Origin of the sequence: Streptomyces sp. NPDC059201 (assembly GCF_042754585.1) — a bacterium.
Taxonomy (GTDB): domain Bacteria; phylum Actinomycetota; class Actinomycetes; order Streptomycetales; family Streptomycetaceae; genus Streptomyces.
In genome coordinates this window covers 1-55,335 of the sequence record NZ_JBHZBB010000013.1, presented here as the reverse complement: position 1 = coordinate 55,335, position 55,335 = coordinate 1, and the positions used below count along the sequence as shown (strand labels likewise).

Below are 55,335 nucleotides of genomic sequence, written 5' to 3'. Positions count from 1 at the left end.
AACATCCCGGATCCAACATCCCGGATCCAACATCCCGGATCCAACATCCCGGATCCAATATCCGGGATCCCGGATATTGGATCCCGTACGCGGTCAGCTTCGGGCGGCGCGGCGGCGGGCGATGAAGAGGCCGAGGACGATGCCGACGAGGAGCGTCACGGTGAGGACGCACCAGAGGGGGAGCGTGACCGTCGGGATCCAGAGCCGGATGGTGACGGAGCCGGTGTTGGCGGCGATGAACCAGATGGCGAGTGCGGCGACCACGATGAACCCGATGGTCCGCAGCCGCATGTCCCGCCCTTTGACCGTCACGCTCGCCGGCTTGTGCGGCTGTTTCGCGGTGTTCGGGGCCATGAGCCGGTTCCTCTCTCGGGGAAGAGGGATTCCCTCCCCAGTATCGAGTCCCCCGGGACCTCTGTCCCGCTGTACGCCGTCGGACCCGCCGCCGCCTCGGCGCGCGCCGCGTCCCGGGGCGTCGTGGGCACCGGTGTCGGCCTGGTCGAGGCCCGCGACCCCAAAGGCCGCTTCTACCCACTGGGGCTGCCCGATCGTGGCCGCTCTGGAGGCGGGGCCCGGTGCTGGCACGGGTGTGCGTGGTTGTGCGGGGGAAGGCCGTTCGGGGTGAGTTATCCACAGGGTTTCGTCGGCGGGCCGGTGGGGGTGTCCGGGCGGATAGGCTTTTCGGGTGGCCCTCATCGACGCTTCCTCCGACACCTCCTCCTCGCCGAGCCCCGACGGATCCTCCGACGCACTGGAGGTGCTCCACCGGGTCTTCGGCTACAGCTCCTTCCGGGGCGAGCAGCAGGAGATCATCGAGCATGTCGTGGCGGGCGGCGACGCCCTCGTGCTCATGCCGACCGGTGGCGGCAAGTCCCTGTGCTACCAGATCCCGGCGCTGGTGCGGCCCGGCACGGGCGTGGTGATCTCGCCGCTGATCGCGCTCATGCAGGACCAGGTGGACGCGCTCAACGCCCTCGGCGTCCGCGCGGGCTTTCTCAATTCGACCCAGGACCCGTACGAGCGGCAGACCGTCGAGCAGGCGTTCCTCGCCGGAGAGCTCGACCTCCTGTACCTGGCCCCCGAGCGGCTGCGCACGGAGGGCGCCCAGCGGCTGCTCGACCGGGGCACGGTCTCGGTCTTCGCGATCGACGAGGCGCACTGTGTCTCCCAGTGGGGCCACGACTTCCGGCCCGACTACCTCGCGCTCTCCCTGCTCCACGAGCGCTGGCCCAAGGTGCCGCGGATCGCGCTCACCGCGACCGCCACGGAGGCCACGCACGGCGAGATCGCCACGCGCCTCGGCCTGGAAGAGGCCAAGCACTTCGTCGCCAGCTTCGACCGGCCCAACATCCAGTACCGGATCGCGGGCAAGAACAACCCGACCCGCCAGCTCCTCGACCTCATCCGCACCGAGCACGCGGGGGACGCCGGAGTCGTCTACTGCCTCTCGCGCTCCTCCGTGGAGAAGACCGCCGCCTTCCTCGCCGAGAACGGGGTCGACGCCATCCCGTACCATGCGGGCATGGACGGCGCGACGCGCGCCGCGAACCAGGCGAGGTTCCTCCGCGAGGACGGTGTCGTGGTCGTCGCGACCATCGCCTTCGGCATGGGCATCGACAAGCCCGACGTGCGCTTCGTCGCCCACCTCGACCTGCCCAAGTCCGTCGAGGGCTACTACCAGGAGACCGGCCGCGCCGGCCGTGACGGCGAGCCCGCCACGGCATGGCTCGCGTACGGCCTCCAGGACGTCGTCCAGCAGCGCAAGATGATCGACGGTTCCGAGGGCGACGAGACGCACCGGCGCGCCCTGGCCGCCCACCTCGACGCGATGCTCGCCCTGTGCGAGACCGTCGAGTGCCGGCGTGTCCGCCTGCTCGCCTACTTCGGGCAGAAGTCCGAGCCCTGCGGGAACTGCGACACCTGCCTGACCCCCGCCGAGTCCTGGGACGGCACGGTCGCCGCACAGAAGCTGCTCTCCACGGTGTGGCGGCTGGCGCGTGAGCGGCGGCAGAAGTTCGGCGCCGGTCAGATCATCGACATCCTCCAGGGGAAGAAGACGGCCAAGGTCGTCCAGTTCGACCACGACAACCTCTCCGTCTTCGGCATCGGCGCGGACCTCGGCACGGCCGAGTGGCGGGGCGTCGTCCGGCAGCTCCTCGCCCAGGGGCTGATCGCGGTGGAGGGCGACTACGGCACCCTCGTCCTCACCGAAGCCAGCGGCGACGTCCTCGGCGGGCGCCGCGAGGTCCCGATGCGCAAGGAGACCGCCAAGGCCGCGGCGCCCCGCAAGGAGAGCGGCGGCCGCTCCGGGAAGGCTCGCGTCCCCGTCGACCTGCCCGCCGCCGCCGTCCCCGTCTTCGAAGCCCTGCGCGCCTGGCGCGCTGCGACCGCGCGGGAGCAGGGGGTGCCCGCGTACGTCGTCTTCCACGACGCGACCCTGGGCGAGATCGCGACCTCGCTGCCCGGCAGCGTGGCCGAGCTCGGCACGGTCGGAGGCGTCGGCGAGGCCAAGCTCGCGAAGTACGGGGAGGGCGTCCTGGAGGCCCTCTCCGAGTTCGCGGGCGCGGCCGGCGAGACCGCGGCCCCGGCCGCGGCCGAGCCCCCGCCCCGCGCGGCGGCCAAGGAGGCGGACCAGCGGGCGGCCCGCTCCGTCAGCACCCCGCCGACACCCCCCGCACACACGTCCGCCCAGACACCCCGCCCGGCGGCGCCGGAGAGCGAGCCGCTCTTCTTCGGCGAGGACGAGACGGAACCGGCCTGGGACGAGTGGGAGTAACGGACCTGGGACCTGCCTGCCCCTCCCTGCCGGACCTGGCCGCCCGGCTCGCACTCTCCCGTAGCCCTTCGGGCACGGAGGTGCCCCCACGCTGCAAGGCCGAGCCGCCCGAGTAGCCCCGCTACGAGGGCGGCCCGGGCGCTTGGCGCGGCCCGGGCGCTTGGCGCGGCCCGGGCGCTTGGCGCGGCCCGGGCGCTTGGCGCGGCCCGGGCGCTTGGCGCGGCCCGGGCGCTTGGCGCGGATGGGCAGACAGGCGGGTGAGCCCTGGCCGGACGCCGTCCGGCCAGGGCCCGGGGCTTACGGTGCCGCCGCCTCCGAGGCGGCGGGGGCCTTGCCCGGCTCCGGCTCCCCCTGCGGCCTCTGCCCCTGTCCGGGCTCGGGCTTCGACTCCAGGCCCTGCACCTTCTCCGCCTCCGCCTCCGTCTCCGCGTTCCCCTCCGCGCCCCGCTTCGAGTCCGCGACCGGGTGGTCCAGCCGGGTGAGGTTTCGGATGGCGGGGACGCAGAGCATGGCGGCTAGGAGGAGGAAGGAGATCGCCGAGGAGAAGAGCAGGACGCGGTCGGCGCCGTAGGACTCCGCTACCGGGCCCGCCAGGGCGCGGCCCAGGGGGATGACCATGATCGAGCCGGCGATGTCGTATGCCGAGACTCGGCTCAGGACCGCGAGCGGGATGTGCGACTGCACGCTGGTCGCCCACATCACGCCCCAGAAGGCGAAGCCGCAGCCCGCGACCACGCCGGTGGCGGCGGTGAGGGTGAAGTTCCAGCCGAGTGCCGGGGCCAGCGGGTTGAGGGCGAAGAAGAACATCGCGCACACGCCCGCCACCAGCGGCCGGCGCGGGCGCACCCGCATGCCGAGCAGACCGCCGATGATCGTGCCCAGTCCGTCGGCCGAGGCGATCCAGCCGTACCCGGTGGCGCCGTGCTGCTCCGTGAGGAGCGCCGCGCTCAGGGGCAGTGCCGGGCCGAAGACGAAGAGGCCGTACACCGCCCACAGGGAGATGACGCCCCACAGCCAGGAACGGGACCGGAACTCGTGCCAGCCGGTGGCGAGCCGCCGCCACATCGGATCGTCGCTCTCGTCCCGTTCGGACGCGAGCCCCCGCAGCGGCAGCAGCCCGCCGGCGCTGACGGCGTAGGCCACCGCGATCACCACGAACGAACCGGCGAGGTCCCCGTACGCCACCAGGAAACCGGCCAGACCGGGGCCGATGAGGGTGGCCATCGACTCGGAGATTCTCAGCAGCGCGTTGGCCCGCTGGATGTCCTCGGCGACCCGTGGGACGAGACCGGCGAGCCCCGGCTGGAACATGGCCGTCGCGGCGCCGCTCACTCCCATCAGGACCATGATCTGCCAGAGCCGTACCCCGCCCCCCGCGAACACGGCGGCCATCACCAGCATCGCCACCACCCGGACCGCGTCCGCGCCGACCATCATCACCTGCGGGGTGAAGCGGTCGGCCAGCACACCGCCGAAGAGGATGAGCACCACGATCGGCGCCATCCAGGCGGCGAGCGCGTAGCCCACGCCGGTGGCGCCGAAGCCGGCGGCGAGGACCGAGGTGGTCATGGTGACCATCAGCATGCCGTCGGCCAGCAGCGAGGCGCTGCGCGCGGTGAAGAAGAGCCGGAAGCGACGCGACCCCCACGGGCTGGGCAGCGGCGGCAACGGCCCCGATCCGGGCGCCGCTACGGCGGTGTCATCGGTGGTCATGTGGCATCTCCCGGCTCCGGCCGGTCCCTTCCCTCAGAATCCGCTGCCCCGCCGCGGGCTGCCGCGGCGGGCCCTCGACGAACACGTACCGGTGCGGGGCCAGGACCCCGGGCCGCCCCGGCAGCACGCCCATCACCGCGGCGTGCGCCTGATGAGGCGTCAAATCGTCCTCAGGGCAATCACTTTGCTCCGCCTCTATGTACGCGGTGAGCCTGCGGTCGCCCCCTGCGCCCTCCTCCACCACGACCTCGACCGGCCGCCCGTCCAGCGCCTCGGCCACGGCGGTCGCGACGGCGGTGGGGGAGACCCAGCAGCCGTCCACCCGGGTCCACTCCGGCCCGCGCGCCACCGGCCGCACCCCCGTCACCTCGGTGAGCGGGCCGGGCGTGTCGAGCGGGATGTCGGCCTCGGCGACGGCCTCCAGGAGCCGTACCAGGCCGGTGACCAGTTCCTCGGCGGCCGGGCGGGGGAACAGCACGGGGTCGGCCCAGGTCGCGAGGCGGAGCACCGGCTCCGTCTCGTACACGAAGGTCAGCAGCCGCGTCGGCAGCGAGTGGCCGTCGCCCCAGCTGAGTTCGAGCTCGGGGGCGTTCTCGTCGGGGGCGACCGCGGCGGCGAGCTTGCTCGGCATGGCGCTGATGTCGTTGAAGACCGCGTCGCGCGCGAACTGGCTGCCCCGCTCGGTGGTGACCCGGCCGATCAGCTCCCAGAGTTCGACGGCGTCGAAGCGGCTGTGGCGGTACGCGTTGATCGCCGCGCCCCACGCCTTGGCGAGCACCGCGTCGAACGACGGCGCGCGGACGTCGAGGTCGAGCAGGGCGTCCTGGGAGAGGGTGCTCACCGAGCGGGCGAGCTTCGGCAGGAAGCGGTTCGAGGTGGGCACCGCCGCGACGCAGACGGACTGGCCCGCCCGGTGGGCGGCGAGCACGCACCAGGCGGTCAGCAGCACCGTGCTGGGGAGTGCGCCGGTACGCCGCGCGGCGGCGGCCAGCGCCCGTGCGCCGCGCGCCGAGCGGAGGGTGAGGCCCAGCGTGTCCTTCTCGGTGCCGGCGGCGCCGTCCTCGGCGAACATCGCCTGCGGCCCGGTGCGCAGGATGTGTTCCCAACGGGCCAGGGTGGCGGCCGACTTGCGCCGTCCGGACGGGCTGTGTTCCTCGGCGGCGAGGTCGAGCGGGGTGAGCGCGGTGACCGGAGGCAGCGTCTCGCCCGCGAGGAGGGCGAGCCACTCGTCGCGGAGGACCCCGAGGGCGCCGCCGTCGGTGACGGCGTGGCTGGCGGCGAGGGCGACGCGGACCGGCCGGCCGGCGCGGGCGATGATCCGCAGCCGCAGCGGGAAGTCGAGATCGAGGCGGAAGCGGGTGTCGAGGGCGGAGCGGGCCACCGCCTCGGCGTACGCGTCGGTGTCCTCGGGGAGTTCGTCGTGGTCGAGGACGGTGACGGTGAAGGAGCCGGCGGGGGCCACGACCTGCTCGGCGGGGGCGGCGGCGCTGCCCGCCTCGTACGGGAACGTGGTGCGCAGGGCCTCGTGGCGCGCCGCGAGTTCCGCGAGCGCGCCGAGGGCGCGGTCCATTCCGGTGTCGTCGGGGACCGGCCACACGTCGTGGATGTTGATGGTCCTGGGCTCGTCCCGGAGGATGCAGCGGATCATGTTCGCCTGGCCCATGGTGACGGGACCCCGGCGTGCGCCGCCGCCCGCGTAACGCACGGTGAGGGTACGGGCCCCGGTGAGGCCGTCGGCGGAGGGGGCGGCCATCACGGCGTCACGGCCGGTGCGGGCGCGGTCCGGGGTCTGGGACGGGGGTTCTCGGTGGTGCGAGGTGGGGTCACGGCGGTGCCTTTCGCGTGCGCGGTCAGGGAGCCCCAGGCGTCGACGAGCAGGGCGAAGTCCTCCATGTCGGTGCGGGCTTCGGCGAGGAGCCGTTCGCGCCGCTCGGCGAAGAGGGCGGCGGCGGTCGCGTACCGGCCGCCGAGGGAGCGGTAGCGGCGGTCCAGGACGTCGAGCCGGGCCGCGTTGCCCGCGGGGTCGATGAGGGTGCTCTCGCGGAGGAGGGCGGCGACGGGGGCGGGCCGCACCCGCCCCGTGGGGTCGAGGAGCGTGTCGCCCGCCGCGGCGAGGCCCGCGTACACCGTCTCCAGGTGGGCGGTGGCGAGCAGGTACTTGGCGAAGCGGAGCTGGTACGCGAGGAAGCCCTCGTCCGAACGGCGTTCGCCCGTGTAGTAGTTGACGATGTGCCGGTTGTGCAGGACGCCGGGCAGCCGGGCGCTCTGCACCAGGTGCAGGAGGAAGTAGTCGGTGCCGATGGTGTCGGTGGCGGGCGGCAGCGGGACCCGGCCGTAGACCTCGCGGCCGAGCGCGACGTTGCACATGTCGACGCGGGTCGGGCTGACCAGCGTCAGTGTGGTGAGGTCGGTGGTGAACGGGGTGGTGCCGGCGCCACGGAACGCCTCGTCGATCAGGTTCCGGCGCCAGATCTCCGGGTAGCCGGAGGGCACGGACAGGCCGACGATCTCGCGGTACGCCTCCGGGTCCAGGGCGCGGATCTCGGCGACGTCCACGGAGAGTTCGCCGATGAAGGAGGCCCCGGCGAGGGCGACGGTCCGGTCCGCGCAGCCCGGGTCGAGCCGGCTGCGGGTGACCGCGCCCGCCACGTCCGAGGCCCGTCGCCCGAGGGCGGTGAGCTCGTGGTGGATCGGGAAGACGGGTGTGCCGTCGCGGAGTTGGTAGCGGCTGTCGGAGTCGCGGCGGTGCACCGAGGCGCAGCCCAGCGCCTCGGCCAGCAGGAAGGCGCGGTTGGTGCAGGCGCCGTACGACACCCCGGCCGGGAGCATCAGGTCGAGCAGCCGGTCCGCTCCGAAGAGCCCCGAGGCGGCGAGGACCTCGCGGAGGAAGGCGCGCTGCCGGTCCTCGTCGAGGTGGTGGACGACGACGCCGGGCGCCGGTGCCAGGGCGGCGACCGCGGCCCGGTGGGCGGTGAGGTCGGCGGGCGGCGAGGAGTCGAGTATCAGCAGGTGAACCTCGACGCCGAACTCCCGCGCCCCGTAGGCCGCTTCTTCGGCGACCGCCGCGATCGTCTCCGTACAGGCGCGGTTCGTGGGAAGGGTCAGGCAGACGCGGCGCACGCGGGCTCCCCGGTCGGCGCGGCCGAGGGCTCCGCGGCGCCGGCGGCGTCCTCGTGCCAGGAGGTGAGTCCCAGCAACCGGGAGCCGAGCGGGGTGAGTTCGGCGGTCGGGTAGCGCTGGGACTCGTGCAGCACGGGGTCGCCGACGAGGGTGCGGTTCCAGCGCGGGGTGCGCAGGTGGCGCCAGGACTCGACGCGGGAGTGGCGCAGTTTCGCGTGCTCCTCCAGGGCGGGCATCATCGACAGGTACTGCACCGCGCGGACCCCGTCCCGGGAGGCGTTGCGGGCCACGCCGTGGGCGAGCAGCCCGTTCCAGATCAGCAGGTCGCCGGGGCGCAGGTCGGGGCGGACGACGGGGTACTCGGCGCGGTCCAGGTCGGGGCGGATCGGGTCGCGGCCCTCGGGCTGGGCGAGCTTCCACTCCTCGAAGCGGCGGAAGAGCTCGGGGTCGCACTGGAAGCCGCCGGTCTCGGGGCTCGTGTCGTTGAGCGCGATGATGCCCTGGACGCGCTGCGGCGGCACCCCGAGGGTGGTGTCGATGTCCCAGTGCAGCTCGATGTCGAAGCCCCGGTCGGTGCGTTCGATCAGGGCGCGGTCGCGGTTGCGGACGTTGGGCGGGTTGAGGTTGAGCCGGTCGAGGGTGACCCACAGCTCCTCGCAGTCCCAGACGTCGACGAACGCGTCGTAGACCCGCTGGGACTGGCGGCTGTCCCAGAGCAGCTGGTGGTGGTACGCCTCGACGAAGCCGTAGATGTGCAGCTGCTGGTCCAACTCGGAGCGGAACGGCCGGTCCTCGTACCAGCTCTCCGGCCGCTGCGGGTCGAGCCCCTGGAAGTCCCAGGTGAAGTCGAGGAGTTCACGGGCCGCCTCGGCCGGGATCGCCTCGCGCACGATGACGTAGCCGTACGTCTGCCAGTGAGCGAAGTCCGCCTCGGAGAGCACCCGCAGCGGCCGGGTCTTCTTCAGCTCCCGCAGGGTCGTCGCGGCGAGGTACGACTCGCCGTCGACGCTGAAGTACGGGCGCTCGCCGGCGGCCCGGTGCAGATACGGGGCGCGCGGGCGGCGCGGGGCGGGTGCGAGTGTGGCGGCTACCGCGGGCTGCGCGGGTGTCGTCGTCAAGGGTCCCTCCAGGCGGGAGTCGGGCGGCGTGCGGGCTCGGGGGTGCGGGGCACGGCGGGACGGGGCGCGGCGGTACGGAGGCGGCGGGACGCGGGGGGCGGTGCGCGGCGGTACGGGGGCGCGGACCTTGCGACGGTGGAGGAACCGCGGGGGGACGAGGGACAGAATTGGTGTAGACCAACGTCGGTGTCAAGTGACTCGTCGGTATGCCACGCGTGTCGGCCAATCGGCCGAAACGGGCCCCTGATCAGGCATGTTGGGTGGCCAACTTTGGTCTAGACAACCATCGGCGGCCTGGCCTACTGTCCCCCTTGCGCAGAGCCGGAACCGACCGCCCGGTCGAACCCGGCGCGACCGCTGCGCCCCGGTCGACGGCGACCGACGAGCGAGGCCCTGCCCGCCGCCCCGCCCCCCTGCCTCCCCGCCGACACCGATACGGGGCCGGGGACGGGCCGCGCCCGCACGACCGACGCCCTTGACCGACCACCCACGCCGAGAGGGAACGGTTCCATGAGCACACCCAGCGCCACGACCCCGCCCGTCGCCGGCCTCAAGAGCCCCGGCCCGGGCCTGATCACGCTGGACCCGGTGCACACCGCCCTGCTGCGCGGCCTCGACACCCTGCTCACCGGACTCGCCGCCCGGCTCTCCGCCCCAGAGGTCACCGGCCCGCCGCTGCTCGCCGCCGACGGACTCGCCCGCCTCGACTACTTCCGCAACTTCCCCCATCTCGGCGTCTCCGCCGGGCGGTTCACCCCCGACGCCTACGACGGCCTCGCCGCCGGTCAGACCCCCGGCGACCGGCCCCTCGAACCCACCGGCTACCTCCTGCCCTCCGCGACCTGCTACGGGCTGCTGCTCTCCCTGGAGGGCGCCGACGTCGGCGAGGACGGCCTGCGGATCTCCGCCGCCGGCCGCTGCTTCCGCAACGAGACCCACTACGACGGACTGCGCCGCCTCTGGGGCTTCCACATGCGCGAGGTCGTCTACCTCGGCACCAAGGAAGGCGCCCTCGAACACCTGGAGCGCGGCGGCGAGTTCATCCAGGAGACCGCAGGACTCCTCGGCCTCGATCTGACCCGCGCCACCGCCGACGACCCCTTCTACGACAAGGGCGGCTCCCGGGCCCGGCTGATGGCCCTCGACCCCGTCAAGCACGAGTACAGCGCGCCCGACGGCACCGCCATCGCCTCCGTCAACCGCCACCGCAACTTCTTCGGCGAGCGCCTCGACATCCGGGCCGGCAGCCACGGCCCCGCCTACAGCGCCTGCGTCGCCTTCGGCGTCGAGCGCTGGGTGCACGCCCTGCTCCAGGCCCACGGCACCCCCGAGCGGGCCCTCGACCACCTCCAGAACACCACCGCCTGACGAGCCGTCACGATCGCCGTCACGATCACCGACATCCGCACCGTCACGGACAACCCCGCAACCCCGCAAGGAGTGGAGAACCGCACCATGGAACGTGTCGCCGCCTGGATCCAGGAGAAGAACCCCGGCCTCGACGGGCCGATCGACGCCGACGAGGACCTCATCGAGGCCCGGCTCATCGACTCCATGGACTTCCTGGAGTTCATCGACCTCCTGGAGGACATCTCCGGTACGTCGATCGACCTCCAGGAGGTCACCATCGACGACTTCCGCACCCTCGCCCGCGTCCGGGACCGCTTCCTCGCCCCCACCGGGTGACCTCCGGTGCCTTCGCCGTCGTGGCGACCACCCGGGAGGTCCTGGACACCCCCGGCCTCGGGCCGCACCTCCTCGCCTCCTGGGAACTCCGCCGCCTCGAAGCGATCCGCGTCCCGGCCCGCAAGGACGACGTCCTGGCCGCCCGCCTCCTGCTCCGCCTCTGCGCCGCCCGCGTCACCGGCGGCTCCCCGGCCGCGACCCGCCTCGCCCAGCGCTGCCCGGACTGCGGGCAGGACGGCCACGGCCGCCCGTACCTCCCCGCCCACCCCGGCCTCGGCATCAGCCTGAGCCACTCCGACGGCCTGGTCGCGGCCGCGGCCGCCCCGGGCCCGGTGGGCGTCGACGTGGAACCGGCCGCCCGCCGCCCCGGCCCCCTCCCGGTCCTCCGCCGCGTCCTCCCCGCGGCCGACCTGGAGGAGGCCATTGCGGCCCGCCCCGACCCCGGCCCCGCACTGCTGCGGGCCTGGGTCCGCGCGGAAGCCCGCTTCAAGGCGGGCCCGCCGCCCCCGGAGGCCGTACACCCCGTCACGGTTCAGGAGTGGACGGACCGCCACCGCGCGGCCGTCGCGGCGGTGGCGGCCACCGTCCCCCCGTCCGTCCTCCCGCCGGCGGCGCTCCTCGGAGCGCCCGGGCGGTGACCCTCGGGCGGCGATGAGGGAAGGGGTGTCAGGCCCCCACGTACTGCGCCAGGTGCTCGCCCGTGAGGGTCGAGCGGGCGGCGACCAGGTCGGCGGGGGTGCCCTCGAAGACGATCTGGCCGCCGTCGTGGCCCGCGCCGGGGCCGAGGTCGACGATCCAGTCGGCGTGCGCCATCACGGCCTGGTGGTGCTCGACCACGATGACCGACTTGCCGGAGTCGACGAGACGGTCGAGCAGCCCGAGGAGCTGCTCCACGTCGGCGAGGTGGAGACCGGTGGTCGGCTCGTCGAGCACGTACACACCGCCCTTGTCGCCCATGTGCGTGGCCAGCTTCAGCCGCTGCCGCTCGCCGCCGGAGAGCGTGGTGAGCGGCTGGCCGAGGGTGAGGTAGCCCAGGCCGACGTCCACGAGCCGCTCCAGGATCCGGTGCGCCGCCGGCGTACGCGCCTCGCCCGCGCCGAAGTACTCCTCCGCCTCGGACACCGACATCGCCAGGACCTCGCTGATGTCCCGGCCGCCGAGCTTGTACTCCAGCACCGAGGCCATGTACCGCCGGCCCTCGCACTCCTCGCAGGTGGTGGCCACGCCCGCCATCATCGCCAGGTCGGTGTACGTGACGCCGGCGCCGTTGCACGTCGGGCAGGCGCCCTCCGAATTGGCGCTGAACAGCGCCGGCTTGACGCCGTTGGCCTTGGCGAACGCCTTGCGGATCGGTTCCAGCAGACCGGTGTACGTCGCGGGGTTGCTGCGCCGCGAGCCGCGGATCGGGGTCTGGTCGACCGAGACCACCCCGGCGTCCGCCGGGATCGAGCCGTGCACGAGCGAGCTCTTGCCGGAACCGGCGACACCGGTGATCACGGCGAGCACGCCGAGCGGCAGGTCGACGTCCACCTTCCGCAGGTTGTTGGCGGTCGCGCCACGGATCGGCAGAGCGCCGGTCGGCGTCCGTACCTCGTCCTTCACGGAGGCGCGGTCGTCCAGGTGCCGGCCGGTCACGGTGTCGCTGCCGCGCAGCCCGTCGAGCGTCCCCTCGTAGGAGATCGTCCCGCCGCCGACGCCGGCGCCGGGCCCGAGGTCCACCACGTGGTCCGCGATGGCGATCGTCTCCGGCTTGTGCTCCACGACGAGGACCGTGTTGCCCTTGTCCCGCAGCCGCAGCAGGAGTTCGTTCATCCGCTGGATGTCGTGCGGGTGCAGACCGGCGGTCGGCTCGTCGAAGACGTACGTGACGTCGGTGAGCGAGGAGCCGAGGTGCCGGATCATCTTCACGCGCTGCGCCTCGCCGCCCGACAGGGTGCCGGCCGGACGGTCGAGGGCGAGGTAGCCGAGGCCGATCTCCACGAACGAGTCCAGCGTCTGGCACAGCGACTCCAGCAGCGGAGCCACCGACGGGTCCTTCAACTTGCCCACCCACGCGGCGAGATCACTGATCTGCATGGCGCAGGCGTCGGCGATGCTGATGCCCTTGATCTTCGAGGAGCGGGCCCCCTCGTTGAGCCGGGTGCCGTCGCACTCCGGACAGACCTGCGTGGTCGTCGCCCGCTCGACGAAGGCCCGGATGTGCGGCTGGAGCGACTCGACGTCCTTGGCCAGGAAGGACTTCTGGAGCTTGGGGATCAGACCCTCGTACGTGACGTTGATGCCCTCGACCTTGATCCGGGTGGCGGGCTTGTGGAGGAACGCCTCCAACTCCCGCTTGGTGTACTTCCGGATCGGCTTGGCCGGGTCGAGGAAGCCGGAGTGGCGGTAGATCCGGCCGTACCAACTGTCCGCCGTGTAGCCGGGGATGGTCAGCGCGCCCTCGTCGAGCGACTTGGTGTCGTCGTACAGCTGCGCGAGGTCGATGTCGGAGACCCGTCCCCGGCCCTCGCACCGGGGGCACATGCCGCCGGTGACGGAGAAGCTGGCCTTCTCCTTCACGGTCCGCCCGCCGCGCTCGACGGTGATCGCCCCGGCGCCGCTCACGGAGGGGACGTTGAAGGAGAAGGCGCGCGAGGAGCCGATGTGCGGGGTGCCGAGCCGGCTGAAGAGGATGCGCAGCATCGCGTTGGCGTCGGTGGCGGTGCCGACGGTGGAGCGCGGGTCGGCGCCCATCCGCTGCTGGTCGACGATGATCGCGGTCGTCAGACCGTCGAGCACGTCGACGTCCGGCCGCGCGAGCGTCGGCATGAATCCCTGGACGAAGGCGCTGTACGTCTCGTTGATCAGCCGCTGCGACTCGGCGGCGATCGTGTCGAAGACGAGCGAGCTCTTGCCGGAGCCGGAGACCCCGGTGAAGACCGTCAGCCGCCGCTTGGGGATCTCGACGCTGACGTCCTTGAGGTTGTTCTCCCGTGCGCCGAACACGCGGATCATCTCGTGACTGTCGGCGATGTGCGAGGCGGACGACGTGGTGTCGCGCCGCTTGGCCGTGCTCAAAGGTTTCTCCCTCGTCAGGGCGGGCCGGTATGCGACCACCTTAGGTCGGGCGGCGGGGTGGGGCAGAGGAGAAGCCGACGGGATGGCGACGGGAATGCCGACGGGATGCCGACGGGATGGCGATGGGCTGCCGACGAGACCCCTGTCGCGCTCCCGGATCCACGCGGATGGCTCCGCCTGGCTTGATAGGCAAGTGGTGGCTTGCCTATCGTGGCGGCATGGAGGAGGATCTGTTCAAAGCGCTGGCCGACCCCACGCGCCGGGTGATCCTCGACGAGCTGACCGACCGCAGCGGACAGTCGCTCTTCGAGATATGCGCCCGGCTGGCGACCCGGCACGGCCTCGCCATCTCCCGGCAGGCGGTCAGCCAGCACCTCGCCGTGCTGGAGACCGCCGGACTGGTCACGGCCCGCCGCGAGGGCCGCTACAAGTTCCACGACCTCGACACCCGCCCCCTGGAGCACATCGTCGCGCGATGGCTCACCCCCGCACCCCCGGAGGACACCCCATGAGGATCAACCTGACCAGCGTCTTCGTCGACGACCAGGAGCGGGCGCTCCGCTTCTACACCGACGTGCTCGGCTTCGCGCTCAAGCACGACGTGCCGATCGGCGCGGACCGCTGGATCACCGTCGTCTCCCCGGAGGACCCCGACGGCACCGAACTCGTCCTGGAACCCTCCGGCCACCCCGCCGTCCCGCCCTACAAGCAGGCCCTGGTGGCCGACGGCATCCCCGCGACCTCCTTCGCCGTGACCGACGTCCAGGCCGAACACACCCGCCTCACCGCGCTCGGCGTCCGCTTCACCCAGCCCCCGGTGGACATGGGCCCCGTCACCACGGCCGTCCTCGACGACACGTGCGGGAACCTGATCCAGATCGCCCAGTACAAGTAGGGCGCGGGGCGGCCGGGCCCGGCCGCCTGGAGCGGATCCCGGATGCCGCCTGGAACCGATCCCGTATGCCGTCTGGAGCGGATCCCGTATGCCGCCTGGAGCGGTGTTCGCGAGGGGAAATCCGCGCGCGGTCGGCGAGCCCCGCCGGGCAGGATGCCCTCCGTGGATTCCTCTTCCTCCCTCCTGTGGGGGCTCGGTGCCAACCCGGCCCTCCCTTCCGAACTCGTCGACCGCCTGATATCCGTCGCCGACGACGTACTCTCGTCCGTCCTCGCCCATCGCCCGGACCTCAGCAGCGCCCAGGCGCTCACCCTCGCCCGGCGCGTGGAGTGGGCCGAGGTGTCCCTCGCGTACGAGGGCGGGCTCACCGCAGCCGACATCGATCCCGCCGAGTGGCCGTACGCCGCCCTCGCACTGCTGGACCAGGAGGCGGCCCCCGCCTCATGGGCGCGCCTGCTGGTGGCGGATCCGGATCCCGAACGACGGGAGAAGCTCGCGGGCTGCCCCGGCCTCCCCGCCGACGTGACGGAGCGGCTGGCGGCGGACCCGGTGCTGGACGTGGTCGTCGAACTGGCCCTCTGTGGGCCGGCCGAGTGGGCCGCACGCCTCGCGGTTCACCCCCACACCTCGGTACGCCACGCGGTCGCGAACAACGAGACCGCACCGCCCGCCGTGCTGGCGGCTCTCCTGACGGACGAGGGCCTTCCCCCGGTCCGCCACTGCCGCGCCTGCGACCCAGAGGACCCTCCGAGCCCGGGTGCGGCGGACGCCTTCTCCGACCGCTTCCTGGGCTTTGGCCGGGACCTCCCCGCGGCCCACGGTGGGTCCTGCGACGGCTCCCACGCGTCCGCTGTTCATTCCCTGCGGGAGGCTGTTCTTCGGAACCCCGCCACCCCCGCCGAGGCCGCGGCCCGGTTCGCCTGGGACGGTTCCTGGGACCTGCGGTTGGCCATGGCCGAGCGGGTGGACCTGCCGGGGGAGGCGTGCGCACGGCTCGCCGGGGATCCGGATTCCCGGATTCGCGCCGCCCTGGCGGAGAACCCGGCCCTCGACGCCGCCCTCGCGCGACGCCTGGCGGGCGACCCCGCCGCGAAGGTGCGCCGTGCGCTGGCCCACAACCCCCGCGTTCCGCTCGACGTCCTCGTCTCGCTCGCCCGCACCGACAGGATCGCCGGCGCCCTCCTCCCGCGAGTGGCCACCGCGTCGGCCGCCGAGACCGAGGCGCTGGTCTCGTCGGCCGATCCGGCGGCCAGGGCGCTCGTCGCGCAGCGGCGCGATCTGCCGCCGGAGGCGCGGGACCGGCTGGCGCGCGATGCCGACGCGAAGGTGGTGGCCGCCGTCGCCCCGCACCCGGGTCTCTCCGAGGACATGCTGCGAGCCATGCTCGGCCGGCACGGTGTCCAGGTACTGGCCGGTGTCGCGGCCAACCCGGACGCGACGCCGGCGGTGCTGGAGGAGGTGGTCCGGCACGAGCCAGGAGCACGGAAGGCGCTCTACGAGGTCGCCCGGCACCACGCGGCCACGCCCGCGGCGCTGCTCGTCTGCCTGGAGGACAGCCGGGCGCGGCCCCTCGCCGCCGCTCACCCGGCTCTCCCACCTGCGGTGATCGTGGGGCTCGTCGTCGACGAGGGCGAGGCCGGGGACGTACGGGAAGCGGCGGCGGCCCATCCGTCCCTCCCGGTGGCCGTGATGGCGGACCTGCTGCGCGAGCTGTGACGCATGCCTGGGCACCGCCACACCGGCACGCCTACACACGTCACACCGGCACACCGGCACACCGGACTCCGGCACACCGGACTCCGGCTACCGGGCGAGGGCGAGCCCGCCAAGCCCGCGCCGCGTCAGTCGCTGACCGCGAGCCGTACCGCGAACGCCCCGATCACCGTGCCCGTGACCCGGTCCAGGACCCGCCGCGCCCTCGCCCCGCGCAGCCAGGTGCCGAGGGCGGTGGCGGAGGCGATCAGGACCGTCGACCAGATCATGCCGAGGACGACGTGGACGGAGGTCAGGGTGAGGCCCATGACGAAGTGCGGGGCCTCCGCCGGGATGAACTGGGGCAGGACGGCGACGTAGAAGACGCCGACCTTGGGGTTGAGCAGGTTCGTGAGGGTGCCCTGGCGCCAGCCGCCGGAGAGGGTGTCGGCGCCGCCGACCTCCACCTCCGCGCTCGCGCTGGCCCTGCCGCGCCGGAACGTTTCGGCGATCATGCGCGCCGCCATCCACAGCAGGTAGGCGGCGCCCGCCCAGCGGAGGATCTCGTACGCGAGGTGCGAGGCGGTCAGGAGGGCCGTCACGCCCAGCGAGGTCAGCGCGCCCCAGATCAGGGTGCCGGTCTGGATGCCGAGGACGACGCCCCAGGCACGGGTGCGGTGGCCGAGCGCGGCCGTGCGCAGGATGAGAGCCGTGTCGAGGCCGGGAGTGAGGGTGAGGAGTCCCACGACGAGAGCGAAGGACCAGAGTGCGGTGCTCGATGCCATGGAAGGCCACCGTAGCGCAGCACCCCACCTCGCCCCGCCCCGCCCCACCCCGGCTCACCCCCTTCGTACGCTGACCGCATGAAAGAACTCTTCCTGACGGATCACCAGGCGTACCTCCGGTGGCTCGATCTCCCTGGCGAAGGCCCCGTCCGGGTCTACCTCCACGGGCTCGGCTGCACCGCCGCCTCCGACTTCGCGCACATCGCCACCCACCCGGCGCTGGGCGGCGGACGGGCCCTCCTGGTCGACCTGCTCGGGTACGGGTTCAGTGACCGGCCCGCCGGGTTCGATTACCGGCCGGAGGGGCAGGCCGCGGCCGTCGCCGCACTCCTCGACCATCTCGACCTGACCCGCGTCGACCTCGTCGGGCACTCCATGGGCGGCGCCGTCGCGATTCACCTGGCGGCGGCCCGGCCCGGACGGATCGGGCGGCTGGTGGTCGCGGAGCCGAACCTTTACGCGGGCGGAGGCGCGTTCAGTCGGCCGGTGGCTCGGCAGTCGGAGGAGGACTTCGTGCGGAGCGGGTTCGGGCGGATGCTGGCGCTCGCCGCTCGGGCGGATTACGCGGCGCGGCTGCGGCTCTCGGACCCGCGAGCCGTGCACCGCAGCGCCGTCGCGCTCGTCGCGGGAAGCGATCCGGAGGCCGGTGACGTGCTGGCCGGGCTGACGTTGCCGCGGGCGTTCCTGGTGGGGGAGAAGAGTCTGCCGGACCGGGCGGCGGAGCAGGCGGCGGCGATGGGCGTGCCCGTGCTGGAGGTGCCCGCCGCAGGTCACAACCTCATGCTCGACAACCCCGAGGGCTTCGCCATCGCCCTCGCCCGCGCCTTGGCGCTGCCGGGACAGCCGGGATAGCCGAGTGAGCCGGCGTAGCCAAGACGGCTCCAGGTCCGCCTCGCCGAGGCAGGGGCCCCGCGCAGAGGGCTTGCGCGGGGCCCCTGCCGCTCTCTACGCTCGGCGCGCCGATAGTTAGGAACGTTTCCTAACGAGCGATTGCCCTGAAGAGAAAGGGAGTTGTCATGCGCCGACGAATCGTCATCCCGCTCGGACTCGCCGCTCTGCTGGCCGTACCCCTCGCCGTCCTGCCCGAGCGCGAGGCCGAGGCCGCCGATGCCCTCGTGTCCGCGGGCAAGCCCGCGACCTCCTCGTCCGTGGAGGGTCCGGGGTTCGCCCCGGGCCTCGCCGTGGACGGCAGCACCGCCACCCGCTGGGCCAGCCTGGAGGGCGTCGATCCGCAGTGGATCCGGATCGACCTCGGAGCCGGCCACACCCTCTCCCGGGTCAAGCTCGACTGGGAGGCCGCGTACGCGAAGACCTACCGCGTCCAGACCTCGGCCGACGGCTCCACCTGGACCGACGTCTACTCGACGACGACCGGCGACGGCGCCGTCGACGACCTCGCCGTCTCCGGCAGCGGCCGCTACGTCCGCATGTACGGGACCGTGCGGGGCACCCCGTACGGCTACTCGCTCCACGAGTTCGAGGTCTACGGCTCCCCGACCGGCGGCGGAGGCGGCACCGGCCCCGCTGTCCCCTTCGGTAGCCACCTCAAGCCCTACGCCGCCGGCATGCTCAAGCCCTCCGGCGCCCAGTCCGGCGTCGACCAGAAGGTCGTCGACTACTACAACCGCTGGAAGTCGGCCTTCGTCCGGCAGAACTGCGGCAACGGCTGGTACCAGGTCATCTCGCCCGACGCCGACCACCCGTACGTCGCCGAGGCGCAGGGCTACGGCATGGTCATCGCCGCCACCATGGCCGGCGCGGACCCCGACGCCAAGAAGATCTTCGACGGTCTGGTCAAGTGGAAGATCGACCACCCCTCCTCCATCAACCCCGACCTCCTCGCCGCCGAACAGGACGTCAACTGCCGCAGCGTCAACGGCGGCGACGGCGCCACCGACGGCGACATGGACGTCGCCTACGGCCTGCTCCTCGCCGACAAGCAGTGGGGCAGTGCCGGCACGTACAACTACAAGGCGCTCGCCCTCAAGCACATCGCCGCCATCAAGAAGGACGAGCTGAACGCCACCACCAAGCTCCTCAAGCTCGGCGACTGGACCAGCTCCGGCGACCAGTACTACTACATCTCCCGCACCTCGGACTGGATGGTCGACCACTTCCGCGCCTTCCGCACGGCCACCGGCGACACCACCTGGGACGCCGTCCGCACCGCCCACCAGACGCAGATCGCCAACCTCCAGTCCGGCTACGCCCCGAGCACCGGCCTGCTGCCCGACTTCGTCGTCGACACCGCCACCAGCCCCAAGCCGGCCCCCGGCCAGGTCCTGGAGGACCCGAACGACGGCCAGTACTGGTGGAACGCCTGCCGCACCCCGTGGCGCATCGCCGACGACGCCGTGACCAGCGGCGACGCCAAGTCCCTCGCGGCGGCCCGCAAGTTGAACGGCTGGATCAAGTCGAAGACCGGCGGCGACCCGAACAAGATCGCCATGGGCTACAAGCTCAACGGCACCCAGATCTCCGCCGGCAGCGAGGCCGCCTTCTTCGCCCCCTTCGCCGTCGCCGCCATGACCGACTCGGGCAGCCAGGCATGGCTCGACGCCCTGTGGAACAAGATGGTCGCCACCCCGATCGACACCGGCAGCTACTTCTCCGCGAGCATCCAGCTCCAGGCGATGATCACGGTCTCCGGCAACCACTGGGTCCCGTAAGCCCCCCAACTGGCCCCCTCCCCGTTCGGGGTGACCTTGCGCAGCGTGACCCGCGTGGAGCGGTCGTAGACGACCCGGCCGCCGTCGGCCGGGTCGGTGACCGAGAGGCGTACGGACACCTCCCGCGGCCCGTCCTCCTCCGGCAGCGGTACGGGGGTGGCGTAGGGCGTAACGGGGTGCGAATCGTGCGGGTGTACGGATCACGGAACGCCAACTGAACGGGGTGCGGGGAAAGTTCAAGAACGGTCGCGGCCGCCCCCCGCCGGAACTCCCGCTCATGATCACCTGAAGGAGTGAGCGGACCCCGCACCGCATCCCGCCCTGGTCCATCCTGGCCCGGTACGCGCCCCCTTCGGGCGTCCCACCCCCACCCTCCAGGAGCCGGCCGGCATGACCCACCCCACGCCCCCGGGCGAACGCCCTGACGAAAAAGCCCTGTTGCTGGCCGCCGGTCTCGCCGACCTCGTGGTGGACGCGATCGGTACGGCCACCGGATCCCTCCGCTCCCTCCTGGGCCGCGCCGACTCCGCCGAGCTCGCCCAGGACGCCGCCGCCGACCTCCGTGCCCGCGGCCGGCTCGCCCTCGACCGCCTCGCCACGGACCGGGACGGCTCCGGCGGTCTCCCGCACATGGAGATCCTGGCCCGCGAGGCCACCGCCCGCCGCGCCGCCACCACCCCCGGCCAGGTCGCCTCCGGCGACGACCTCGGTGAGTGACGTCTGGGCGCCGGAGGCGTTCAAGAGCCGTACCGACGCCGTCCTCGCCGGCTTCCTCGACGACGAGGCCACCGAACTCCTCGCCGTCGACGACGCGCTCGACCCGCTCGCCGAGGCCCTGCGCGCCACCGCCCGCCACGGCAAACGGCTCCGCGCCGCCTTCTGCTACTGGGGCTGGCGCGCCGCCGGACAGCCCGACAGCGACGCCCTGATGCGGGCCGCCGCCGCGATGGAACTCGTCCACGCGGCGGCCGTCGTCCACGACGACCTCATCGACGACAGCCCCCTCCGGCACGGCCGCCCCACCGCCCACCACGCCTTCGAGGCGCTGCCGACGGGGACCGGTCGGCGCCCCCGGGCGGCCGCCCGCGCGCTCGCCCTCCTCCTCGGCGACCACCTGATGGCCCTCGCCGGCCGTCTCTACACCGAGTCCGGGCTGCCCGCCGCGTACCTCTCCCGCGGCCGGCCGCTCTGGGCGGCCCTCGCCCGCGAACTCGTCGCCGGCGAGGCCCTGGAGATCCTGCACACCGGCGGGCCCCCGGACACCGACACCTCCCTCAAGGTGATCCGCTACAAGACCGCCAAGTACACCGTCGAACACCCCCTCCTCCTCGGCGCGTTGCTCGCCGGAGCCCCCGCCGCGCTCCGCGAGGGGCTGTCCCGTTACGGGCTACCGCTCGGCGAGGCGTTCCAGCTCCGCGACGACCTGCTCGGGCTCTTCGGCGACCCCACCCGCACCGGCAAGGAGCCCCTCGACGACCTCCGCGCCCGCCGCCCCACCGTCCTCCTTGCCGAAACCTGGCACGCCGCGAACCCCGCCCAACAGGCCCTGCTGCGCCGCGTCTTCGACGGACACCCACCGGAGGCGCCGCCCAACGACCCGCCCTCCGACGCCGAACTGCACGAGGTGCGCGCCCTGATGGCCGCGCTCGGCGCGCCCGAGCGGGTCGAGCGGATGATCGCGGGCCGCGTCGAGGAGGCCGTACGCACCCTCGACGAGCTCGACCTGCCCGGCGCCGCCCACCGCGCCCTCACGGACCTGGCCCACCGCGCCGCCGTCCGCCACCACTGACCCCCGGAGCGCCCGCCGTGACCAACTCCCACTCCCACCAGACCGTTTCGTACACCGAGGCGGACCTCGACGCCCTGCGCCACAGCGGCGACGAGCTCGCCGACGCCGTCGTCGCCACCCTCTTCGAACGCGGCGAGGTCGGCCTCTTCAACTCCCTCATGCGGTACGTCTCCGTCTCCGGCCAGGAACTCCCCGCCGGCCTCCCCGACGTGGCCCGCGAGTACCTGGAGACGACGGCCGTCCCGCCCGCCTGGGTGGACTGGAACGAGATGGAGAAGGCCCGGCTCTTCTTCACCGACAACCACGTCCACATCAACACCGCGCTCTCCTTCGCCTCCATGCCCGCCTGTTACGTCGTCCCGCGCGTGGCCCGGCTGCTCTCCGCCACCCACGGCCTGCACTACCCGAACAAACGCATGGCGGAGACCGGCCAGTTCACCACCTACCTCATGCGGCCCGACGCGTTCGAGGCCGGCGGGCGGTTCGTGCCCGCCGCGCAGAAGGTCCGCCTCCTGCACGCCTCCATCCGCCACCACCTGGTCCGCGCCGACCGCTGGGACACCGCCGCCGACGGGGTGCCGATCTGTCAGGAGGACATGATCGGCGGGCAGATGTTCTTCTCGATGCTCGTCCTCGACAGCCTCCACCGGCTCGGCATCCACATGTCCACCGAGGGCGCCGAGTCCTACCTCTACGCCTGGCGGGTCGTCGGCGCGATCCTCGGCGTCGACCAGACGGCCGTACCGAAGACCCTCGACGAGGCGCGCGCCTTCCTCGACCTCTACCTGCTGCGGCACATGGGCCCCTCGGAGGAGGGCGTCGTGCTGACCCGCCAGCTGATCGACCTGTACGAGGAGGTCGTCCCCGGCACCCTCTTCGACCCGGTCGTCTCCGCCCTCATCCGCCACCTCGTCGGCGACACCTGCGGCGACTGGCTCGATGTGCCCCGCAGCCGCTGGGACACGGCGGTGAAGGCGCTGCCCACGCTGCTCGGCGTCCTGGAGTCGGTGGAGGACGCGTCGCCGTTCGCCGCCTGGGCGCTCGACCGGCTCGGCCACCTCACCTCCGTCTTCGAGCTGTCCACGCTCACCCGGGGCCGAGTGATGCACTACGCCATCCCCGAGCACCTCAGGAAGGAGTACGGCGTCGACGCGGGCGTGCCCCGCGACCGCCGCTGGACCCCGCCCCCGGTCACGGTCACGGTCCCGACGGCCGGCCCCGGCGAGCCGCGCTGAGGGTTCTCCTCGCAGAGTGGGGCGTACTGCCCGAAAATGGACTCACCCGGTGAAGGTGAGGTGCCCATGGACGGGGAGCAGGGAGCGCTCGGGAACGGTCCGCCCGCCGGCCGGCCCGCCCGGTTCAGGTTGGACGTACGGCCCGCGTGGGACCGGGGGACGGTCGTGGTCGTCCCGGTCGGCGAACTCGACCACGACACTGTCGAGCCGCTCGGCACCGCCCTGGAGAAGCACGCCGACGCGGCGCGGATCGTCGTCGACTGCGCCGGCCTCGACTTCTGCGACTCCACGGGCCTGAACCTCCTGCTCAGAGCCCGCGCCCGCGCACGGGAGGCGGGCGCCGAACTGGACCTGGCCGGGCTGCGCCCCCCGGTGGACCGCATGTTCGAGATCACCGGCGCCCTGCGCGTCTTCCGGGTGTACGCGGACATCCGCGAGGCCCTCGCTGCGACGTCCGATGCCGACGCCCAGAGCCCCGCCCGCGATACCGACGCCGACGGGACGGGCGGCGCCCGTCCCGGGGGCTCGGCTTGACGGGCCCGCCGGTGGTGCGGGAGGGCGGGATGACCCAGGGTGACGGCGCACCGGCGCAGACCCGCAGGCTGCTGCTCCAGGGCAGCGCGGGCGCGGTGTCCCGCTGCCGCGACTTCACCGCCCGGGCGCTCGCCGACTGGGGCTGGATCCCCGCCGAGAGCCCGATGGTCCGCGAGCGCGTCGAGGACGTCCTGCTGCTGGTGTCCGAGGTCGTCACCAACGCCTGCCTGCACGGCGGCGGCCCGGAGGAGTTCGTCCTGCGGCACGCGGACGGACTCCTCCGGGTCGAGGTCGCCGACCGGAACGCCGAACACCCCCACCGCCTCCCGCCCCGCTCGCCCGCGCTGCCCGGCGGACACGGCCTGATGGTCCTCGACCGGCTGGCCACCGACTGGGGCTCCTCGGACCGGGGGCCAGGGGTGGCGGGCAAGGTGGTGTGGCTGGAGGTCGGCAAACCGTCGCGTCCACCGTGGCGCCGCCGTCCAGCAGGCCGCCCCTGAGCGTGCCGAGGGCCCGAAGCGCAGGGGTGCGGGTCCGTCGGTTCCGTGTCCTGCCCGAAGGATTCCCGGTGAGGTCCGTTTGACCGCCTTCAAGCGGGTCAGTGGCTCTGTATGGCGACTCGTGAGAGGGAAGTCGAGAGAGAAGCGACGGCAAGGCGGCGGACCCGTCGGTACGCGATCGGTGCCGGGCCCGGGACCGCCGGCCGGTGCCGCGACCTCGCGGCCGCGGCGGTCGAGGACTGGTACGGGCCGCTCACTCCGTCGGCGAGGACGGCCGGCGGGGATGTCTTGCTGCTCGTCACCGAGCTCGTCGCGGACGCGGCGCGCCGGAGGGGAGTCACGTACGAGCTCCGCCTGGACCGTTCCGTGGACGGTGTCTGGGTCCAGGTGAGCGACACCGGCCCGATCCCACCCTTCGCGGAGGGCGGGCACTCCCCGGGTGGGTACTCCCCGGGCGGGCTCTTCCTCTGCCGCCGGCTGGCCTCGGACTGGGGCTGGATGCCGCGCGGCCGGGGCAGGACCGTGTGGTGCGAGGTCCGCTTCCCGCAAGAGGCCGCCCGGTCCGTCTGAGCGGGCCGGGAGCGGGTAGCCGCCCCCGTAGGGGGACGACCCCGCCCCGCGCGGGATCGGGACCGGAGGAGGTGCCCGCGATGGACGAGGCCCGGCTCTCCGCGCACGAACGGCGCGTACTGGCCGAGATCGAGCAGGACCTGAGCGCCGACGACGACCTCGCCCGGCGCATGACCGGACGCCGGTCCTCCCCGCACCGACCCGCCCCACCCCGGCCCTCCCCACACCGGTCCTCCGCCCACCTGCCCTCCCTCCACCTGCCCCGGCCCCGGATCGCGGTCCGCGACGGTCTGGGCGCCGCGGTGTTCGGGGCCGCGACGCTCGCCCTGCTCGTCCTCGCCGTGGCGACCTTGAACCCGGCCCTGATCTGGGGCTTCGCCGCCACCTGGGTGGTGACACTGACCCTGCTGCTGCGCCTCGTGGTCCGCCGCTTCCAGCGGCGCGCGGGCGCCGGCCGCCCCGACGACGACTGAACCGACCGAAAGGAGCGCACGATGCCCCGCGGATCGAACGCCAAGCGCGAGAGGCAGTACGAACACATCAAGGAGAGCGCGCTGGAACGCGGCGAGAGCCAGAAGCGGGCGAAGGAGATCGCCGCCCGCACCGTCAACAAGGAACGCGCCCGGGCGGGCGAGTCGAAGACGGCGAGCAAGAGCTCGACCGAGGACATGTCCTCCGCACGGCGCGGCGGACAGCGCTCCCACAGCGGCGCCCAGGGCCCCACCTACGACCAGCTCTACGCCGAGGCCCAGCGCCGGAACCTCCACGGCAGGTCCCACATGAACAAGGCCGAACTGAAACGCGAGCTCGGCCACTGAACCATCACGTCACCCGGCCGCCGACCACGCCCCGTACGACCCCGAGCGCGACGAGATCCTCCGGGCGCAGGCGCAGCCGGTCGGCCGTCGTGTCCGCCTCCTCCGGGGGCAGTTTCAGGATGGCCGTGGCGAGTTCGGGGGCGATCACGGAGAAGTACGAGTCCGGGGTCGCCCAGGTGTTGCCCGGCGCGGCCAGGGCCAGCGCGCCGCCGGAACCCCCTTCGCCGATGAGCAGGGCGGTGACCGGGACCCGGGCCTCCGCGACCGCCCCGAAGAGCTCCGCGATCGCTGGGCCCGCGCCGGCCCGCTCGGCCTCGGCGTCGTTGGCGGCGCCCGGGGTGTCGATGAGCGTCAGCACCGGGATCCCGAGTCGGCCCGCGAGCCGCACCAGCCGGGCGGCGGTGCGGAAGCCGGCCGGCCGGGTCGCCGTCCCGCACTGCGCCGCGTACGCGACCGTACGCCCGTCCGGGAGGCGGCCGAAGCCGCACCGCATGCCCGGATCGGTGCCGCCGGCGCGGTCGCCGGAGAGCTCCGCCCGCTCGGTGAAGACGTCGGCGAGGTAGCGGTCGGCCCGGGGCCGCTCCGGGTGGCGGGCGCGGGCCACCGCCTCGCGCCCGCTCGCGGAGGGCTCGGTGGCGCCGAGCGCGTACGGCGGCGGGACCGGCCCCTCGGCGGGGCGGGTCAGCAGCGAAAGCCAGCGGCCCAGGACCTCGCGCAGCTCCTCGGCCGGGACGACCGCGTCGACGTGCCCGTGGGCGAGCTGGGAGGCGGCGGTGTACGCGGCCGGGTCGGCGTCCGGCGGCCGTACCCGGGAGCCCGCGAAGCCGACCTGCGCGCCCGGCAGCGCGAGCACCACGTCGGAGCCGGCCCCGAGGGTGGCCCAGCCGCCCCCGGTCGTCGGATCGCGCAGCACCGCGAGCTGGGGCAGCCCCGCGGCCCGGGTGAGCGCGGACTCCCCGGCCAGTCGCTGGAGCTGGACCAGCGCCCGCATCCCCTCGTGCATCCGGCTGCCGCCGGTCGCCAGGAGCACGGTCACCGGCAGCCGGTGCTCCCGGGCGTACGCGTGCGCGGCGGCGATCCGGTCCCCGGCGCCCTCGCCGATGGAACCCCCCAGAAAGCCGAACTCGAAGGCGACGAGCACCGTCCGGATCCCGCCCACGGTGCCGGTACCGCAGACCACCGACTCGTCCTCACCACACCGCGCCGCAGCCGCCCCCCGCGACCGCCCGTACCCACTCCATCCGAGCGGCCCGTCACCCCCGAACGCCCCCTCGGCAAAGGGAAGTCCGTCGAAATCATCGACAACAACCCCCAGCGACTCCCGCGCACTCCCAGCCACCGCCACCAGAGCCTCCCACCCCCGCCGGATCCCGTCACCGTACCGCCGAGTAGCCCCCAAGAACCGCCCCCCGCACCCACTGCGGCAGACATCACGCGGCCCCCCTCACCGGCCGCCCCAGCGCCAGCGCGCCGCCCACCACCCCGAGCGTCGCCCCCAGCAGGAAGCCGCCGAGGTCGGACGCCACCCAGGACGCCAGCGAGGCGAGGACGCCGACCACGGCGTACAGGCGCCGTCGGCGCGGGTCGCACAGGAGCAGCAGCCCGCAGGCGGCCATCGCCAGCGGCACGAGAGAGCGGATGTCGGCCGAGAGGAGGTCGGTGGGACCAGCACGCTGGACCAGCAGGATCTCGGCGCCGCCCAGGACGAGGAGGAGTCCCGCGCCGAACGGTCGCCTGCACCGCCAGGCTCTCCACCGGGGCCGGAGGCCGGGTGCCGTGCTCGCGGGGGACGGGGCCATGGGCGTGCTCCTGACGTCGGCGGAGGAGCGGTACGGGGCGGGCAAGCCGTCCGGACCGTACGACCGCCACCGCAAGAGGTCAACGCCCGTGCGACAGCGAGCCCCACGCCTCAGGCCATGATCCCGCTGCCGTGCGGCGCGTACAGGTCGAGGAGTCGTACCCGGGTCACCTGGAGCCGGTGGGCCAGGATCGAGCCGACCCAGAAGTACACGGCCGATCCGAACTCGCCGTCCGTGTGGCACATCGAGCGGACCGCCGTCGCGTCGAACTCGTACGCCCGGACTGGGGTCATCGCCTCCGCGCCCGACTGGCACAGGTAGGGCGGGAACAGCCAGGACAGGCCCACCAGCTCGCCGTGGCGCAGGGTCTCGATCACGGGCGACCCCCGCCCCGGCACCTTGGCGTCCAGGTTCACCGCGCCTGTCTTCACGATCCAGAAGCGGTCCGCGTGACGCTGCTCCTCGAAGAGCCGGTCCCCGGACTCGAAGTACACGTCCTCGGCGAAGGCCATCAACCGCTCGCGGTGCTCCGCCGGCAGCATGCTGACCTTGGGTGCGGCACTCCTCATGACGGGCCCTCCTCCTCGCGCGTACGCCTCCGCTCCCAGTGTCCGCCCAGCACGCCCGGAGCGCAGTCGGCGTACGTCCGCGCGGTGGACGTCCGGGCGGTGGACGGGGCGCGCGGCGGGTGCGCGGCGGACGTGCGGGCCGACACCGCCGGCCGTAGCGTCGCCCCGGGGCGGGACCCGTACATCCGCAGCGAGAACGGAAACACCGTCATGGCAGACAAGCCCAGCATCGTCCTCGTCCACGGTTTCTGGGGCGGCGCCGCCCACTGGGCCAAGGTCGTCGTCGAGCTCCACCGCCGGGGCCACGACCGGCTGCACGCCGTCGAGAACCCCCTCACCTCCCTCGCCGACGACGCCGAACGCACCCGCAAGATGGTCCGGCAGATCGAAGGCCCCGTCCTCCTCGTCGGCCACTCCTACGGCGGAGCCGTCATCACCGAGGCCGGCGACCTGCCGAACGTCACCGGCCTCGTGTACGTCGCCGCCTTCGCGCCCGACGCGGGGGAGAGCCCCGGACAGCTCACCCAGGAGCACCCGCCGGCCGCCTTCGAGGCCATCGCCCCCGATTCCGACGGCTACCTCTGGATCCGGCAGGACGCCTTCCGGGAGAGCTTCGCCCAGGACCTCGACGCGGACGAGGCCCTCGTCATGGCCGTCACGCAGAAGGCACCGCTCGGCTCCACCTTCGGCGACACCGTCACCGCCCCCGCCTGGCGCTCCAAGCCCACCTGGTACCAGGTCTCCACCGAGGACCGCATGATCCACCCCGACAACGAACGCCGCATGGCCGCCCGCATGAACCCCCGCAGGACCGTCGAGCTCGACGCCTCCCACGCCTCCCTCGCCTCCCGCCCGGGAGACATCTGCGACCTGATCGACCTCGCCGTCACGGAAACCGCCTGACCGAGCGCCGTACCCCTCACCGCACCCTCCCCGCACCCTCACCCCACCCCGCCCGGCGTGCGCCCCGGCGGCGCAGGGCGGAGCATGAGACCGAGGAGGGAACGGCAGAAGGGGGCGTGAGCCAGGAGGGTGACATGCCCGTCCCGGAAGTGCCCGTCCCGGACGACGGCGACGCGCTCGTCGTCCTGCGCCGGGTCGACAAGCACTTCGGGACCCTCCACGTCCTCCAGGCCATCGACCTCACCATCAGACGCGGCGAGGTCGTCGTCGTGATCGGACCCTCCGGGTCCGGGAAGTCCACCCTCTGCCGGGCGATCAACCGCCTGGAGACCATCGACAGCGGCGAGATCCGCATCGACGGCAAGCCCCTGCCCGCCGAGGGCAAGGAGCTGGCCCGGCTGCGCGCCGACGTCGGCATGGTCTTCCAGTCCTTCAACCTCTTCGCCCACAAGACCGTCCTGGACAACGTCACCCTGGGACAGATCAAGGTCCGCAAGAAGGACCGCGCGAGCGCCGAGGAACGGGCCCGCGCCCTCCTCGACCGGGTCGGCGTCGCCGCCCAGGCCGAGAAGTACCCGGCCCAGCTCTCCGGCGGCCAGCAGCAGCGCGTCGCCATCGCCCGCGCCCTCGCCATGGACCCGAAGGTGATGCTCTTCGACGAACCGACCTCCGCCCTCGACCCCGAGATGATCAACGAGGTCCTGGAAGTCATGCAGCAGCTCGCCCGCGACGGCATGACCATGGTCGTCGTCACCCACGAGATGGGCTTCGCCCGCTCCGCCGCCAACCGCGTCGTCTTCATGTCCGACGGGCGGATCGTCGAGGAGACCACACCCGAGGAGTTCTTCGACAACCCGCGCAGCGCCCGCGCCCGGGACTTCCTCTCCAAGATCCTCCACCACTGACCCCCCACTGGGGTGATCACCATGAACCCGCTCCGGACCACCAGGACCCTCGTGGCCTCCGCCACCGCCGTCGTCCTCGCCCTCGGCACCGCCTCGCTCGCCCACGGCGCGATGCCCGCCGACCACAACGACGAGGACAAGATCACCATCGGCATCAAGTTCGACCAGCCCGGCGTCGGGCTGAAGACCCCGGACGGCACCTACACCGGCTTCGACGTCGACGTGGCCACGTACGTCGCGAAGCAACTCGGCCACGAACCCGACGAGATCGTGTGGAAGGAGGCCAAGAGCGCCGACCGCGAGACCATGCTCCAGCGCGGCGACGTCGACTTCATCGCGGCCTCGTACTCGATCAACGACGAGCGGGCCGAGAAGGTCGACTTCGCGGGCCCCTACCTCCTCGCCCACCAGGACGTGCTGATCCGCGCCGACGACGACTCCATCAAGCAGCCGTCCGACCTGAACGACAAGCGGCTCTGCTCCGTCACCGGCTCCACCTCCGCGCAGAACGTCAAGGACGAGATCGCCCCCGACGCCCAGCTCCAGGAGTACGGCGGCTACTCCGAGTGCCTGACCGGCCTGGAGAACGGCGTCATCGACGCCCTCACCACCGACGACTCGATCCTCGCCGGATACGCGGCGCAGGAGGAGTTCAAGGGCAAGTTCAAGCTCGGCGGCTTCGAACTGAGCAACGAGAACTACGGCATCGGCGTCCAGAAGGGCAGCGACCTCAAGGGCAAGATCAACACCGCCCTGGAGAAGATGGTCGACGACGGCTCCTGGGACGCGGCCGTCGAGAAGAACTTCGGCCCGGCGAACTACCAGAACGAACCCGCCCCGAAGATCGGCGTGATCGTCGACTGAGCCGGCCGCCGTGTTCGACTTCCTCGAAGGCTACGACCTCCTGGGCGCCTTCTGGGTGACCGTCCAGCTCACCTTCTGGTCCGCCCTCGGCTCCCTGGTCTGGGGGACGCTGCTCGCCGCCATGCGCGTCGGCCCCGTCCCCCTCATGCGGGGCTTCGGCACCGCCTACGTCACCATCGTCCGCAACATCCCCCTCACCGTCATCATCGTCTTCACCTCCCTCGGCCTCTTCCAGACCCTCGGGATCAGCCTCGGCGCCGACCGCTTCACCACCATCAACTTCCGGCTCGCCGTCCTCGGACTCACCGCCTACACCAGCGCCTTCGTCTGCGAGGCGCTGCGCTCCGGCATCAACACCGTCCCCCTCGGCCAGGTCGAGGCCGCCCGCGCCATCGGCCTCAGCTTCCCCCAGATCCTCCGGATCATCGTGCTCCCGCAGGCGTTCCGCTCGGTCGTCGGCCCGCTCACCAACGTCCTCATCGCCCTCACCAAGAACACCACCGTCGCCGCCGCCATCGGCGTCGCCGAAGCCGCCCTGCTCATGCGGGAGATGATCGAGAACGAGGCGCAACTCATCCTCATCTCCGCGCTCTTCGCCTTCGGGTTCATCTGCCTCACCCTGCCCACCGGCCTCCTCCTCGGCCGGCTCGCCCGGAAAGTGGCGGTCAAACGGTGAGGCGCACCGGCAAGGGCGAACCCGTCACCGTCCTCTACGACGTCCCCGGCCCCCGCGCCCGCCGCCGCAACCTGCTGTGGACGGTGCTCTTCCTCGCCGCCCTCGCCGCCGTCGTCTGGTGGGTGATCGCCGGACTCGACGCCAAGAACCAGCTGGAGGCGGCCAAATGGGAGCCCTTCTTCACCGACGGGCGCATCTGGGAGACCTACCTCCTGCCCGCCTTGAAGAACACCGTCATCGCCGCCGGCCTCGCCATGGTCCTCGCCCTGCCGCTCGGCGCCCTCCTCGGCATCGCCCGCCTCTCCGAGCACCGCGTCGTCCGCGCCGGCGCCGGCACCGTCGTCGAGTTCTTCCGCGCGATCCCCGTCCTCATCCTCATGCTCTTCGCCAACGCCGCCTACGCCGAGTTCACCGACATCAGCCCCGAGACCCGCCCCCTGTACGCGGTCGTCACCGGCCTCGTCCTCTACAACGCCTCCGTCCTCGCCGAGGTCGTCCGCGCCGGCATCCTCGCCCTCCCCGCCGGCCAGACCGACGCCGCCAAGGCCATCGGCATGCGCAAGGGCCAGACCATGGCGTACGTCCTCCTGCCACAGTCCGTCACCGCCATGCTGCCCGCCCTCGTCAGCCAGCTCGTCGTCATCGTCAAGGACACCGCCCTCGGCGGCGCCATGCTCGGCTTCTCCGAACTCCTCGCCTCCGTCCGCCCCATGAGCGCCAACTACGGCGCCAACACCATCGCCTGCTTCACCGTCGTCGCCGTCCTCTTCGTCCTCCTCAACTTCGCCCTCACCACCTTCGCCTCCTGGCTCGAACGCCGCCTGCGCCGCGGCAAGCGCTCCACCGGCGCCGTCGTCGGCGCCGAGGCCGTCGAGGACCTCGCCACCCCCGGCGAACCCCCCGACCCGCGGGGCCCCAGGCCCGCTCCGTAACGAACCGGATCCACAGGAGCTTTCGGCGCGGACATGAGGGACACTGCTCCCGTGCGTGGACATCTACCGGGCGAGAACCCGGGTTTCGCAGGCCGCCGCACGGAACTGAAGCGCATCACCGCCGCGCTGGCGGAGCACCGCCTCGTCACCGTGACCGGCGTCGGAGGCGTCGGCAAGACCCGGCTCGCGCTGCGCGCCGCCCACCGCGTCCGCCACCGCCACCCCGACGGCGCCTGGTGGGCCGACCTCGGCCAGCTCGACGGCGAACGGCTCCTCGTCGCCCTCGTCGCCGACTCCGTCGACCTCGCCGACCACACCCCCGGCACCGACACCGGCGCCCTGCGCCGCCGCCTCGCCGAGACCCGGCTCCTCCTCGTCCTCGACTGCTGCGACCACCTCGCCGACGCCTGCGGCCGGCTCGTCGCCGAACTCCTCGCCGCCGCCCCCGGCCTCACCGTCCTCGCCACCTCCCGCCGCCCCCTCGGCGTCCCCGGCGAGCACACCGTCCTCCTCGACCCCCTCCCGCCCACCGGCGACGACGCGCTCACCCTCCTGCGCGCCGCCGCAGGCCAGGACCTCCCCGCCACCGGGCCCGCCGGCGAGATCTGCGTACGCCTCGAAGGCATACCCCTCGCCCTGGAGCTCGCCGCCGCCCAGATCCGGCTCCAGGGCGCCGAAGCCGTCCGCGACCAGCTCGGCAGCCGCCTCACCGCACCCCCCGAGGCCCGCTTCGACCTCCTCGCCCACCCCGAGCGCGTCTGGCCCGCCCGCCACCGGACCCTGCGCGCCGCCATCGGCTGGAGCCACGAGCTCGCCGACCCCCTCGAACGCCTCCTCTGGGCCCGCCTCTCCGTCTTCCGCGGCCCCTTCGACCTCGCCACCGCCGCCGCCGTCTGCACCGGCGGCCCCCTCACCCCCGACACCCTGCCCGCCGCCCTCGACGGACTCGTCCGCGCCTCCGTCGTCCGCCCCGCCGACACCGCCGGACGCCACCGCCTCCTCGACACCATCCGCGAGTACGGCGCCGGCTGGCTGGACCGGCTCGGCGAGACCGGCGCCACCGCCGACCGGCACGCCGCCCACTTCCGCGCCCTCGCCGCACAGGGCCGCGCCGCCTGGCACGGCAGCCGCGAGCTCCACTGGTACCGCGCCGTCGACACCCACCACACCGACCTGCGCACCGCCCTCGACCGCCTCCTGCGCACCGACCCCGACGCCGCCCTCGACCTCGTCGGCTCCGTCGCCTTCGCCTGGTCCTGCCGGGGCCGCCTCCGCGAGGCCCGCGACGGCCTCGAACAGGCCCTCCTCCTCAGCGACGCCCGCGGCCGCGCCCGCACCCGCGCCCTGTGGGCCCTCGGCGTCACCCTCGTCCTCCAGGGCGACCTCGGCCCCGCCCAGGACGTCAGCGAACGCTGCGCCCGCGAGGCCCGCCACACCGAGCACCCGCCGGAACGGCCCTGGGCGCCCTCGGAGCCGTACGGCCCCGGCGAACTCACCCTCGACGCCGCCGCCCTCGCCGGGCTCCTCGCGCTGACCACCGGCCGCGCGCGGGCCGCCCTCGTCGTCGTCGACCACGTCCTCGCCTCGGCCCGGGGCCGCCCCGCCGACTCCGCGGCCACCCTCCGCTGCCACCTCGTCCGCGTCTTCGCCCTCACCGGCCTCGGCCGGCTCGCCGAGGCCCGCGCCGACGCCCTCGCCCTGCGCGCCCTCTGCGAGACCCTCGACGAACACTGGACCCGCACCGCCCTCGCGTACCAGCTCGCCCTCACCGCCCTCCTGGAAGGCGATCCGGCCGCCGCCGCGGACCACGCGCGCGCCATGCTGACCGGCACCCGCGCCCTCGGCGCCGGCCTCGGCATCGCCCTCGGCCTCGACGTCCTCGCCACCGCCCACGCCGCCGCGGGCGACGGCGCCCGCGCCGCCGACGTCTCCGGCACCGGCGAGGCGTACTGGCGCGCCACCGGCCAGCCCCGCCGCGGCCTCCCCGGCCTGCGCGCCCTCCACGCCCACCACACCGCCGGCGTCCGCGCCACCCTGGGCGAACCCGCCTACGAGGAGATCTTCCTCCGCTCCCTCACCGACCTCCCCCAATCCGGCCTCAACCGAGCCCTGGACACCAGCTGACCCCACGGCCGCCCTGGCACGTCCCGGCCGCCTGCCTACCGCTCACCGGCCGCATGCCCCACCGGCCGCCGGCCGCCGGCCGCCTGCCCTCGGCCCAGCGCTCACCGCCTTGCCGACCCGGCTGCCCAGCCATGTCCCGGCCGCCTGCCTACCGCCACCGGCCCCACCGCCCGCCGGCCCTCGGCCCACCGCTCACCGCTTGCCGACCCGGCCGCCCATTGCCTGTTCCGCCCGCCGTTCGCCGGCCCGGGCGCCCACCGCTGTCCGGCACCGGCAGACGCCCCACCGTCAGCGGCCCACCAGCGGCCTGCCCTCGCCCCTGCCTACCGCCCCGCGGGCCCACCTCCCACCGCGTGCCCTCGGGGCCGCCGCCCCGCTCGGCCGCAGGCCCCACCGCCCGCCTGCCCACCGGCACTGGCTGATCACCCACCGGGCGCCACCCACCGGTAGCCCGCCCCGCCCAGCGGGCGGACCCGACCCGCCGGGGGCTCCACCCACCGGGCGCCCCCCACCCACCAGGCAGCCCCCCGCCTCCCGGCGCACCATGAGGACATGGACCGAACCCCGGGCGACCTGGGCGCCCTCAGTACCCCGCCGTGGGTCGCGGGGGTGGACGAGGGGATCAGCTCGCAGGAGCTGGCCCTCGCCACGCGGAACCACGGACTTCCGCTGGAGGCGCTGCGGTACGAGCTCACGCCGCCCGGACTGCATTACGTCCTCGTGCACTACGACATCCCGGACACCGACCCCGACGGCTGGCGGCTCACCGTCGGGGGCCGGGTGCTGCGCCCGCTCGACCTGGACCTCGACGCCCTCCTCGACCGGCCCGCCGTCACGCGCCGCGTCACGATGGAGTGCGCGGGCAACGGCCGGGCCCGGCTCAGCCCGCGACCCGTCAGCCAGCCCTGGCTCGTCGAGGCCGTCGGCACCGCCGAGTGGACCGGCGTCCCGCTCGCCGCCCTCCTTGCCGAGGCCGGCACCGCCGAGGACGCCGTCGAGGCCGTCTTCACCGGCGCCGACCACGGAGTGGAACGCGGCGTCGAGCAGGACTACCGCCGCTCCCTCCCGCTCGCCACCGCCGCCGACCCCGCCCGGGACGTCCTCGTCGCCTACGCCATGAACGGCGCCCCGCTCCCGCCCCAGCACGGCAGCCCGCTCCGCCTCGTCGTCCCCGGCTGGTACGGCATGGCCCACGTGAAGTGGCTGCGCGACATCACCCTCACCGCCACCCCGTACACCGGCTTCCAGCAGAGCGCCGCCTACCGCCTCCGCCAGGAGCCCGGCGAACCCGGCGAGCCCGTCACCCTCATCGAACCCCGCGCCCTCATGGCCCCGCCCGGCTTCCCCGACTTCATGTCCCGCGCCCGCGTCGTCCGCCCCGGCCCCGTCCCGCTCGCCGGCCGCGCCTGGTCCGGCCACGGCCCCGTCGTCCGCGTCGAGGTCAGCGAGGACGGCGGCGCCGCCTGGACCGACGCCGAGGTCGTCCGCGACCCCGCCCACCCCTGGGCCTGGGCCGCCTGGCGCACCACCTGGACCGCCACCCCCGGCCTGCGCCACCTCACCGTCCGCGCCACCGACGCCACCGGCCGCGTCCAGCCCCTCGCCGCGCCCTGGAACCGCGGCGGCTTCGCCAACAACCTCGTCCAGCGCGTCGAGGTCCTCTGCGCCCAGGAGCAGGAGCCGCAGCCTCAGGCGCCCGTGGGCACCCCGTAGAGTCGGTTGCGTCGCCCGCAACCGTCCCCGACGAGGAGATTTCCGTGACCGACCCGGCGCCCACCGCCCGCCAGCAGCAGATCGCCCGGGAGCTCCAGGTCTCCGAGACCTTCGACCCGGCCGCCGAGATCGAGCGCCGGGTGGCCTTCCTCGCCGAGCGCCTCACCACCACCGGCCTCCGCTCCCTCGTCCTCGGCATCAGCGGCGGCGTCGACTCCACCACCGCCGGCCGGCTCTGCCAGCTCGCCGTCGAGCGCGCCCGCGCCGCCGGCCACGAGGCGACCTTCTACGCGATGCGCCTGCCCTACGGCGTCCAGGCGGACGAGAAGGACGCGCAGACCGCCCTCGACTTCATCCGCGCCGACCAGGTCCTCACCGTCGACGTCAAGGCGGCGAGCGACGCCGCCCTCGACGCCTGCCTGACCGCCGGCGTCACCTTCCGCGACGCCCACCACCAGGACTTCGTGCAGGGCAACATCAAGGCCCGCCAGCGCATGATCGCCCAGTACGCGGTCGCCGGCGCGCAGGACGGCCTCGTCGTCGGCACCGACCACGCCGCCGAGGCCGTCTCCGGCTTCTTCACCAAGTTCGGCGACGGCGCCGCCGACCTCGTCCCGCTCACCGGCCTCACCAAGCGCCGCGTCCGCGCCGTCGCCGCCGAGCTGGGCGCCCCCGCCGGCCTGGTCTGGAAGGTCCCGACCGCCGACCTGGAGACCCTGGACCCGGGCAAGCCCGACGAGGACGCGCTCGGCGTCACCTACGACGACATCGACGACTTCCTGGAGGGCAAGCCCGTCGCCGAGGCCGCGTACGCGTCGATCGTCCGCCGCTACGACCTCACGGAGCACAAGCGGCAGCTGCCGATCGCACCCTGAGCGCCCCGCGCCGAACAGGCGGATCCTGGAAAAAGGGGCGCCCCGTCACCGGGGCCCCTGGGAAGGGAGCAGACCATGTTCGGCGAGACGACGGCGTACAGCGGCTTCTCGGTCGACGACCTGGACGCCGCCCGGCGCTTCTACGGCGACACCCTCGGCCTGACCGTGGAGGAGACCGGGGACGGGGACATGCGGATGATGTACCTGACCCTGCCGGGCGGGGCCCGCGTCTTCATCTACCCCAAGGAGAACCACACCCCCGCCTCCTTCACCATCCTGAACTTCGAGGTCGACGACATCGACCGCGCCGTGGACGAGCTCCTGTCCCGCGGCGCCACCTTCGAGCGCTACCCCGACTTCGAAGCCGACGAAAAGGGCGTAGTCCGCCCCGCCGAAGGCCAACACGAAGACGGCGGCCCAGCAGGCATCGCCTGGTTCACCGACCCCGCAGGCAACGTCATAGCGGTCATGCAGAACGAGTGACCCTGTACGGGTGCCCTGGCGGGGCTGCTCCGGCGCGCGGCGGCCCGGCGCGGGCGACTCGGTATGGGTGATCCGATACGAGTGCCCTGGCGGGGGCGCTGGCACGGCAGCCCGGCGCGGGCCATCCTGCGCAGGCCCCCGGGCGCGCGACCGGCCAGCATGGGCGCCGCAGCACGGCGGCCCCGGCACAGCGGCCCGTCACGGGGCCATCCGGCACGGCTGCCCCGGTGCGGGCCATCCTGCCCAGGCACCCTGGCGCGGACGGGCCAGCATGGGCGCCGCAGCACGGCGGCCCCGGCGCGGGTGACCAGCACGGGCGCCTGGCCGCCCGATGGGCCGACGCCCGGCGGCGGGTGGGCGCGGGCAACCCAGTACCGCTGACCTGGCACGGGGACGATCCGGCACGAGGGCCTCGGCACTGCTGCCCCGGCTCGGGGGAGCCGACGCAGGAGCCCTGGCGCGGACGGGCCAGCATGTGTGCCTCGGCACGGCGGCGCCGGCGCGGGTGTCCGGAGCCTGACAGGCCGGCGCAGCGCGGGCGGGCTGGCGCGGGCAACCCGGCACCGCTGACCCGGCGCGGGCGCTCCGGCGCCCGGCGGGCCCAGCGCGGCCACCCCGCCCGCGCGCCCCGGCACGGCCGCCCCGCCACGCGCGGCCCAGCGCAGCAACCCCGCCACGCAGCCGCCCCGCCACGCCCAGCCCAGTGCCCCGCCCCGCCGCATCCTGTGATCCACTGTGCGGGCGGGGGAGCACGGAGCAGGAAACAGCAGCAGCAACAGCAGCAACAACAACAACAGCAGCAGCAGCAGCAGTAACACCCGCAGGCACAGCAGCAGCAGGAGCACCGTTGACCACCTACCGGCAGCCCGGCGTCGTCGTCACCGACCACCACTTTCCCGTCCCGCTCGACCACGCCCGGCCTGACGGCGAGCAGATCGAGGTCTACGGACGCGAGATCGTCGCCGCCGGCCTCGGCGACGGCGAGCGCGAGCGGCGGCCCTGGCTGGTCTACCTGGAGGGCGGCCCCGGCTTCGGCGCCCGCCGCTTCATCGGCCGCCAGGCGTGGCTCGACCGCGCCCTCCGCGAGTTCCGGGTCCTCCTGCTCGACCAGCGCGGCACCGGCCGCTCCACCCCGGCCAACCGCCAGACCCTCCCGCTGCGCGGCGACGCGGCGGCCCAGGCCGACCACCTCACCCACTTCCGCGCCGACTCGATCGTCCGCGACTGCGAGCTGATCCGCCGCCGCCTCACCGGCGGCGCCCCCTGGACCGTCCTCGGCCAGAGCTTCGGCGGCTTCTGCGCCGTCCGCTACCTCTCCACCGCCCCCGAGGGCCTGGAGCGGGTCCTGATCACCGGCGGCCTGCCGTCCCTCGACGCCACCGCCGACGAGGTGTACGCCGCCGCCTACCCCCGCGTCCGCCGCAAGAACGAGGCCCACTTCGCCCGCTACCCCCGCGACGCCGAACGCGTCCGCGCCATCGCCGCCCACCTCCTGGAGCACGAGGTCGCCCTCCCCGGCGGCGGCCTCCTCACCGTCGAGGCGTTCCAGTCCCTCGGCATCCTCCTCGGCTCCGGCGACGGCACCCACCAGCTCCACCACCTCCTGGAGGGCGCCTTCGTGCCGACCCGCACCGGGCCCGCCCTCGCCGACGCCTTCCTGGAGCAGGTCCAGACCCAGCTCTCGTACGCCGGCCACCCGCTCTACGCCGTCCTCCACGAGGCCATCTACGCCCAGGGCCAGGGCCCCACCGCCTGGGCCGCCGAGCGGGTCCGCGCGGACTTCCCCGAGTTCGACGCGGCCACGTCGCTCGCCTCCGGGGCGCCCGTCCTCCTCACCGGCGAGACCGTCCACCCCTGGCACTTCACCACCGACCCCGCCCTGCGCCCCCTGCGCGAGACCGCCGAACTCCTCGCCCGGCGGGACGACTGGACCCCGCTGTACGACCCCGAGCGCCTCGCCTCCAACCGGGTGCCGGTGGCCGCCGCCGTCTACCACGACGACATGTACGTCGACACCGCCCACTCCCTGGAGACCGCCGCGGCGATCCGGGGCCTGCGCACCTGGGTCACCGACGAGTTCGAGCACGACGGCGTCCGCGCCGGCGGCCCCCGCGTCCTCGACCACCTCCTCGCCCTCTCCCGCGACGAACTCTGACACCCCGACGCCGGTACGTGACGGAGTCCGGCGCGCGCGAAAGTCCAAGCGCCGGACCCCGATCGCACATGGCCGCGCCCCTCACGGCCCGCTACAACTCGGTGCATGAGCGCACACGTCACCGCCGAGATCGCCGGCCAGCCCGACTGCTGGCGCCGCGCCGCCGCCCTCGCCGGGCCGCTCGCCGACCGGCTGCCCCGGCCCGGCGAGCGGCTCGCCGTCGTCGGCTGCGGCACCTCATACCTGATCGCCCGCGCCTACGCGGCCCTGCGGGAATCCCTCGGGGCGGGCGAGACCGACGCCTTCCCCGCCTCCGAACGGACCCCGCTCGGCCGGGGATACGACCGGATCGTGGCCCTCACCCGCTCCGGTACGACCACCGAGGTCGTCGACCTCCTCTCCGGCGCGGCCGGCCGCATACCCACCCTCGTCCTCACCGGCGTCCCCGACAGCCCCGCCGCCCGCCTCGCCGACCGCGTCGTGGACCTCTCCTTCGCCGACGAACGCTCCGTCGTCCAGACCCGGTTCGCCACCACCGCCCTCCAACTCCTGCGCGCCGGCCTCGGGGTGGACCTCGCGCCTTCCGTCACCGACGCCGAGCTCGCCCTCTACGAACCCCTCCCGCAACACTGGGAGCGGCGCGCCCAGTTCACCTTCCTCGGCACCGGCTGGACCGTCGGACTCGCCGACGAGGCGGCCCTCAAGCTCCGCGAAGTCGCCCGCGTCTGGACGGAGTCGTACCCGGCGATGGAGTACCGGCACGGCCCGATCAGCATCAGCGACCGCACGAGCCTCGTCTGGTGCCTCGGCCCCGTCCCGTCCGGACTCCGCGAGGAAGTCGAGTCCACCGGCGCCCTGTTCACCGCCGACGCCGTCGACCCGGTGGCCGCCCTGGTCCGCGCCCAGCGCCTCGCCGTTGCCCTCGCCGCCCGGCGCGGCCTCAACCCCGACCGCCCCCGCCACGTCTCCCGTTCCGTCATCCTCGCCGGAGCGTTCCGCCCGACCGCGGCCGACGCGGCCCGTATCCTGCGGGCATGATCGACACCGAAGCCACCGACCTGCCGGAGCTACCCGGCGACTGGCAGCGCGCCCTCGCCGTCGTCGCCCACCCCGACGACCTGGAGTACGGCTGCGCGGCAGCCGTCGCGAGCTGGACCGACGCCGGCAAGGAGGTCGTCTACCTGCTGGTCAGCCGGGGCGAGGCGGGCATCGACACGATCGCCCCGGACGTCTGCGCGCCGCTGCGCGAGCGCGAGCAGCGGGCGAGCGCCGCCGTCGTCGGCGTGGACACCGTCGAGTTCCTCGACCACCGCGACGGCGTCATCGAGTACGGGACCGCGCTGCGCCGCGACATCGCCGCCGCGATCCGCCGCCACCGCCCCGACCTCGTCGTCACCCTCAACCACCGCGACAGCTGGGGCGACGGGCCCGGCGCGCCCCGGAACACGCCCGACCACGTGGCCGTCGGCCGCGCCACCCTGGACGCTGCGGCGGACGCGGGCAACCGCTGGATCTTCCCCGAGCTGACCGAGCACGGCCTGGAGCCCTGGGACGGCGTCCGCCGGGTCGCCGTCGCCGCCTCCACCAGCCCGACCCACGCCGTCGACGCCACCCCCGGCCTGGAGCGCGCGATCGCGTCGCTCCTCTGCCACCGCGCCTACATCGAGGCCCTGACGGACCAGGACCCGGAGGGGTACGTCCGCGAGTTCGTCACCGCCACCACGGCCCGCGCGTCCGACCGCTTCGGCGGCCGCCCGGCGGTCACCTTCGAGGTCTTCCCCCGCTAGCCGGCCATCGGCGCCGGCTTGAGCACCGCGAACTCGGCGCCGGACGGGTCGGTGAACCAGGCGAGGCGGCCGACGTCGGGGATGTCCGCGGGCGGGAGCAGCACCGCACCGCCCGAGAGACCCACCGCATCGGCCGTCGCGTCGGCGTCCTCGACCTCGAAGTACGGGATCCAGCGGGCCCGCTCGCCGGAGTCCTGGAGCTCGGCCGCGCCGCCGAAGGAGGCATCCTCCTGGTCGCCCTCGGCCGTGGAGATCACCCGGTACGTCATCCCCGGCGCCTCCATCTCCGCCCAGCGCCACTCGAAGAGCGAGCCGTAGAAGGCGAGCGCGGCCTCCGGGTCGGGCGTGTGCAGCTCCACCCAGACCAGGGTGTTGTGCGAGGAGGTGCGGTCCAGGCCCTTCACGGAGCCCGGCTGCCAGACGGAGAACTCGGCCCCGGCCGGGTCGGTGAGCGCCGCCATCCGGCCCGCGTCCATCACGTCCATGGCCCGCACCCGGACCCGCCCGCCCTCGGCCGCCGCCACCATCTGGGAGGTGTCCGCGTCCGTGGTCTGGAAGTACACCGTCCAGGCGCTCCGCGCGCCCTCCTCGGTGAGCGGCCCGAGCGCGGCGACGACGGAGCCGTCCTGATGGAAGAAGCCGTACCCACCGGCCTCCGGGCCCGCCGACCGGAACTCCCAGCCGAGCACGGCGGTGTAGAACTCCGCCGCGCCGGAGGTGTCCGGGCTCCCGAGATCGATCCAGCAGGGAGAGCCATGGGTGTACTGGGTGCCGAGCATGGGCTGCTGCCGTCCTTCCGTAGTCCTACCTCCAGGCCGCTTCCCGGCCACCAAGGCCGATCCTCAACCCTCCACCCCACCCACGCGACCGCTCCCGCCCCCTTTCATCCAACCGGCGCACGAGCCACCCGACGAGCCCGCGGCACGCGCGTGCCGGCGAGCCCGCCACACCGGTCAGCCGACGAGGCTGCCCGCACCGGCCAGCCGACAGGGCCAGCGCACCGATCAGCCGACGAGTCCTTCGCGCCGGTCAGCCGACGAGCCCGTGGCACGGGTCTGCTGGTGAGGCCGTCCGCACCGGTCAGCCGAGGAGTCCGGCGCGCTGGTCTGCCGACGAGTCCGTCGTACGGGTGTGCCGACAAGTCCGCTGCACCGGTCAGCCGCCGAGGCTGCCCGCACCGGCCAGCCGACAGGGCCAGCGCACCGATCAGCCGACGAGTCCTTCGCGCCGGTAAGCCGACGAGCCCGTCGCACGGGTCTGCTGGTGAGGCCGTCCGCACCGGTCTGCCGACGAGCCCGTCGCACGGGTATGTCGGCGAGTCCGCCGTATCGGTCAGCCGGCGAGGCCGTCCGCACCTGCCTGCCGGCAGGGCCGGCGCGCTGGTCTGCTGGCGAGTCCGTCGCACGGGTGTGTCGGCGAGTCCGCCGTATCGGTCTGCCGACGAGGCTGCCCGCACCTGCCTGCCGACAGGGCCGGCGCACCCGTCAGCCGGCGAGTCCTTCGCGCAGGTCTGCTGGTGAGTCCGCCGCACCGGCCAGCCGGCAGGGCCAGCGCACGCGTCAGCCGGCGAGTCCGCTGCACCGGTCAGCCGCCGAGGCTGCCCGCACCGGCCTGCCGACATGGCCAGCGCACCCGTCAGCCGACGAGTCCGTCGCACCGGTCTGCCGGCGAGTCCGCCGCACGGGCCAGCTGGCGAGGCCGTCCGCACCGGTCTACCGGCGAGGTCGCCGCACCGGTCAGCCGCCGAGGCCACCCGCACCCGCCAGCCCGCAGGGCCAGCGCACCCGTCAGCCGACGAGCCGCCGTACCCGTCAGCCGACCAGGCCATCGCACCGCTCAGCCGGCAAGGCCCCCCGCCCGCGCCGCCAGATCTCCCATCAGCAGCTCCCCGTTGATCACCGTGCCCGCCCGGTAGCCCGCGCTCGCCGCGTTGACGACCTGCTCGGCGGGGCCGGTCACGTTGCCTGCCGCCCACACGCCGGGCACGCTCGTGCGCCCGGTCTCGTCGGTTTTCACGAAGGAGCCGAAGGGGGTCTCGTACAGCTCCGCGCCCAGGCGCCGGAGTACCCCGTCGCGGGTGAGGAGCCGGCTCGCCGCCGCGAAGAGCACCTCGCAGCCGACGGTCCGGCCCCCGGCGAGCCGGACCCCGGTCAGCCGGTCGTCCTCGACGGCGATGCCCTCGACGGCGCCCTCCACGGTCCTGACGCCCGCCGCGGCGAGCAGCCGGGCGTCCTGCTCCGTGAGCTCGGCGCCGTTCAGGAAGAGGGTCACGTCGGGGGACCACTGCGAGACCATCAGCGCCTGGTGGGCGGGCATCGCCGGATGGGCGAGGACGCCGAAGGCCCGGTCGCGGACCTCCCACCCGTGGCAGTACGGACAGTGCAGCACGTCCCGGCCCCACCGCCCGGCCAGGCCCTCGATCTCCGGCAGCTCGTCGACCAGACCCGTCGCGACGACCAGCCGCCGGGCCGTCAGCGCGGTGCCGTCGGCGAGCGTCAGGGCGAAGCCGTCGCCGTCCGGGACCGCCTCCGTCACCTCGCCGGGCCTGACCTCCACCCCGTACGCGAGGAGTTCGCGGCGCCCGGCCGCCAGGAACTCCGCCGGGCTCATCCCGTCCCGCGAGAGGTAGCCCTGCATGTGCGCGCTGGGCGCGTTGCGCGGCTCGCCCGCGTCGACGACCAGGGTGCGGCGCCGGGACCGGCCGAGGACCAGCGCCGCGCTCAGCCCGGCCGCCCCGCCGCCGACCACCACCACCTCGTAGCCGTTCTCCTCCATGCGTGCGCCCCGTACCTGATGTCCCTCGTGTGCGTTCATGCCGCGAGCGTCACCCGGCACCCTCTCCATCGGCAAGGAATCTTGCCGTTTCTGCAACACTGGACGCATGACCGAAGACGACCGCATCGACGCCGTGCTCACCGAGGTCGGCCCCCGCCTGCGCCGGGTCCGCCGTGACCGGGGGGTGACGCTGGCCGATCTCTCCGCCGCCACCGGCATCTCCGTCTCCACCCTCTCCCGCCTGGAGTCCGGGCAGCGCAAGCCGAGCCTCGAACTGCTCCTCCCGCTCGCCCGCGCCCACCAGGTCCCGCTGGACGAGCTCGTCGGCGCCCCGCCGGTCGGCGACCCCCGGGTGCGGGCCCGCCCGATCGTCCGGCACGGCCGCACCATGTACCCGCTCACCCGCCAGCCCGGCGGCCTCCAGGCGTACAAGGTGGTCCAGGAGAAGGCGTCCGAGCAGCCCGACCCGCGGGTCCACGAGGGGTACGAGTGGCTGTACGTCCTCTCGGGGAAGCTCCGCCTGGTCCTGGGCGAGCACGACGTGGTCCTCGCGGCCGGCGAGGCCGCCGAGTTCGACACGCGCGTGCCGCACTGGTTCGGCCCCACGGCCGACGGCCCGGTGGAGTTCCTGAGCCTGTACGGGCCGCAGGGCGAGCGGATGCACGTACGGGCACGGCCCAAGAAGTCCGGCGGATAGGTTCCATCGAGGGCAAGCGACCGCTTAGTATGCGGCCGACCGCTCGGTACGGACGGAGGCTCGACGGATGCAGGCATGGCGAGTGCACGAGAACGGCGAACCCGGCGCGGTGATGCGCCGCGAGGAGGTGGACGTCCCCGAACCCGGGCCCGGCCAGGTCCTCCTCAAGGTCCGCGCCGCCAACGTCAACTTCCCCGACGCGCTGCTCTGCCGCGGCCACTACCAGGTCCGGCCGCCGCTGCCCTTCACCCCCGGCGTCGAGATCTGCGGTGAGACCCCGGACGGCCGCCGCGTCATCGCCACCGCTGCCCTCCCGCACGGCGGCTTCGCGGACCACGCCCTCGCCGACGAGGCCGGACTCCTCCCCGCCCCCGACGCGCTCGACGACGCCGAGGCGGCCGCCCTCCACATCGGCTACCAGACCGGCTGGTTCGGCCTCCACCGGCGGGCCGCCCTCAAGGAGGGCGAGACCCTCCTCGTGCATGCCGCCGCCGGAGGCGTCGGCAGCGCGGCCGTCCAGCTCGGCAAGGCCGCCGGCGCCACCGTCATCGGCGTGGTCGGCGGCCCCGCCAAGGCCGACGCCGCCCGCGCCCTCGGCTGCGACGTCGTCATCGACCGCCGCTCCGAGGACGTCGTCGCCGCCGTCAAGGCCGCCACCGGCGGCCGAGGCGCCGACGTGATCTACGACCCGGTCGGCGGCGACGCCTACCAGCAGTCCGCCAAGTGCGTCGCCTTCGAGGGCCGGATCGTCGTCGTCGGCTTCGCGAGCGGCACCATCCCCGCCCCCGCCCTCAACCACGCCCTGGTGAAGAACTACTCGATCCTCGGCCTCCACTGGGGCCTCTACGCCCGGCTCGACCCGGCCGCCGTGCTCCAGTGCCACGACACCCTCACCGCGCTCGCCGCCAAGGGAACCGTCAAGCCGCTCGTCGCCGAACGCGTCCCCTTCGCCGGCGCCGCCGACGCCGTCCAGCGCGTAGCCGACGGCACCACCACCGGCCGCCTCGTCGTCCTCCCGGAAGGAGCCCGCGCATGACCGACGCACAAACGCCCGGCGCACCCACCCCCGGCGCGGACACGCCCGACGCCCAGACCAGCGGAAATTCCGACGCCCAGGCTGACGCCCAGCCCGGCGGAAAGCCCGACGCGGGCACGCCCCGCACCCCCCTCGACGCCCCCGCACTCCAAGCCCGCGCCCGCGCCCTGCTCGCCGCGCACCCGCCCGCCACCACCGGCCGGCTCGACTTCCTCCGCGCCCGCTTCGACGCCGGACTCGCCTGGGTCCACTACCCCGCCGGCCTCGGCGGACTCGACGCCCCCCGCTCCCTCCAGGCCGTCGTCGACGCCGAACTCGCCGCCGCCGGCGCCCCCGACAACGACCCCCGCCGCATCGGCATCGGCCTCGGCATGGCCGCCCCCACCCTCCTCGCCTACGGCTCCGACGCGATCACGTCCCGCTTCCTCCGGCCGCTGTGGACCGGCGAGGAGGTCTGGTGCCAGCTCTTCAGCGAGCCCGGCGCCGGCTCCGACCTCGCCGCCCTCGGCACCCGCGCCGTCCGCGACGAGGCCACCGGCGACTGGATCGTCGACGGCCAGAAGGTGTGGACCTCCAGCGCCCACACCGCCCGCTGGGCCATCCTCATCGCCCGCACCGACCCCGACCTCCCCAAGCACCGCGGCATCACCTACTTCGTCTGCGACATGACCGACCCCGGCGTCGAGGTCAGGCCGCTCCGCCAGATCACCGGCGAGGCCGAGTTCAACGAGGTCTTCCTCACCGGCGTCCGCATCCCCGACGCCCACCGCCTCGGCGAGCCCGGCGACGGCTGGCGGGTCGCCCAGACCACCCTCATGAACGAACGGGTCTCCATCGGCGGCGCCCGCATCCCCCGCGAGGGCGGCATGATCGGCAAGGCCGCCGCCGTCTGGCGCGACCGCCCCGAACTGCGCACCCACGCCCTGCACCGCCGGCTCCTCGACCTCTGGGTGGACGCCGAGGTGGCCCGCTTCACCGGCGAGCGGCTCCGCCAGCAGCTCGTCGCCGGCCAGCCCGGCCCCGAGGGCAGCGCCATGAAGCTCGCCTTCGCCCGCCTCAACCAGGCCATCAGCGGCCTGGAGGTCGAACTCCTCGCCGAGGACGGCCTGGTGTACGACGACTGGACGATGCGCCGGCCCGAACTGGTCGACTTCACCGGGCGCGACGCGGGCTACCGCTACCTGCGCTCCAAGGGCAACTCGATCGAGGGCGGCACCAGCGAGGTACTGCTCAACATCGTCGCCGAGCGGGTCCTCGGACTCCCGCCGGAGCCCCGCAACGACAAGGACGTCCCCTGGAAGGACCTCGCCCGATGAGCCACGAGCCGGACCTCCTGTACTCCGACACCGAGGACGCCCTGCGGGACGCCGTCCGCTCCCTGCTCACCGACCGCGCCGGGCACCAGGCCGTGCTCGACCGGATCGAGATGGCCGACCCGTACCCCACCGGCCTCTGGCCCGCCCTCGCCTCCGGCATCGGCGCCGCCGGCCTCCTCGTCCCCGAGAAGCTGGGCGGCCAGGGCGCGAGCCACCGCGAGGCCGCGGTGGTCCTGGAGGAGCTGGGCCGGGCGGTCGCCCCGGCCCCGTACCTCACCGGCGCGGTCGTCGCGACCGAGACCCTGCTCGCGCTCGCCGCGACGGACGGCCCCGCCGCCACCCTCCTCGCCGAACTGGCGGCGGGGGAGCGGACCGCCGTCCTCGCCGTCCCCTTCACCACCGCCCCGGACGCGGCCGACGCCGCCTTCGAGGCCACCGGCCCCGTCCGGGCCGTCGCCGACGCGGTCGCCGCCGACGTCCTCCTCGTGCCCCGCCCCGACGGCCTGTACGCCGTACCCGCCGCCGAGGCCACCGTCACCCCGCTCACCCCGCTCGACCTCACCCGCCCCCTCGCCGTCGTCGACACGAGCGCGGCGCCCGGCACCCTCCTGGCGGAGGCCGGGGAGGCCCGCGCGGCGGTGCGCCGCGGACTCCTCGCCGGGGCGGGACTCCTCGCCTCCGAGCAGCTCGGGCTCGCCGAGTGGTGCCTGGAGGAGACCGTCCGGCACACCAGGGAGCGGTTCCAGTTCAACCGGCCGGTCGGCTCCTTCCAGGCGCTCAAGCACCGGATGGCCCACCTCTGGCTCGACCTCGTCGGCGCCCGGGCGGTCGCCCGCGCCGCCGCCGACGCCCTCGCCACCGGCGCCGCCGACACCGAACTGACGGTGGCCGTCGCCCAGGCGTACTGCTCCGGGGTCGCCGTCCGCGCGGCCGAGGAGTGCGTCCAGCTGCACGGCGGCATCGGCATGACCTGGGAGCACCCCGCCCACCTGGCCCTCAAACGCGCCAAGGCCGACCAGCTAGCCCTCGGCTCCACCGGCCGGCACCAAGACGTCATCGCCGCCCTGACGGACCTCCCGGCCCCGGCCTGACCCACCACCGAGCGGCCGGGGGCCACCGGGCCCCCGGCCGCCTCACCCTCCCGCGCCCACCGGGCCCCTGGCCGTCTCACCCTCCCGCGCCCACCGGGCCCCTGGCCGTCTCACCCTCCCGCGGCCACCAGACCCCTGGCCGCCTCACCCTCCCTGGCCGTCTCCCCTCCGGCCACCGGGCCCCCGGCCGTCTCACACCCCGGCCGTTTCCCCCATCCGTCTCTCCCCTCCGGCCACCAGGCCCCCGGCCGTCTCACACCCCAGCCGTTTCCCCCGTCCGTCGCTCCCCTCTGGCCACCGGGCCCCCGGCCGTCTCACACCCCCCAGCCACCAAGCCCCCGGCCGTCTCTCCCCTCAGCCACCAAGCCCCCGGCCGTCTCACCCTCCCGCGCCCCCCCCGCCCCGCCGCGCGTAACAGAACAGGTGCTCCTCCGGCTCGCCGCCCGGGACCTCGGGTCGGAAGACCGACAGCTCGTGGTGGAGCACCTCCAGCCCGCACTCCTCCCGCAGCAGCCCCAGGTACGCCTCGGTGGAGAAGCTCGACACCCGGGCCCGGCGCCCCATCCAGGTGATCTCCAGCCCCTCCACGTCGGCCGGCACCGTCGCCGACACCAGCAGCCCGCCCGGCACCAGCCAGGACGCCATCCGCCGCACCGCCGCGACCTGCTCTTCCCGCTCCATCATCAGCAGCGGGAAGAAGGAGCAGACGGCGTCGTACCCCTCCTCCGGCGGGACGTGGTCGCGCAGGTCGCCCTGCTCGAACCGCGCCCCGGGCACCCGCGCCCGCGCCAGCTCCACCATCGCCCCGGAGACGTCGACCCCGGTCACCTCGTGCCCCGCGGCGGCGAGCAGCTCCGCCACCGGCCGCCCCGTGCCGCTGCCGGCGTCCAGGACCCGGGAGCCGGGCGCCAGCCGCCCGGTCAGCCAGTCCACCGCCGCGAGCTGGGCCGGCAGCCGCCCGAAGGCCCGCTCGTAGTCGATCCCCACCCCGTCGAACAGCTCGGCGGCCCCCAGCACCGCGTCGCCCCGCTCCTCGTGCGTCCCGCTCATGGTCACTCCCGGTGTCGTGGGTCGTCCGGGGCGGACTACCCACCGGGAGCCCTCGCTCACCCATGCTGTTTAATTGCACACTGCTTGTATTAATTGCACATGGCTCGCAACAACAGTTGATCTTCAAAAGGGGTGTGGACTCGATGGCCGCCCGAACCGTTCGCCGCGCGACCGCAGCGCTCGTCACGGGGGCTCTCGCCCTCGTGACCGCTGCCTGCTCGAACCCCGGCGCCGACACCGCCGGCGCCGGCGGACCCAAGGACTCCGCGGTCGTGGGCATCGCCTACGAGCCCGACAGCCTCAGCCCGCTCCTCGGCTACGGCAAGGACGGCAACTCCAAGATCTTCGACGGCCTCCTCGCCTTCGACGCCGACATGAAGCTCAAGCCGGCCCTCGCCCGCGACCTCCCGGAGATCAGCGACGGCGGACGGACGTACACGTACACCCTCCGCAAGGGCGTCACCTTCAGCGACGGGAAGCCCTTCACCGCCAGGGACGTCGCCTTCACCTACCGGACGATCCTCGACCCGAAGACCAACAACCCGTCCCGCACCGAACTCGACGCCCTCGAAAGCGTCGAGGCCGTCGACGACGACGTCGTGGTCTTCCGCCTCAAGTACCCCTACGCGGCCTTCGCCGAGCGCACCGTCCACGCCATCGCCCCCGAGCACATCGCCGGCAAGCAGGACGTCAACACCGGCGCCTTCACCACCAAGCCCATCGGCACCGGCCCCTACGTCCTCACCGGCTGGTCCAAGGGCGAGAAGCTCAGCTTCCAGGCCAACCCGACGTACTGGAACGGCGCCCCCGCGGTGAAGAAGTTCACCATGGCGATCATCAAGGACGACGACGTCCGCGCCACCCGCCTGCGCGCCGGCGACCTCGACGGCGCCATCCTCCCGCCGAACCTCGCCGCCGGCTTCGAGAACGACAAGGCGAAGAAGACCTACGCGGCCAAGACCTACGACTACCGCACGGTCACCCTCCCCACCCACAACCCCGTCGCCGGCGACACCGCCGTCCGCCGCGCCCTCGACATCGCCGTCGACCGCCAGACCATGGTCGACAAGATCCTCGAAGGCGCCGGCAAGCCCGCCTACGGCCCCGTCCCCACCGACAGCCCCTGGTTCGCGAAGGGCACCGAGCGCCGCCACGACCTCGCCGGCGCCCAGAAGATCCTCGACGAGGCCGGCTGGAAGCCCGGCGCCGACGGCGTCCGCGTCAAGAACGGCGTCCGCGCCACCTTCCCGCTCTGGTACCTCTCCGGCGACAAGCTCCGCCAGGACCACGCCCTCGCCTACGCCTCCGACGCCCGCAAGGCCGGCATCGAGATCAAGACCCAGGCCGGCACCTGGGAGGTCATCGAGCCCCGCATGAAGAACGACGCCGTCCTCGCCGGCGGCGGCTCCCCCGGCGACCCCGACTTCGACCAGTACCTCCTGCTCAAGTCCACCCTCGCCGGCGACGGCTTCAACAACATGGCCTGGTACGACAACAAGGCCGTCGACCGTGCCCTCGACGAGGGCCGCCGCACCGACGACCCCACCAAGCGCAAGGCCGCGTACGACACCGTCCAGCGCGAACTCGTCAAGAACCCCGGCTACACCTTCCTCACCCACATCGACCACCTCTACGTCGTGAACGACTCCTGGGACGGCCTGAGCACCCAGACCGAGCCCCACGACCACGGCCTCGCCGCCGGCCCCTGGTGGAACGTCGAGTCCTGGAAGCCCAAGAACACCGGAGACACGAAGAAGTGAGCCGCCGCCTCCCCTGGGGGGCCATGGCCCGGATGACGGGACGGCGCGCGCTCGCCGCCGTCCCCGTCCTCCTCGGCGTCACCCTCGCCGTCTTCGCGGTCGCCGAAGCCTCCCCCTTCGACCCCGTCAAGGCGTACGCCGGCACCGCCGGCCTCACCGCCTCGCAGGAGACCCTCGACCAGCTCCGCCAGAACCTCGGCGTCGACCAGCCCCTCCTCACCCGCTGGTGGGAATGGCTCACCTCCGCCGTCACCGGCGACCTCGGCGACTCCGCCGTCATGCGCCGCCCCGTCGCCGACGTCATCACCGAACGCCTCGGCTGGTCCGTCCTCCTCGCCGTCACCGCCTTCCTCGTCGCCATCGCCCTCGGCACCCTGCTCGGCGTCCTCGCCGGCCGCCGCCGCGGCGGCTTCCTCGACCGGACGGTCAGCTCCCTCGCGTACACCCTGGAAGCCGCCCCCGCCTTCTGGCTCGGCCTCCTCGCCATCTGGTTCTTCGCCCTCCAGCTCGGCGTCCTGCCGGCCGGCGGCCTCACCGACACCGCCAGCGAGACCGTCACCTTCGACCAGGTCGCCCGCCACCTCGTGCTGCCCGCCCTCGTCCTCGGCGTCTCCCAGCTGCCCTGGTTCTTCCTGTACGTCCGCCAGGGCGTCGGCGACGCCCTCGGCGAGGACCCGGTACGCGGCGCCCGCGCCCGCGGCCTCGCCGAACGCACCGTCCTCACCGGCCACGCCCTGCGCTCCGGCATGCTCCCGATGCTCACCCTCATCGGCTCCCGCGTGCCCGAGGTCATCACCGGAGCCCTCCTCGTGGAGACCGTCTTCAGCTGGCCCGGCATCGCCGCCGCCACCGTCCAGGCCGCCACCGCCGTCGACTTCCCGCTGCTCGCCGCACTCACCGTGCTCGCCACCGCGGCCGTCCTCCTCGGCAACCTCCTCTCCGACCTCCTCTACGGACTCGCCGACCCGAGGGTGGGCTTCGATGGCTGACCCCCGCACCCACCGCCTCCGCCTGTGGACCTCCGCGCTCATCGTCGGAGCCGTCGCCCTCGCCGTCCTCCTCGTCCCGCCGATCGTCCAGCTCGACGAACAGGCCGTCGACCTCTCCCAGAAGCTGCTCCCGCCCTCCTGGGACCACCCCTTCGGCACCGACGACGTCGGCCGCGACCTCCTCCTCCGCTGCGTCTACGGCCTGCGGATCTCCCTCCTCGTCGGCCTCGTCGCCGCCCTCGTCGCCACCGTCCTCGGCACCGCCGTCGGCGCGGCGGCCGGCGCCCTCGGCGGCTGGACCGACCGCACCCTCATGCGCCTCGTCGACGCCTTCTCCTCCGTGCCGCACCTGCTCCTCGGCATCTTCGTCGTCGCGCTCTTCCGCCCCGGCGTCTGGCCCGTCATCGTCTCCGTAGCGGTCACCCACTGGCTCTCCACGGCCCGCATCGTCCGCTCCGAAGTCCTCTCCCTCCGGGCCCGCCCTCACATCGAGGCCGCCATCTCCGGCGGAGCCTCACGCCGCCGCGTCGCCACCCGCCACCTGCTCCCCGCGGTCCTCCCGCAGGCCGGCCTCGCCGCCGTCCTGATGGTCCCGCACGCCATGTGGCACGAGTCCGCCCTCTCCTTCCTCGGCCTCGGCCTCCCCAGCCACCAGGCCAGCCTCGGCAACCTCGTCCAGTCCGCCCGCTCCTCCCTCCTCGCCGGCGACTGGTGGCCCACCCTCTTCCCCGGCCTCTTCCTCATCCTCCCCACCCTCGCCATAGCCGGCCTCGCCGGCGTCTGGCGCGACCGCCTCAACCCCCGCCGCCGATCGGAGCTGATGCTGTGAACGCCCGCGTCGCCCGCGCACTGGACGCCGTCACCGCCGAGCGGGCCGAGGACGCGCTGCTCAGCGTGCGTGGGCTCACCGTCCGCTTCCGGCTGCGCGGCGGGCGGACCGTCGCCGCCGTCACCGACGCCGACTTCGACCTCGCGGCGGGGGAGTGCCTGGCCCTCGTCGGCGAGTCCGGCTGCGGCAAGTCCGTCCTCGCCTCCGCCCTCCTCGGCCTGCTCCCCGGCAACGCCGAGACCGCCGGCACCGCCCTGATCGAGGGCACGGACCTCCTCGCCATCGACGAGAAGACCCTCGCCCGCTCCGTACGAGGACGCCGCGTCGGCCTCGTACCGCAGAGCCCCGCCGCCCACCTCACCCCGGTCCGCACCGTCCGCGCGCACCTGGAGGAGACCGTCCGCGCCCTCACCGGCACCCCGCGCTCCGGGCGCCGCAAGGCCGCGGAGGACGCCGCCGACCGGGCCGCGTTCCCCGCGACCCACCTCGACCGGTACCCCCACGAACTCTCCGGCGGCCTCGCCCAGCGCGCCGCCACCGCCCTCGCGCTCATCGGCGACGCGCGCCTGCTCCTCGCCGACGAGCCCACCACCGGACTCGACCGCGACCTCGTCGAGCGCACCGCCGACGAGCTCCGCCGCCACGTCGACGACGGCCGCGGCCTCCTCCTCATCACCCACGACCTGACCGCCGCCGCCCGCATCGCCGACCGGGTCGCCGTCATGTACGCCGGACGGATCGTCGAGATCGCCCCCGCCCACCGCTTCTTCGGCACCGCCGGACCCGACCACCCCTACGCCCGCGGCCTCCTCGACGCCCTCCCCGAGCGCGCCTTCACCCCCATCCCCGGCATGCCGCCGGAACTCTCCGACCTCCCCGAAGGCTGCGCCTTCGCCCCCCGCTGCCCCCGTGCCACCGACCTCTGCGCCACCGTCCCGGCCCTCCGCGCCGGCGTGGCCTGCCACCACCCGGAGCGCCCCCGTGCTTGAACTCGACTCCGTCACCGCCGGATACGAGCCCCGCACCCCGGTCTTCCGCGGCGCCTCCCTCACCATCGCCCCCGGCGAGTCCGTCGGCCTCCTCGGCCCCAGCGGCTGCGGCAAGTCCACCCTCGCCCGCGTCGCCGCCCTCCTGCACCGCCCCGACGCCGGCCGCCTCGTCCTCGACGGCACCGAGATCACCGCCTGGCGCCACCGAGCCCCGCGCGAGCACCGCACCGCCGTCGGCGTGGTCTTCCAGCAGCCCCGCACCGCCGCCGACCCCCGGCTCACCCTCGCCGACCTCATCGCCGAACCCCTGCGCGCCACCGGCCGCAAGGCCGAGGCGCCCGCCCGCGTCGCCGAGCTCGCCCCCGCCGTCGGCCTCACCCCCGAACTCCTCACCCGCCGCCCCCACGCCGTCAGCGACGGGCAGCTCCAGCGCGCCTGCCTCGCCCGCGCGCTCACCCTGAAGCCCCGCTGGCTGGTCTGCGACGAGATGACGGCGATGCTCGACGCCTCCACCACGGCCGCCCTCGTCGCCGCCGTCGAGTCCTACCGCGAGGAGACCGGCGCCGGCCTTCTCGCCGTCGGCCACGATCGCGTCCTCCTGCACCGCTGGTGCGACCGTACGGTGGAGTGGAAGGACTGCCTGCCGGCCGAGGAGACCCCGTGACCGACGCCTGGACCCGCGCCGCCGCCGACGACCCCCTCGACGGCCTGCGGGCCCGGCTCACGGCCGCCGACTGCGGATACGAACCCCAGGGCGGGTACGAGGACCACTGCTGGCTCCTCCACTCCCTGTACGACCCCGACGGAACGCGCCACCGCTGGCACGAGGTCCTGACCGGAGCCGGCCGCCGCCTCGCCGACTGGCCCGGCACCCTCTCCCACCTCACCTTCGAAGGCATCGAAGCCGCCGCCGACCTGGACGGCGTCCACGGCGGCGAGATCGACCGCGCCACCCTCCGCACCCTCGTCACCCACCTCGCCCGGCACGGCGACCACGGCGACGACACCCCCTGCGGCGCCGCCCAGGCCCCGGTGAACAGCGCCCCCGGCGTCCCCCTCACCGACGACCCCTTCCAGCGCCCGGCCCCCACGCGCCCCCAGGACGACCTCATCGCCTGGCGAGGCCCCCTGGCCACGGCCGTCGCCCACCACGACAGCGCCCCCGAGTTCTGGTTCCCCGCCACCTGGTGGGCCGCCGACGGCGGCTGGCTCGTCCTCACCGACGCAGACCTGAGCGCCACCGAGGTCTTCGGCAGCCACGCCCTCATCGAGGACCTGCTGGCCGATCCGGAGCTGGAAGCGGTCCGCAGACCCACCATCGCGGCGACCTTCGGCGCCTGATCCACTCCAACGTCACCCGTATGGCCGCCCCGCCGTTCCCCCGGACGGATCGCCCATTCCGCCACACTGTCCGCCGAACGCCGCAATTCCGGTGCGGCAGAAGAAGGACGTGAGACCGATGGCCGTTTCCGTTTCCGTGGTGGTGCTGCTCCTCGTACTGACCGTGATCTTCCTGCGCAGTGGCGGCCTCAAGGTCACCCACGCGGTGATCTGCGCCCTGCTCGGCTTCTTCCTGGCCGGCACGAACATGGCCCCCACCATCCAGAACGGCGTGGCCGCCACGGCCGAGGTCGTCTCCAGCCTCCACCCGTGACCACCGCCCCCACGGGGCCGGGGGTTGACACGACCCCTCCCGGCGCGTAATGTCTTCCGAGCTGTCCGACGTGAGTACCGACTCCGGTCGGCCCCGGACGGCCATTCCGCAAGAACCACCGAGCCTGACCGTCACTTTTCATCGTGCCGTTCTGCTTTCCGTGTTCTTTCAGAATGAGGATCAAACCCCCGATTCGCATCGGGGGCCAGGAATCCGCTAAAGTCTCACTCGTCGGAACGGCCCGAAAGGCCGGAAAGACAACCCCTTTCTGACGGGGAATCGGACACCGAAAGGGTCTGATAGAGTCGGAAACGCAGGAAGCGCCCGGAGGGCCTGGAAACAGGAACGAAGGAAGCGTCCGCACCTTGAGAACTCAACAGCGTGCCAAAAATCAACGCCAGATTAGT

General features: G+C 73.9%; 55 protein-coding genes. 40 read left to right on the top strand and 15 right to left on the bottom strand.

What is annotated here, in order from left to right; genetic code table 11:
- Positions 1–93: 93 nt before the first annotated feature.
- On the bottom strand, positions 94–354 hold the full coding sequence (locus tag ACFXMG_RS32750) for a lipopolysaccharide assembly protein LapA domain-containing protein (RefSeq protein ID WP_383830220.1): 261 nt from the start codon (positions 352–354) through the stop codon (positions 94–96).
- A 331-nt stretch (positions 355–685) separates the two neighbouring features.
- Here ACFXMG_RS32750 and recQ point away from each other — a divergent pair, with 331 nt between their 5' ends.
- Positions 686–2,776: a DNA helicase RecQ gene (gene recQ / locus ACFXMG_RS32745; RefSeq protein ID WP_383830223.1), complete on the top strand. Its 2,091-nt coding sequence runs from the start codon at positions 686–688 to the stop codon at positions 2,774–2,776.
- Between the two features lie 297 nt (positions 2,777–3,073).
- Here the strand turns inward: recQ and ACFXMG_RS32740 are convergent, their stop codons facing one another.
- The 4 genes from ACFXMG_RS32740 to ACFXMG_RS32725 are packed head-to-tail and all read right to left on the bottom strand — an operon-like array spanning position 3,074 to position 8,727.
- Positions 3,074–4,489, bottom strand: a complete 1,416-nt coding sequence (locus ACFXMG_RS32740) for an MFS transporter (RefSeq protein ID WP_383825054.1) — start codon at positions 4,487–4,489, stop codon at positions 3,074–3,076.
- A complete protein-coding gene (locus ACFXMG_RS32735; protein ID WP_383825057.1) occupies positions 4,476–6,242 on the bottom strand; it encodes a condensation domain-containing protein in 1,767 nt (588 codons plus the stop codon). Before ACFXMG_RS32735 ends, ACFXMG_RS32740 begins: the two co-directional genes overlap by 14 nt.
- Positions 6,242–7,609, bottom strand: a complete 1,368-nt coding sequence (locus ACFXMG_RS32730) for a DUF6271 family protein (protein WP_383825060.1) — start codon at positions 7,607–7,609, stop codon at positions 6,242–6,244. The genes ACFXMG_RS32735 and ACFXMG_RS32730 overlap by 1 nt, the downstream gene beginning before the upstream one ends.
- Positions 7,591–8,727, bottom strand: coding sequence for a phytanoyl-CoA dioxygenase family protein (locus tag ACFXMG_RS32725; RefSeq protein WP_383825063.1), 1,137 nt, complete (start codon positions 8,725–8,727; stop codon positions 7,591–7,593). The genes ACFXMG_RS32730 and ACFXMG_RS32725 overlap by 19 nt, the downstream gene beginning before the upstream one ends.
- A gap of 510 nt (positions 8,728–9,237) precedes the next feature.
- On the opposite strand from ACFXMG_RS32725, the gene ACFXMG_RS32720 reads away from it, so the two are divergent.
- From ACFXMG_RS32720 to ACFXMG_RS32710, 3 genes are all read left to right on the top strand, one after another.
- The gene (locus ACFXMG_RS32720; protein WP_383825065.1) at positions 9,238–10,095 is read left to right on the top strand and encodes a hypothetical protein; all 858 of its coding nucleotides are present in this window, start codon (positions 9,238–9,240) and stop codon (positions 10,093–10,095) included.
- A gap of 87 nt (positions 10,096–10,182) precedes the next feature.
- Positions 10,183–10,413 (top strand): acyl carrier protein, encoded by a 231-nt coding sequence (locus tag ACFXMG_RS32715; protein WP_383825068.1) that lies wholly within the window; start codon positions 10,183–10,185, stop codon positions 10,411–10,413.
- Between the two features lie 20 nt (positions 10,414–10,433).
- Positions 10,434–11,051: a 4-phosphopantetheinyl transferase gene (locus tag ACFXMG_RS32710; RefSeq protein ID WP_383825071.1), complete on the top strand. Its 618-nt coding sequence runs from the start codon at positions 10,434–10,436 to the stop codon at positions 11,049–11,051.
- A gap of 28 nt (positions 11,052–11,079) precedes the next feature.
- Here ACFXMG_RS32710 and ACFXMG_RS32705 read toward each other — a convergent pair whose 3' ends face one another.
- The gene (locus tag ACFXMG_RS32705) at positions 11,080–13,470 is read right to left on the bottom strand and encodes an ATP-binding cassette domain-containing protein (protein ID WP_383825074.1); all 2,391 of its coding nucleotides are present in this window, start codon (positions 13,468–13,470) and stop codon (positions 11,080–11,082) included.
- Positions 13,471–13,688: 218 nt separating this feature from the next.
- On the opposite strand from ACFXMG_RS32705, the gene ACFXMG_RS32700 reads away from it, so the two are divergent.
- The 3 genes from ACFXMG_RS32700 to ACFXMG_RS32690 all read left to right on the top strand — a co-directional run bounded on the left by ACFXMG_RS32700 (position 13,689) and on the right by ACFXMG_RS32690 (position 16,081).
- Positions 13,689–13,982: an ArsR/SmtB family transcription factor gene (locus ACFXMG_RS32700; protein WP_383825077.1), complete on the top strand. Its 294-nt coding sequence runs from the start codon at positions 13,689–13,691 to the stop codon at positions 13,980–13,982.
- Positions 13,979–14,365: a VOC family protein gene (locus tag ACFXMG_RS32695; RefSeq protein WP_383825080.1), complete on the top strand. Its 387-nt coding sequence runs from the start codon at positions 13,979–13,981 to the stop codon at positions 14,363–14,365. The genes ACFXMG_RS32700 and ACFXMG_RS32695 overlap by 4 nt, the downstream gene beginning before the upstream one ends.
- Before the next feature lie 162 nt (positions 14,366–14,527).
- A complete protein-coding gene (locus ACFXMG_RS32690; RefSeq protein ID WP_383825082.1) occupies positions 14,528–16,081 on the top strand; it encodes a hypothetical protein in 1,554 nt (517 codons plus the stop codon).
- A gap of 125 nt (positions 16,082–16,206) precedes the next feature.
- On the opposite strand, the gene ACFXMG_RS32685 is transcribed toward ACFXMG_RS32690, so the two are convergent.
- Positions 16,207–16,842 carry a LysE family translocator gene (locus tag ACFXMG_RS32685; RefSeq protein WP_383825085.1) on the bottom strand — a complete coding sequence of 212 codons (636 nt, stop codon included), beginning with the start codon at positions 16,840–16,842 and terminating at the stop codon, positions 16,207–16,209.
- 78 nt (positions 16,843–16,920) lie between these two features.
- On the opposite strand from ACFXMG_RS32685, the gene ACFXMG_RS32680 reads away from it, so the two are divergent.
- Entirely contained in the window at positions 16,921–17,694 is a 774-nt protein-coding gene (locus ACFXMG_RS32680; protein WP_383825088.1) for an alpha/beta fold hydrolase, read from the top strand.
- 164 nt (positions 17,695–17,858) lie between these two features.
- Positions 17,859–19,511, top strand: coding sequence for a glycosyl hydrolase family 8 (locus ACFXMG_RS32675; protein WP_383825091.1), 1,653 nt, complete (start codon positions 17,859–17,861; stop codon positions 19,509–19,511).
- Here ACFXMG_RS32675 and ACFXMG_RS32670 read toward each other — a convergent pair.
- The gene (locus tag ACFXMG_RS32670) at positions 19,445–19,630 is read right to left on the bottom strand and encodes a hypothetical protein (RefSeq protein WP_383825094.1); all 186 of its coding nucleotides are present in this window, start codon (positions 19,628–19,630) and stop codon (positions 19,445–19,447) included. The two genes, ACFXMG_RS32675 and ACFXMG_RS32670, sit on opposite strands and share 67 nt — an antisense overlap.
- Before the next feature lie 271 nt (positions 19,631–19,901).
- Here ACFXMG_RS32670 and ACFXMG_RS32665 point away from each other — a divergent pair, with 271 nt between their 5' ends.
- The 8 genes from ACFXMG_RS32665 to ACFXMG_RS32630 all read left to right on the top strand — a co-directional run bounded on the left by ACFXMG_RS32665 (position 19,902) and on the right by ACFXMG_RS32630 (position 24,957).
- A complete protein-coding gene (locus ACFXMG_RS32665; RefSeq protein WP_383825097.1) occupies positions 19,902–20,228 on the top strand; it encodes a polyprenyl synthetase in 327 nt (108 codons plus the stop codon).
- Entirely contained in the window at positions 20,221–21,300 is a 1,080-nt protein-coding gene (locus ACFXMG_RS32660; protein WP_383825099.1) for a polyprenyl synthetase family protein, read from the top strand. The genes ACFXMG_RS32665 and ACFXMG_RS32660 overlap by 8 nt, the downstream gene beginning before the upstream one ends.
- Positions 21,301–21,317: 17 nt before the next feature.
- Positions 21,318–22,535 (top strand): oxygenase MpaB family protein, encoded by a 1,218-nt coding sequence (locus ACFXMG_RS32655; RefSeq protein ID WP_383825102.1) that lies wholly within the window; start codon positions 21,318–21,320, stop codon positions 22,533–22,535.
- Between the two features lie 66 nt (positions 22,536–22,601).
- Positions 22,602–23,069, top strand: coding sequence for an STAS domain-containing protein (locus tag ACFXMG_RS32650; protein ID WP_383825104.1), 468 nt, complete (start codon positions 22,602–22,604; stop codon positions 23,067–23,069).
- Between the two features lie 29 nt (positions 23,070–23,098).
- Positions 23,099–23,569 (top strand): ATP-binding protein, encoded by a 471-nt coding sequence (locus ACFXMG_RS32645; RefSeq protein WP_383825107.1) that lies wholly within the window; start codon positions 23,099–23,101, stop codon positions 23,567–23,569.
- 288 nt (positions 23,570–23,857) lie between these two features.
- A complete protein-coding gene (locus tag ACFXMG_RS32640) occupies positions 23,858–24,139 on the top strand; it encodes an ATP-binding protein (RefSeq protein ID WP_383825110.1) in 282 nt (93 codons plus the stop codon).
- A gap of 80 nt (positions 24,140–24,219) precedes the next feature.
- Positions 24,220–24,612, top strand: coding sequence for a DUF3040 domain-containing protein (locus ACFXMG_RS32635; protein WP_383825113.1), 393 nt, complete (start codon positions 24,220–24,222; stop codon positions 24,610–24,612).
- A 21-nt stretch (positions 24,613–24,633) separates the two neighbouring features.
- Positions 24,634–24,957: a plasmid stabilization protein gene (locus tag ACFXMG_RS32630; RefSeq protein ID WP_383825116.1), complete on the top strand. Its 324-nt coding sequence runs from the start codon at positions 24,634–24,636 to the stop codon at positions 24,955–24,957.
- Between the two features lie 4 nt (positions 24,958–24,961).
- Here the strand turns inward: ACFXMG_RS32630 and ACFXMG_RS32625 are convergent, their stop codons facing one another.
- From ACFXMG_RS32625 to ACFXMG_RS32615, 3 genes are all read right to left on the bottom strand, one after another.
- Positions 24,962–26,302, bottom strand: a complete 1,341-nt coding sequence (locus ACFXMG_RS32625; RefSeq protein WP_383825119.1) for a carboxyl transferase domain-containing protein — start codon at positions 26,300–26,302, stop codon at positions 24,962–24,964.
- Between the two features lie 85 nt (positions 26,303–26,387).
- The gene (locus ACFXMG_RS32620) at positions 26,388–26,756 is read right to left on the bottom strand and encodes a DUF6114 domain-containing protein (protein WP_383825122.1); all 369 of its coding nucleotides are present in this window, start codon (positions 26,754–26,756) and stop codon (positions 26,388–26,390) included.
- A 110-nt stretch (positions 26,757–26,866) separates the two neighbouring features.
- Positions 26,867–27,325, bottom strand: coding sequence for a Crp/Fnr family transcriptional regulator (locus tag ACFXMG_RS32615; RefSeq protein ID WP_383825125.1), 459 nt, complete (start codon positions 27,323–27,325; stop codon positions 26,867–26,869).
- Between the two features lie 84 nt (positions 27,326–27,409).
- On the opposite strand from ACFXMG_RS32615, the gene ACFXMG_RS32610 reads away from it, so the two are divergent.
- From ACFXMG_RS32610 to ACFXMG_RS32555, 12 genes are all read left to right on the top strand, one after another.
- Complete coding sequence (locus tag ACFXMG_RS32610) at positions 27,410–28,228, top strand: alpha/beta hydrolase (RefSeq protein WP_383825127.1); 819 nt, start codon at positions 27,410–27,412, stop codon at positions 28,226–28,228.
- Between the two features lie 134 nt (positions 28,229–28,362).
- Positions 28,363–29,133, top strand: coding sequence for an amino acid ABC transporter ATP-binding protein (locus tag ACFXMG_RS32605; protein ID WP_383825130.1), 771 nt, complete (start codon positions 28,363–28,365; stop codon positions 29,131–29,133).
- Positions 29,134–29,154: 21 nt separating this feature from the next.
- Positions 29,155–29,997 carry a glutamate ABC transporter substrate-binding protein gene (locus ACFXMG_RS32600; protein WP_383825133.1) on the top strand — a complete coding sequence of 281 codons (843 nt, stop codon included), beginning with the start codon at positions 29,155–29,157 and terminating at the stop codon, positions 29,995–29,997.
- A gap of 10 nt (positions 29,998–30,007) precedes the next feature.
- The gene (locus ACFXMG_RS32595; RefSeq protein WP_383825136.1) at positions 30,008–30,673 is read left to right on the top strand and encodes an amino acid ABC transporter permease; all 666 of its coding nucleotides are present in this window, start codon (positions 30,008–30,010) and stop codon (positions 30,671–30,673) included.
- Complete coding sequence (locus tag ACFXMG_RS32590) at positions 30,670–31,605, top strand: amino acid ABC transporter permease (RefSeq protein WP_383825139.1); 936 nt, start codon at positions 30,670–30,672, stop codon at positions 31,603–31,605. The genes ACFXMG_RS32595 and ACFXMG_RS32590 overlap by 4 nt, the downstream gene beginning before the upstream one ends.
- Before the next feature lie 33 nt (positions 31,606–31,638).
- Positions 31,639–33,729: an ATP-binding protein gene (locus tag ACFXMG_RS32585; RefSeq protein ID WP_383825142.1), complete on the top strand. Its 2,091-nt coding sequence runs from the start codon at positions 31,639–31,641 to the stop codon at positions 33,727–33,729.
- A 552-nt stretch (positions 33,730–34,281) separates the two neighbouring features.
- Positions 34,282–35,442, top strand: a complete 1,161-nt coding sequence (locus tag ACFXMG_RS32580) for a sulfite oxidase (protein ID WP_383825145.1) — start codon at positions 34,282–34,284, stop codon at positions 35,440–35,442.
- 44 nt (positions 35,443–35,486) lie between these two features.
- Positions 35,487–36,317: an ammonia-dependent NAD(+) synthetase gene (nadE, locus tag ACFXMG_RS32575; protein ID WP_383825148.1), complete on the top strand. Its 831-nt coding sequence runs from the start codon at positions 35,487–35,489 to the stop codon at positions 36,315–36,317.
- 75 nt (positions 36,318–36,392) lie between these two features.
- Positions 36,393–36,800, top strand: a complete 408-nt coding sequence (locus ACFXMG_RS32570; protein ID WP_383825151.1) for a VOC family protein — start codon at positions 36,393–36,395, stop codon at positions 36,798–36,800.
- Between the two features lie 847 nt (positions 36,801–37,647).
- The gene (locus ACFXMG_RS32565; protein ID WP_383825154.1) at positions 37,648–38,955 is read left to right on the top strand and encodes an alpha/beta fold hydrolase; all 1,308 of its coding nucleotides are present in this window, start codon (positions 37,648–37,650) and stop codon (positions 38,953–38,955) included.
- Positions 38,956–39,060: 105 nt separating this feature from the next.
- Positions 39,061–39,993: an SIS domain-containing protein gene (locus ACFXMG_RS32560; RefSeq protein WP_383825159.1), complete on the top strand. Its 933-nt coding sequence runs from the start codon at positions 39,061–39,063 to the stop codon at positions 39,991–39,993.
- Positions 39,990–40,742, top strand: a complete 753-nt coding sequence (locus ACFXMG_RS32555) for a PIG-L deacetylase family protein (RefSeq protein ID WP_383825162.1) — start codon at positions 39,990–39,992, stop codon at positions 40,740–40,742. The genes ACFXMG_RS32560 and ACFXMG_RS32555 overlap by 4 nt, the downstream gene beginning before the upstream one ends.
- Here ACFXMG_RS32555 and ACFXMG_RS32550 read toward each other — a convergent pair.
- On the bottom strand, positions 40,739–41,521 hold the full coding sequence (locus ACFXMG_RS32550; RefSeq protein WP_383825165.1) for a VOC family protein: 783 nt from the start codon (positions 41,519–41,521) through the stop codon (positions 40,739–40,741). The genes ACFXMG_RS32555 and ACFXMG_RS32550 overlap by 4 nt on opposite strands.
- 1,057 nt (positions 41,522–42,578) lie before the next feature.
- Positions 42,579–43,556, bottom strand: a complete 978-nt coding sequence (locus ACFXMG_RS32545; protein ID WP_383825168.1) for an NAD(P)/FAD-dependent oxidoreductase — start codon at positions 43,554–43,556, stop codon at positions 42,579–42,581.
- A 67-nt stretch (positions 43,557–43,623) separates the two neighbouring features.
- Here ACFXMG_RS32545 and ACFXMG_RS32540 point away from each other — a divergent pair, with 67 nt between their 5' ends.
- The 4 genes from ACFXMG_RS32540 to ACFXMG_RS32525 all read left to right on the top strand — a co-directional run bounded on the left by ACFXMG_RS32540 (position 43,624) and on the right by ACFXMG_RS32525 (position 47,657).
- On the top strand, positions 43,624–44,214 hold the full coding sequence (locus ACFXMG_RS32540; protein WP_383825171.1) for a helix-turn-helix domain-containing protein: 591 nt from the start codon (positions 43,624–43,626) through the stop codon (positions 44,212–44,214).
- 67 nt (positions 44,215–44,281) lie between these two features.
- Positions 44,282–45,250 carry an NADPH:quinone oxidoreductase family protein gene (locus ACFXMG_RS32535; RefSeq protein WP_383825174.1) on the top strand — a complete coding sequence of 323 codons (969 nt, stop codon included), beginning with the start codon at positions 44,282–44,284 and terminating at the stop codon, positions 45,248–45,250.
- Positions 45,247–46,566, top strand: coding sequence for an acyl-CoA dehydrogenase family protein (locus tag ACFXMG_RS32530; protein WP_383825176.1), 1,320 nt, complete (start codon positions 45,247–45,249; stop codon positions 46,564–46,566). The genes ACFXMG_RS32535 and ACFXMG_RS32530 overlap by 4 nt, the downstream gene beginning before the upstream one ends.
- Complete coding sequence (locus tag ACFXMG_RS32525) at positions 46,563–47,657, top strand: acyl-CoA dehydrogenase family protein (RefSeq protein WP_383825179.1); 1,095 nt, start codon at positions 46,563–46,565, stop codon at positions 47,655–47,657. Before ACFXMG_RS32530 ends, ACFXMG_RS32525 begins: the two co-directional genes overlap by 4 nt.
- Positions 47,658–48,035: 378 nt before the next feature.
- On the opposite strand, the gene ACFXMG_RS32520 is transcribed toward ACFXMG_RS32525, so the two are convergent.
- Entirely contained in the window at positions 48,036–48,707 is a 672-nt protein-coding gene (locus ACFXMG_RS32520; protein WP_383825182.1) for a class I SAM-dependent methyltransferase, read from the bottom strand.
- 143 nt (positions 48,708–48,850) lie between these two features.
- Between ACFXMG_RS32520 and ACFXMG_RS32515 the strand changes: the two genes are divergently transcribed.
- The 7 genes from ACFXMG_RS32515 to ACFXMG_RS32485 all read left to right on the top strand — a co-directional run bounded on the left by ACFXMG_RS32515 (position 48,851) and on the right by ACFXMG_RS32485 (position 54,928).
- The gene (locus ACFXMG_RS32515; protein ID WP_383825185.1) at positions 48,851–50,467 is read left to right on the top strand and encodes an ABC transporter substrate-binding protein; all 1,617 of its coding nucleotides are present in this window, start codon (positions 48,851–48,853) and stop codon (positions 50,465–50,467) included.
- Entirely contained in the window at positions 50,464–51,456 is a 993-nt protein-coding gene (locus tag ACFXMG_RS32510; protein ID WP_383825188.1) for an ABC transporter permease, read from the top strand. Before ACFXMG_RS32515 ends, ACFXMG_RS32510 begins: the two co-directional genes overlap by 4 nt.
- Positions 51,449–52,285 carry an ABC transporter permease gene (locus ACFXMG_RS32505; protein WP_383825191.1) on the top strand — a complete coding sequence of 279 codons (837 nt, stop codon included), beginning with the start codon at positions 51,449–51,451 and terminating at the stop codon, positions 52,283–52,285. Before ACFXMG_RS32510 ends, ACFXMG_RS32505 begins: the two co-directional genes overlap by 8 nt.
- Positions 52,282–53,274, top strand: coding sequence for an ABC transporter ATP-binding protein (locus ACFXMG_RS32500; protein ID WP_383825194.1), 993 nt, complete (start codon positions 52,282–52,284; stop codon positions 53,272–53,274). Before ACFXMG_RS32505 ends, ACFXMG_RS32500 begins: the two co-directional genes overlap by 4 nt.
- A complete protein-coding gene (locus ACFXMG_RS32495; protein ID WP_383825197.1) occupies positions 53,267–53,938 on the top strand; it encodes an ABC transporter ATP-binding protein in 672 nt (223 codons plus the stop codon). Before ACFXMG_RS32500 ends, ACFXMG_RS32495 begins: the two co-directional genes overlap by 8 nt.
- Positions 53,935–54,615, top strand: coding sequence for a hypothetical protein (locus tag ACFXMG_RS32490; protein ID WP_383825200.1), 681 nt, complete (start codon positions 53,935–53,937; stop codon positions 54,613–54,615). The genes ACFXMG_RS32495 and ACFXMG_RS32490 overlap by 4 nt, the downstream gene beginning before the upstream one ends.
- 118 nt (positions 54,616–54,733) lie before the next feature.
- A complete protein-coding gene (locus ACFXMG_RS32485) occupies positions 54,734–54,928 on the top strand; it encodes a hypothetical protein (protein ID WP_383825203.1) in 195 nt (64 codons plus the stop codon).
- A 224-nt stretch (positions 54,929–55,152) separates the two neighbouring features.
- Here the strand turns inward: ACFXMG_RS32485 and ACFXMG_RS32480 are convergent.
- The coding region (locus tag ACFXMG_RS32480; protein ID WP_384902954.1) for a hypothetical protein at positions 55,153–55,335 on the bottom strand (183 nt) is incomplete at its 5' end.

What these genes read in the sequence shown, in the direction of transcription:
- ACFXMG_RS32750 (WP_383830220.1), bottom strand. Translation starts at nt 354, where the DNA reads ATGGCCCCGAACACCGCGAAACAGCCGCACAAGCCGGCGAGCGTGACG.
- ACFXMG_RS32740 (WP_383825054.1), bottom strand. Translation starts at nt 4,489, where the DNA reads ATGACCACCGATGACACCGCCGTAGCGGCGCCCGGATCGGGGCCGTTG.
- ACFXMG_RS32735 (WP_383825057.1), bottom strand. Translation starts at nt 6,242, where the DNA reads ATGGCCGCCCCCTCCGCCGACGGCCTCACCGGGGCCCGTACCCTCACC.
- ACFXMG_RS32720 (WP_383825065.1), top strand. Translation starts at nt 9,238, where the DNA reads ATGAGCACACCCAGCGCCACGACCCCGCCCGTCGCCGGCCTCAAGAGC.
- ACFXMG_RS32715 (WP_383825068.1), top strand. Translation starts at nt 10,183, where the DNA reads ATGGAACGTGTCGCCGCCTGGATCCAGGAGAAGAACCCCGGCCTCGAC.
- ACFXMG_RS32700 (WP_383825077.1), top strand. Translation starts at nt 13,689, where the DNA reads ATGGAGGAGGATCTGTTCAAAGCGCTGGCCGACCCCACGCGCCGGGTG.
- ACFXMG_RS32695 (WP_383825080.1), top strand. Translation starts at nt 13,979, where the DNA reads ATGAGGATCAACCTGACCAGCGTCTTCGTCGACGACCAGGAGCGGGCG.
- ACFXMG_RS32685 (WP_383825085.1), bottom strand. Translation starts at nt 16,842, where the DNA reads ATGGCATCGAGCACCGCACTCTGGTCCTTCGCTCTCGTCGTGGGACTC.
- ACFXMG_RS32680 (WP_383825088.1), top strand. Translation starts at nt 16,921, where the DNA reads ATGAAAGAACTCTTCCTGACGGATCACCAGGCGTACCTCCGGTGGCTC.
- ACFXMG_RS32675 (WP_383825091.1), top strand. Translation starts at nt 17,859, where the DNA reads ATGCGCCGACGAATCGTCATCCCGCTCGGACTCGCCGCTCTGCTGGCC.
- ACFXMG_RS32665 (WP_383825097.1), top strand. Translation starts at nt 19,902, where the DNA reads ATGACCCACCCCACGCCCCCGGGCGAACGCCCTGACGAAAAAGCCCTG.
- ACFXMG_RS32650 (WP_383825104.1), top strand. Translation starts at nt 22,602, where the DNA reads ATGGACGGGGAGCAGGGAGCGCTCGGGAACGGTCCGCCCGCCGGCCGG.
- ACFXMG_RS32645 (WP_383825107.1), top strand. Translation starts at nt 23,099, where the DNA reads ATGACCCAGGGTGACGGCGCACCGGCGCAGACCCGCAGGCTGCTGCTC.
- ACFXMG_RS32635 (WP_383825113.1), top strand. Translation starts at nt 24,220, where the DNA reads ATGGACGAGGCCCGGCTCTCCGCGCACGAACGGCGCGTACTGGCCGAG.
- ACFXMG_RS32630 (WP_383825116.1), top strand. Translation starts at nt 24,634, where the DNA reads ATGCCCCGCGGATCGAACGCCAAGCGCGAGAGGCAGTACGAACACATC.
- ACFXMG_RS32620 (WP_383825122.1), bottom strand. Translation starts at nt 26,756, where the DNA reads ATGGCCCCGTCCCCCGCGAGCACGGCACCCGGCCTCCGGCCCCGGTGG.
- ACFXMG_RS32615 (WP_383825125.1), bottom strand. Translation starts at nt 27,325, where the DNA reads ATGAGGAGTGCCGCACCCAAGGTCAGCATGCTGCCGGCGGAGCACCGC.
- ACFXMG_RS32605 (WP_383825130.1), top strand. Translation starts at nt 28,363, where the DNA reads ATGCCCGTCCCGGAAGTGCCCGTCCCGGACGACGGCGACGCGCTCGTC.
- ACFXMG_RS32600 (WP_383825133.1), top strand. Translation starts at nt 29,155, where the DNA reads ATGAACCCGCTCCGGACCACCAGGACCCTCGTGGCCTCCGCCACCGCC.
- ACFXMG_RS32585 (WP_383825142.1), top strand. Translation starts at nt 31,639, where the DNA reads ATGAGGGACACTGCTCCCGTGCGTGGACATCTACCGGGCGAGAACCCG.
- ACFXMG_RS32580 (WP_383825145.1), top strand. Translation starts at nt 34,282, where the DNA reads ATGGACCGAACCCCGGGCGACCTGGGCGCCCTCAGTACCCCGCCGTGG.
- ACFXMG_RS32570 (WP_383825151.1), top strand. Translation starts at nt 36,393, where the DNA reads ATGTTCGGCGAGACGACGGCGTACAGCGGCTTCTCGGTCGACGACCTG.
- ACFXMG_RS32560 (WP_383825159.1), top strand. Translation starts at nt 39,061, where the DNA reads ATGAGCGCACACGTCACCGCCGAGATCGCCGGCCAGCCCGACTGCTGG.
- ACFXMG_RS32555 (WP_383825162.1), top strand. Translation starts at nt 39,990, where the DNA reads ATGATCGACACCGAAGCCACCGACCTGCCGGAGCTACCCGGCGACTGG.
- ACFXMG_RS32550 (WP_383825165.1), bottom strand. Translation starts at nt 41,521, where the DNA reads ATGCTCGGCACCCAGTACACCCATGGCTCTCCCTGCTGGATCGATCTC.
- ACFXMG_RS32545 (WP_383825168.1), bottom strand. Translation starts at nt 43,556, where the DNA reads ATGAACGCACACGAGGGACATCAGGTACGGGGCGCACGCATGGAGGAG.
- ACFXMG_RS32540 (WP_383825171.1), top strand. Translation starts at nt 43,624, where the DNA reads ATGACCGAAGACGACCGCATCGACGCCGTGCTCACCGAGGTCGGCCCC.
- ACFXMG_RS32535 (WP_383825174.1), top strand. Translation starts at nt 44,282, where the DNA reads ATGCAGGCATGGCGAGTGCACGAGAACGGCGAACCCGGCGCGGTGATG.
- ACFXMG_RS32530 (WP_383825176.1), top strand. Translation starts at nt 45,247, where the DNA reads ATGACCGACGCACAAACGCCCGGCGCACCCACCCCCGGCGCGGACACG.
- ACFXMG_RS32525 (WP_383825179.1), top strand. Translation starts at nt 46,563, where the DNA reads ATGAGCCACGAGCCGGACCTCCTGTACTCCGACACCGAGGACGCCCTG.
- ACFXMG_RS32520 (WP_383825182.1), bottom strand. Translation starts at nt 48,707, where the DNA reads ATGAGCGGGACGCACGAGGAGCGGGGCGACGCGGTGCTGGGGGCCGCC.
- ACFXMG_RS32515 (WP_383825185.1), top strand. Translation starts at nt 48,851, where the DNA reads ATGGCCGCCCGAACCGTTCGCCGCGCGACCGCAGCGCTCGTCACGGGG.
- ACFXMG_RS32505 (WP_383825191.1), top strand. Translation starts at nt 51,449, where the DNA reads ATGGCTGACCCCCGCACCCACCGCCTCCGCCTGTGGACCTCCGCGCTC.
- ACFXMG_RS32485 (WP_383825203.1), top strand. Translation starts at nt 54,734, where the DNA reads ATGGCCGTTTCCGTTTCCGTGGTGGTGCTGCTCCTCGTACTGACCGTG.